Origin of the sequence: Niameybacter massiliensis, assembly GCF_001282685.1 — a bacterium.
Lineage (GTDB): Bacteria > Bacillota > Clostridia > Lachnospirales > Cellulosilyticaceae > Holtiella > Holtiella tumoricola.
Genome location: NZ_LN875034.1, coordinates 3,033 through 50,532 on the forward strand (window position 1 = coordinate 3,033; position 47,500 = coordinate 50,532).

General features: G+C 30.7%; 43 protein-coding genes and 1 other annotated feature (2 of these 44 only partly in view). Of the genes, 30 read left to right on the forward strand and 13 right to left on the reverse strand.

Features of this window, described 5'->3' with window-relative positions; genetic code table 11:
* The 6 genes from gyrA to dnaA all read right to left on the reverse strand — a co-directional run.
* Positions 1-1,988, reverse strand: the 5' portion of a protein-coding gene (gene gyrA, locus BN2390_RS02635) for a DNA gyrase subunit A (protein ID WP_053982796.1). The gene continues 508 nt to the left of window position 1, outside the view; only the first 1,988 of its 2,496 coding nucleotides appear in the window; the start codon lies at positions 1,986-1,988; its stop codon lies off the left edge, out of view.
* An 18-nt stretch (positions 1,989-2,006) separates the two neighbouring features.
* Complete coding sequence (gene gyrB / locus BN2390_RS02640; RefSeq protein WP_053982797.1) at positions 2,007-3,908, reverse strand: DNA topoisomerase (ATP-hydrolyzing) subunit B; 1,902 nt, start codon at positions 3,906-3,908, stop codon at positions 2,007-2,009.
* Positions 3,909-3,995: 87 nt separating this feature from the next.
* Entirely contained in the window at positions 3,996-5,066 is a 1,071-nt protein-coding gene (gene recF / locus BN2390_RS02645; protein WP_053982798.1) for a DNA replication/repair protein RecF, read from the reverse strand.
* Positions 5,067-5,094: 28 nt separating this feature from the next.
* A complete protein-coding gene (gene yaaA, locus BN2390_RS02650) occupies positions 5,095-5,301 on the reverse strand; it encodes a S4 domain-containing protein YaaA (RefSeq protein WP_053982799.1) in 207 nt (68 codons plus the stop codon).
* A gap of 101 nt (positions 5,302-5,402) precedes the next feature.
* Positions 5,403-6,509: a DNA polymerase III subunit beta gene (gene dnaN, locus BN2390_RS02655; protein ID WP_053982800.1), complete on the reverse strand. Its 1,107-nt coding sequence runs from the start codon at positions 6,507-6,509 to the stop codon at positions 5,403-5,405.
* Positions 6,510-6,755: 246 nt separating this feature from the next.
* Positions 6,756-8,102 (reverse strand): chromosomal replication initiator protein DnaA, encoded by a 1,347-nt coding sequence (gene dnaA / locus BN2390_RS02660; RefSeq protein WP_053982801.1) that lies wholly within the window; start codon positions 8,100-8,102, stop codon positions 6,756-6,758.
* A 602-nt stretch (positions 8,103-8,704) separates the two neighbouring features.
* On the opposite strand from dnaA, the gene rpmH reads away from it, so the two are divergent.
* The 9 genes from rpmH to noc all read left to right on the forward strand — a co-directional run bounded on the left by rpmH (position 8,705) and on the right by noc (position 17,035).
* Entirely contained in the window at positions 8,705-8,839 is a 135-nt protein-coding gene (rpmH, locus tag BN2390_RS02665; protein ID WP_053982802.1) for a 50S ribosomal protein L34, read from the forward strand.
* Positions 8,840-8,901: 62 nt separating this feature from the next.
* The gene (rnpA, locus tag BN2390_RS02670; protein ID WP_053982803.1) at positions 8,902-9,249 is read left to right on the forward strand and encodes a ribonuclease P protein component; all 348 of its coding nucleotides are present in this window, start codon (positions 8,902-8,904) and stop codon (positions 9,247-9,249) included.
* A 186-nt stretch (positions 9,250-9,435) separates the two neighbouring features.
* Positions 9,436-9,678, forward strand: coding sequence for a membrane protein insertion efficiency factor YidD (gene yidD, locus BN2390_RS02675; protein ID WP_053982804.1), 243 nt, complete (start codon positions 9,436-9,438; stop codon positions 9,676-9,678).
* 27 nt (positions 9,679-9,705) lie between these two features.
* Entirely contained in the window at positions 9,706-10,911 is a 1,206-nt protein-coding gene (locus BN2390_RS02680) for a YidC/Oxa1 family membrane protein insertase (protein ID WP_053982805.1), read from the forward strand.
* Between the two features lie 21 nt (positions 10,912-10,932).
* Positions 10,933-11,700: an RNA-binding cell elongation regulator Jag/EloR gene (gene jag, locus BN2390_RS02685; protein ID WP_053982806.1), complete on the forward strand. Its 768-nt coding sequence runs from the start codon at positions 10,933-10,935 to the stop codon at positions 11,698-11,700.
* Positions 11,701-11,807: 107 nt separating this feature from the next.
* Positions 11,808-13,190 carry a tRNA uridine-5-carboxymethylaminomethyl(34) synthesis GTPase MnmE gene (gene mnmE / locus BN2390_RS02690; RefSeq protein WP_053982807.1) on the forward strand — a complete coding sequence of 461 codons (1,383 nt, stop codon included), beginning with the start codon at positions 11,808-11,810 and terminating at the stop codon, positions 13,188-13,190.
* Between the two features lie 140 nt (positions 13,191-13,330).
* On the forward strand, positions 13,331-15,214 hold the full coding sequence (mnmG, locus tag BN2390_RS02695) for a tRNA uridine-5-carboxymethylaminomethyl(34) synthesis enzyme MnmG (RefSeq protein WP_053982808.1): 1,884 nt from the start codon (positions 13,331-13,333) through the stop codon (positions 15,212-15,214).
* Positions 15,215-15,231: 17 nt separating this feature from the next.
* Positions 15,232-15,960, forward strand: a complete 729-nt coding sequence (gene rsmG / locus BN2390_RS02700; RefSeq protein WP_053982809.1) for a 16S rRNA (guanine(527)-N(7))-methyltransferase RsmG — start codon at positions 15,232-15,234, stop codon at positions 15,958-15,960.
* Positions 15,961-16,234: 274 nt separating this feature from the next.
* Positions 16,235-17,035: a nucleoid occlusion protein gene (gene noc / locus BN2390_RS02705; protein WP_053982810.1), complete on the forward strand. Its 801-nt coding sequence runs from the start codon at positions 16,235-16,237 to the stop codon at positions 17,033-17,035.
* Positions 17,036-17,098: 63 nt separating this feature from the next.
* On the opposite strand, the gene BN2390_RS02710 is transcribed toward noc, so the two are convergent.
* Positions 17,099-17,314: a hypothetical protein gene (locus BN2390_RS02710; RefSeq protein ID WP_053982811.1), complete on the reverse strand. Its 216-nt coding sequence runs from the start codon at positions 17,312-17,314 to the stop codon at positions 17,099-17,101.
* 189 nt (positions 17,315-17,503) lie between these two features.
* On the opposite strand from BN2390_RS02710, the gene argS reads away from it, so the two are divergent.
* Together argS and BN2390_RS02720 are read left to right on the forward strand one after the other, a co-directional pair.
* Positions 17,504-19,213 carry an arginine--tRNA ligase gene (gene argS, locus BN2390_RS02715; RefSeq protein ID WP_053982812.1) on the forward strand — a complete coding sequence of 570 codons (1,710 nt, stop codon included), beginning with the start codon at positions 17,504-17,506 and terminating at the stop codon, positions 19,211-19,213.
* A gap of 382 nt (positions 19,214-19,595) precedes the next feature.
* Positions 19,596-20,492 (forward strand): diacylglycerol/lipid kinase family protein, encoded by an 897-nt coding sequence (locus BN2390_RS02720; RefSeq protein WP_053982813.1) that lies wholly within the window; start codon positions 19,596-19,598, stop codon positions 20,490-20,492.
* Positions 20,493-20,555: 63 nt separating this feature from the next.
* Here the strand turns inward: BN2390_RS02720 and BN2390_RS02725 are convergent, their stop codons facing one another.
* Positions 20,556-22,160 (reverse strand): hypothetical protein, encoded by a 1,605-nt coding sequence (locus BN2390_RS02725; protein WP_053982814.1) that lies wholly within the window; start codon positions 22,158-22,160, stop codon positions 20,556-20,558.
* Between the two features lie 9 nt (positions 22,161-22,169).
* Complete coding sequence (locus BN2390_RS02730; protein WP_053982815.1) at positions 22,170-22,670, reverse strand: hypothetical protein; 501 nt, start codon at positions 22,668-22,670, stop codon at positions 22,170-22,172.
* A 184-nt stretch (positions 22,671-22,854) separates the two neighbouring features.
* Here BN2390_RS02730 and BN2390_RS02735 point away from each other — a divergent pair, with 184 nt between their 5' ends.
* The 4 genes from BN2390_RS02735 (at position 22,855) to BN2390_RS02750 (ending at position 25,612) form a co-directional block, all read left to right on the forward strand.
* Complete coding sequence (locus tag BN2390_RS02735) at positions 22,855-23,625, forward strand: ParA family protein (protein ID WP_053982816.1); 771 nt, start codon at positions 22,855-22,857, stop codon at positions 23,623-23,625.
* On the forward strand, positions 23,622-24,500 hold the full coding sequence (locus tag BN2390_RS02740) for a ParB/RepB/Spo0J family partition protein (RefSeq protein WP_053982817.1): 879 nt from the start codon (positions 23,622-23,624) through the stop codon (positions 24,498-24,500). Before BN2390_RS02735 ends, BN2390_RS02740 begins: the two co-directional genes overlap by 4 nt.
* A gap of 26 nt (positions 24,501-24,526) precedes the next feature.
* The gene (locus BN2390_RS02745; protein WP_053982818.1) at positions 24,527-25,036 is read left to right on the forward strand and encodes a DUF4446 family protein; all 510 of its coding nucleotides are present in this window, start codon (positions 24,527-24,529) and stop codon (positions 25,034-25,036) included.
* A 288-nt stretch (positions 25,037-25,324) separates the two neighbouring features.
* Entirely contained in the window at positions 25,325-25,612 is a 288-nt protein-coding gene (locus tag BN2390_RS02750; protein WP_053982819.1) for a YkuS family protein, read from the forward strand.
* A 17-nt stretch (positions 25,613-25,629) separates the two neighbouring features.
* Here BN2390_RS02750 and thiT read toward each other — a convergent pair whose 3' ends face one another.
* Positions 25,630-26,316 carry an energy-coupled thiamine transporter ThiT gene (gene thiT / locus BN2390_RS02755; protein ID WP_053982820.1) on the reverse strand — a complete coding sequence of 229 codons (687 nt, stop codon included), beginning with the start codon at positions 26,314-26,316 and terminating at the stop codon, positions 25,630-25,632.
* Positions 26,317-26,710: 394 nt separating this feature from the next.
* Here thiT and BN2390_RS02760 point away from each other — a divergent pair, with 394 nt between their 5' ends.
* The 8 genes from BN2390_RS02760 to BN2390_RS02795 all read left to right on the forward strand — a co-directional run bounded on the left by BN2390_RS02760 (position 26,711) and on the right by BN2390_RS02795 (position 37,555).
* On the forward strand, positions 26,711-28,510 hold the full coding sequence (locus tag BN2390_RS02760) for a polysaccharide deacetylase family protein (protein WP_053982821.1): 1,800 nt from the start codon (positions 26,711-26,713) through the stop codon (positions 28,508-28,510).
* 338 nt (positions 28,511-28,848) lie between these two features.
* Entirely contained in the window at positions 28,849-30,561 is a 1,713-nt protein-coding gene (locus BN2390_RS02765; RefSeq protein WP_053982822.1) for a proline--tRNA ligase, read from the forward strand.
* A gap of 157 nt (positions 30,562-30,718) precedes the next feature.
* Complete coding sequence (gene cls / locus BN2390_RS02770; protein ID WP_053982823.1) at positions 30,719-32,254, forward strand: cardiolipin synthase; 1,536 nt, start codon at positions 30,719-30,721, stop codon at positions 32,252-32,254.
* Positions 32,255-32,492: 238 nt separating this feature from the next.
* The gene (locus BN2390_RS02775; protein ID WP_053982824.1) at positions 32,493-33,212 is read left to right on the forward strand and encodes a M15 family metallopeptidase; all 720 of its coding nucleotides are present in this window, start codon (positions 32,493-32,495) and stop codon (positions 33,210-33,212) included.
* Positions 33,213-33,334: 122 nt separating this feature from the next.
* Positions 33,335-34,141 (forward strand): sugar-phosphatase, encoded by an 807-nt coding sequence (yidA, locus tag BN2390_RS02780; protein WP_053982825.1) that lies wholly within the window; start codon positions 33,335-33,337, stop codon positions 34,139-34,141.
* Positions 34,142-34,222: 81 nt separating this feature from the next.
* On the forward strand, positions 34,223-34,849 hold the full coding sequence (locus tag BN2390_RS02785) for a hypothetical protein (RefSeq protein ID WP_053982826.1): 627 nt from the start codon (positions 34,223-34,225) through the stop codon (positions 34,847-34,849).
* 353 nt (positions 34,850-35,202) lie between these two features.
* A complete protein-coding gene (locus tag BN2390_RS02790) occupies positions 35,203-36,543 on the forward strand; it encodes an ABC transporter substrate-binding protein (protein ID WP_053982827.1) in 1,341 nt (446 codons plus the stop codon).
* A 202-nt stretch (positions 36,544-36,745) separates the two neighbouring features.
* A complete protein-coding gene (locus tag BN2390_RS02795; RefSeq protein WP_053982828.1) occupies positions 36,746-37,555 on the forward strand; it encodes an exodeoxyribonuclease X C-terminal domain-containing protein in 810 nt (269 codons plus the stop codon).
* Positions 37,556-37,570: 15 nt separating this feature from the next.
* On the opposite strand, the gene BN2390_RS02800 is transcribed toward BN2390_RS02795, so the two are convergent.
* Positions 37,571-38,593, reverse strand: coding sequence for an acyltransferase family protein (locus tag BN2390_RS02800; RefSeq protein ID WP_053982829.1), 1,023 nt, complete (start codon positions 38,591-38,593; stop codon positions 37,571-37,573).
* Positions 38,594-39,226: an SGNH/GDSL hydrolase family protein gene (locus tag BN2390_RS02805; RefSeq protein ID WP_053982830.1), complete on the reverse strand. Its 633-nt coding sequence runs from the start codon at positions 39,224-39,226 to the stop codon at positions 38,594-38,596.
* A 126-nt stretch (positions 39,227-39,352) separates the two neighbouring features.
* Positions 39,353-39,578, forward strand: a binding site (T-box leader).
* 89 nt (positions 39,579-39,667) lie between these two features.
* Between BN2390_RS02805 and gltX the strand changes: the two genes are divergently transcribed.
* The gene (gltX, locus tag BN2390_RS02810; protein ID WP_053982831.1) at positions 39,668-41,329 is read left to right on the forward strand and encodes a glutamate--tRNA ligase; all 1,662 of its coding nucleotides are present in this window, start codon (positions 39,668-39,670) and stop codon (positions 41,327-41,329) included.
* A gap of 81 nt (positions 41,330-41,410) precedes the next feature.
* On the opposite strand, the gene BN2390_RS02815 is transcribed toward gltX, so the two are convergent.
* A complete protein-coding gene (locus tag BN2390_RS02815; protein WP_053982832.1) occupies positions 41,411-42,457 on the reverse strand; it encodes a phosphotransferase in 1,047 nt (348 codons plus the stop codon).
* Between the two features lie 157 nt (positions 42,458-42,614).
* Between BN2390_RS02815 and BN2390_RS02820 the strand changes: the two genes are divergently transcribed.
* The 6 genes from BN2390_RS02820 to BN2390_RS02845 all read left to right on the forward strand — a co-directional run.
* Positions 42,615-43,049 carry a 2-thiouracil desulfurase family protein gene (locus BN2390_RS02820; RefSeq protein WP_053982833.1) on the forward strand — a complete coding sequence of 145 codons (435 nt, stop codon included), beginning with the start codon at positions 42,615-42,617 and terminating at the stop codon, positions 43,047-43,049.
* A gap of 102 nt (positions 43,050-43,151) precedes the next feature.
* Positions 43,152-44,699: a catalase gene (locus BN2390_RS02825; protein WP_053982834.1), complete on the forward strand. Its 1,548-nt coding sequence runs from the start codon at positions 43,152-43,154 to the stop codon at positions 44,697-44,699.
* Between the two features lie 121 nt (positions 44,700-44,820).
* Positions 44,821-45,309, forward strand: coding sequence for a Cys-tRNA(Pro) deacylase (ybaK, locus tag BN2390_RS02830; RefSeq protein ID WP_330373670.1), 489 nt, complete (start codon positions 44,821-44,823; stop codon positions 45,307-45,309).
* 410 nt (positions 45,310-45,719) lie between these two features.
* Positions 45,720-46,097, forward strand: coding sequence for a GntR family transcriptional regulator (locus BN2390_RS02835; RefSeq protein WP_053982836.1), 378 nt, complete (start codon positions 45,720-45,722; stop codon positions 46,095-46,097).
* Positions 46,097-46,957 carry an ABC transporter ATP-binding protein gene (locus BN2390_RS02840; protein WP_053982837.1) on the forward strand — a complete coding sequence of 287 codons (861 nt, stop codon included), beginning with the start codon at positions 46,097-46,099 and terminating at the stop codon, positions 46,955-46,957. Before BN2390_RS02835 ends, BN2390_RS02840 begins: the two co-directional genes overlap by 1 nt.
* A protein-coding gene (locus BN2390_RS02845) for an ABC-2 transporter permease (protein WP_053982838.1) crosses the window boundary here: on the forward strand, positions 46,954-47,500 show its 5' portion. The gene runs 134 nt beyond the window's last position; the window shows 547 of its 681 coding nt (coding positions 1-547); the start codon lies at positions 46,954-46,956; its stop codon lies beyond the right edge, outside the window. The genes BN2390_RS02840 and BN2390_RS02845 overlap by 4 nt, the downstream gene beginning before the upstream one ends.

Here is a 47,500-nt window from a genome sequence, read left to right on the forward strand (position 1 = left end):
ACACCCATTAGTTCATCATCTTCAGCTAATGTAAGTGCAATGATTCCACCTTTTCTAATATTTTTAAATGCATCAAGATCTGTCTTTTTAATTTGTCCTTTTTTAGTAATCATTGTTAAAAATACATTATCTTGTTTTTTCTGAACTGGGAATACCGCACTTATTTTTTCATCTTTATCGAGTTGCAAAAGATTAATAATAGCCATGCCTCGTGCTGTTCTTCCTGCTTCAGGAATTCTATAAGCTTTAATCTTATAAGCTTTTCCTTTATTTGTGAAGAACATAATTTCATCTAAGTTGCTTGTTACAAATAACTGTTCAATGAAATCATTTTCAATAGTATTAACACCTATAATACCTTTGCCACCACGATTCTGTTGCTTATACGTATCTAATGGAATACGTTTGATATAACCTAAATGAGTCATTGTTACAATTACTTGCTCTTCATCTATTAAGTCTTCAATATCAAAATCATCGTCAGATGCAGTGATATCAGTTCTTCTTGCATCTGCATATTTATTACGTATTTCTTCAATTTCTTCTTTGATAACTTCATATAATCTATATTCATTACCTAAGATTTCTTTGTAGTAAGCAATTTTCCCAAGTAAATCTTCATATTCTTGCTCTAACTTTTCTCTCTCTAATCCAGTTAAGGCTCTAAGACGCATATCTACAATAGCTTGTGCTTGTATTTCTGTAAGCACAATTTCTTCCATAATACGTTCTTTTGCTTCTTGAACTGTTTTAGAAGAACGAATCAATTGAGTAATTAGATCAATCTTATCTAACGCTTTTCTTAAGCCTTCTACAATGTGTGCTCTATCTTCTGCCTTTTTAAGGTCATATTGAGTTCTTCTTGTTACAACATCTTTTTGATGTTTTAAATACTCTTCTAACATTTGCTTTAGATTAAGTACTTTTGGTTTATCATTTACAAGAGCTAACATATTGATACTAAAAGTATCTTGTAACTGAGTGTATTTATATAATTGATTCAGAATAACACTTGGATTTACATCTCTTCTAAGTTCAATTACGATAGTCATACCATTTCTATCAGATTCATCACGAAGATCTGTAATACCATCTATTTTTTTGATTTTTACAAGCTCTGCAATTTTCTCAATAAGCTTAGCCTTATTAACCATATAAGGTATTTCTGTTATAAGAATACGTGATTTACCACCATGCATCTCTTCAATTTCTGCAGTAGCCTTAACTTTAACTTTACCTTTACCTGTACGATAAGCTTGGTCAATCCCATATCTTCCTTGAATTGTAGCCCCTGTTGGGAAGTCTGGTCCTTTAATGATTTCCATGAGTTCTTCAACTTCTGTCTCACGTACTTCATTTTCTTCATTAAGTCCCATATAGTTATTAATCATTTTCACAACACCATCTACAACTTCACTTAAGTTATGTGGTGGAATATTAGTAGCCATCCCTACAGCAATACCTGATGATCCATTAACTAATAAGTTTGGAAATCTTGCTGGTAATACTACTGGTTCTTTTAAAGATTCATCAAAGTTTGGTCTGTAATCAACTGTTTCTTTCTCTATATCAGCAAGCATAGACATTGTAATTTTACTCATTCTTGCTTCTGTATAACGCATGGCAGCTGCACTATCTCCATCGATATTACCAAAGTTACCATGTCCATCGACAAGTGGATAACGTATAGAGAAATCCTGTGCCATTCTAACCATAGCATCGTAAATGGAGGAGTCACCATGAGGGTGATATTTACCCATGGTATCCCCAACAATACGTGCTGATTTTCTGTATTGCTTATCTGGCCCTAAGTTTAACTCATCCATTGCATATAAGATTCTTCTATGAACTGGTTTTAAACCATCTCTAACATCTGGGAGTGCACGAGATACAATAACACTCATAGCATAATCTATATAGGATTTTTTCATTTCTTGCTCAATATCTACTGATATAATTTTATCATAACTTTCATTGAATTCGTCCATTTTATTCCTCCTCTCCTACTATATATCTAAGTTCGTTACTTTCGGTGCATATTCATGAATGAATTCACGTCTAGGTTCAACTTTATCACCCATAAGTGCTGTAAATATTTCATCAGCTGCTGCTGCATCTTCAATATCGACTCTTACAAGTGTTCTTGTTTCTGGATCCATTGTTGTTTCCCATAGCTGATCTGGATTCATTTCTCCAAGACCTTTGTAACGTTGCATTCTTGAAATACCTGTTCTACCGATTTCTTCAAGGATTTTTTCTAATTCTCTATCATCATAAGCATAATGCTTTTTCTTATTTTTCTCTACTAAATAAAGAGGTGGTTGTGCAATATATATAAACCCATGATCAATAAGTGGTTTATAGTATCTATAGAAGAATGTTAAAAGAAGTGTACGAATATGAGCACCATCAACATCGGCATCAGTCATAATAATAATTTTGTGATAACGTAATCTATTTACATCAAAATCTTCACTAATTCCTGCACCAAATGCAGTAATCATATTACGAATTTCTTCACTTTCTAGCATTCTATCAATTCTAGCCTTCTCTACATTTAAGATCTTACCTCTAAGTGGTAAGATAGCCTGTGTTTGACGAGATCTTGCACTTTTAGCTGAGCCACCCGCAGAATCCCCTTCGACTAAATAAATTTCACATTTACTTGCATCTTTCTCAGAGCAATCTGCTAATTTTCCTGGTAATGCTGTACTTTCAAGTACACTTTTACGACGAGTAAGTTCTCTTGCTTTCCTTGCTGCATCACGTGCACGTGCTGCCATTGTTGCTTTTTGGATAATCATTTTAGCAACATTTGGATTTTGTTCTAAGAAATAAGTAAGTTGTTCAGTAAATACACTCTCTACTGCTCCACGTGCTTCACTATTTCCTAATTTGGTTTTGGTTTGTCCTTCAAATTGAGGTTCACCTATCTTAACACTAATAATAGCTGTTAAGCCTTCTCTAATATCTTCACCACTTAAGTTAGTATCTGCTTGCTTTAAAAGATTCATTTTTCTTCCATAATCATTTAAAGTTTTTGTAATTGCTGACCTAAAACCAGATAAGTGTGTTCCACCTTCTGATGTATTGATATTATTTACAAAGCTATAAACATTTTCAACATAACTATCATTATGTTGGAAAGCTACCTCAACATTGATACCATCTTTTTCACCTTCACCGTAAAAAATTTCTTCATAGATAGGTGTTTTGTGTTTATTTAGATGGCTAACAAATTCTTTAATTCCACCTTCATAGTGGAATACTTTATGTTTATGCTCTTCTCTTAGATCTACTAATTCAATTCTTAATCCTTTTGTTAAAAAGGCTGTTTCTTGCAAACGTTGTTTAAGTACATTGAAATCATATATTGTATCTTCAAAGATTTCATAATCAGGTTTAAAGTGTACAAATGTACCTGTTTTATCTGTATCATCTACTACTGTAAGAGGACTTACTACATGCCCACGTTCAAATTTTTCTTCGTGAACTTTTCCTCCAGTGTATACTTTTACCACAAGCCATTCAGATAACGCATTAACAACTGAAGCACCTACACCATGTAGACCTCCGGAAACTTTATAGCCTCCTCCACCAAACTTGCCTCCTGCATGAAGTATAGTAAATACAACCTCAACCGCTGGAATTCCCTTTTGTGCGTGAATACCAACTGGAATCCCACGTCCATTATCTAAAACAGAAATTGAGTTATCTGGATGGATAGAAACAACAATAGTATCACACTCTCCAGCTAATGCTTCGTCAACGGCATTATCTACTATTTCATAAACTAGGTGGTGAAGACCTTTTGAAGAAGTACTACCAATATACATACCTGGTCTTTTTCGTACCGCTTGCAGCCCCTCTAATATTTGTATTTGATTTTCATTATACGTTGCTGCCATAATAAGATCTCACTCCTTTAAATTTTCGAATATGCATAATATACCAAACTTCATTATACCTCAAAACTCTTTCAAAGGCAAACTTTGTCAATATATGGTGCCTTTTCTGACATTATATAGTTTACCAATTTTTTGGCTATTCCATACACTTTGTTCTACACCTGTGCATGTAATTAGTGTTTGGATATTTTCTGTGTATGAAAATAAATATTTTTGCCTATTATCATCCAATTCTGATAATACGTCATCTAATAAGAGTATAGGCGACTCTCCTAGATGCTCTTTCATCAAGTAAAGTTCTGCTAACTTCATAGATAAAACTACTGTACGCTGTTGCCCTTGAGATCCATATACCTTTACATCCATACCATTAATCAAAAACCTTAAATCATCTCTATGAGGACCTACCGAGCTACTTTGAGTCATAATGTCCTTTTGTCTATATTTACTTATTTTAGTTTCTATATGTTCACTTAAGACGTTAGGTTCATAAACCACTTCAAGTTCTTCTTTTCCACCAGATATATCTGCATGTATTCTTTTTGCAACGTTATTAATTTCTTGTATAAACTCTTGTCTACGATTAATGACTTCCTTTGCGTACTCTACGTATTGCATATCCCATATATCTAGCATCTCATTATTAGGATTCTGATGAAATTGCTTAAGAGCATTATTCCTTTGTTTAAGCACCTTATAATATTGCTTAAGAGCATAGTAATATAGTTTATTAAATTGGCATAACTCAATATCTATAAAACGTCGCCTCTCCTTAGGACTTTTTTTAATCAATTGAAGATCCTCTGGTGAAAACATTACAACTGTTAATGTTCCGAATAGTTCACCTAATTTTGCTACAGGCATTTTATTAATAGCAACAGCTTTTCCTTTTTGGGTAAGATGAAAATCTATTTTATCCTCAAATGTTTTCTTTTGTACATCTAAAGTAATATGTGCAGCCTGTTCATTCCACATAATGACTTCTTTTTCTTGAGATGTTCTATGCGACCTAGCTGTAGCACATAAGTAAATAGCCTCTAATATATTTGTTTTACCTTGTGCATTGTCTCCCTTAAAAATATTGATACCATTATCAAGTTTTAACTGCACTTCTTTATAATTCCTAAAATTACTTAAAGTGATTTCTTGAATATACATGAGGCCTCCTCTATATAACTTCTACTGCTTATATAATTTCGTAGTCATTTCCATCAAATTCAACCTTATCACCAACTCTAATCTTTTTACCTCTTTGAGTACAAATTTCTCCATTAACTAATACAAGACCTTGTGCAATTAACATCTTTGCTTCTCCACCACTTTGCACCATTTCAGCATATTTCATAAGCTGGTCTAATTTGATAAATTCTGTTGTAATTTTAACTTGTTTCATAATATTAATTTCTCCTTTAATTTAAACTATTTTTCATATAGGCAATAATCGCTCTATGTTTCTAGATAAAGAAACAAAGAGCGATTATTGTTATGTCTTATCTACGCATTGAGACGAATTGGTAAAATAAGATATTTATAATGATCACCCTCTATTGGATGAATGATACAAGGGGTTAGTGATGAAATAAAAGTAATACTTACTTCATCATCATCAATAGATTTTAATGCATCAATAAGGTATTTAGGGTTAAATGCAATACTTAAGTTATTACCTTCAAGTTCGATAGCTACTTCTTCAAGTGCAGTACCTAATTCTGCTCTTGATGTAATAATCATATTATCGCCATCTATTTCAATTTTTATTGGATTCTTCTTACCTTCTCTTGAAATAAGTGCAGCACGTTCAATACTCATTAAAAATTCTTTACGATCAACTTTTACCTTTGTTTCATAATCAGAAGAAAATACTTGTTCATATTTTAAAAATTCACCTTCTAATAAGTTCGAAACAACTTTACTTTCACCTAAATCAAATAAAACATGTTTATCTTCAAAATAAATATCCATTTCATCATGTTCATCACTTGAAAGAATCTTACTAATCTCATTAAGTGTGCGTCCAGGAACGACAACTTCACATTCCTGATTCTCAGTTGAGATAGGTATGTTCCTGTATGAAATACGATATCCATCTACAGTAACCATACGAAAACTATTATCTTTAAGTTGAATCATCTCACCAGTAAGGATTGGTCTTGATTCTTCTTGGGCAACAGAAAAAATAGTTTGTCTAATCATATCTTTAAACACTACTTGTGAAATTGTATATTTATTCATTTGCTCTACCTTAGGTAAATCAGGGAACTCATCTCCTAATTGTCCTGCTATTGAGAACTTTGATTTTTCACAAATAATATTAGTCATATGATTTGAGCTAGTTGAAATATCTACCGTTTGGTTCGGCATTTTTCTGATAATTTCAGAGAAGATTTTTGATTCAAGAGCAATAGAACCTTCTTCTAAAACTTCAGCTTCAATAGTACTTTCAATACCAAGTTCTAAGTTATACCCAACTAATGTAACTTGATTGTTATGAGCTTTGAGTAATATACATTCTAAAATAGGCATTGTTGTTTTTGTTGAACAAGCTTTAAGTACAGTATTGATACTATTGAGTAGTAGATCTTGTTTACAACGAATATGCATGTGGATAATCTCCCTTCGAAAATCTTTTATAATAATTAAAGTAATTTAGCAATGATAGTAATAGGGGCTGTTGATAATGTGTATAACCATTAAAAACCTATATTTTGTGGATAAAAGTCCATGTATATAGGCCTGTGGATTATGGGTGTGTATTAAAGTGAGTTATCAACAGTATTAACAAATAAAAAAAATTAAAATAAATATCCACACCTCATCAAGATAGAATTCACATGAGGGTGTGAATAATTATTTTCCTGTTATTTTATTCTCTAATTCAGTAACAATTTGAGATAGCTCAATATCTTTAGTTAAATCTTTAGAGATCTTTTCAAAACCATGAATAATCGTTGTATGGTCACGACCACCGAATTTCTCACCGATTTTTGGGAGTGAAAGATCTGTAAGTTTTCGACATAGATACATTGCAATTTGGCGTGGATAGGCAATATTTCTAGTACGTTTAGCTGATTTAAGCTCATCTACTTTAAGATGGAAGTAGTCAGCAACAATTTCTTGAATATAATCAGCTGTAATGATCTTAGGTTTGTCCTTAGAAATAAGATCTTTAAGTGCTTCATTAGCTAATTCTACAGTAATAGGCCTATTGGCTAGAGAAGAAAAAGCAAGAATGCGATTAAGTGCGCCTTCAAGTTCACGAATATTAGAGATAACGGTTTTAGCAATAAAAAGTAAAACATCTTCAGGAACAGAAAGACTTTCAAGTTCAGCTTTTTTTCTAAGGATAGCAATACGTGTTTCTAGATCAGGGCTTTGAATATCTGCAATAAGCCCCCATTCAAAACGAGAACGTAAACGATCTTCTAAGGTTTCAATTTCCTTAGGGGGACGGTCACTCGAGATAATAATTTGCTTATTAGCTTCATGTAGCGTATTAAATGTATGGAAGAACTCTTCTTGAGTACGTTCTTTACCTGCAATGAATTGAATATCATCAATTAATAAAACATCGATATTTCTATATTTATTACGAAAAGCTTCATTTTTGTCATCTCGGATAGAGTTAATAAGCTCATTAGTAAACTTCTCTGAGGAAGCATATAATACCTTTGCACTAGGGTTTTGATCTAAGATATAGTGTGCAATAGAATGCATAAGGTGAGTTTTACCTAGGCCAACACCTCCATATAGGAAGAGGGGGTTATACGCACGAGCAGGTGCTTCAGCAACAGCAAGAGCAGCAGCATGTGCCATGCGGTTACTATTACCTACAACAAAGGAATTAAATACGTATCTTGGATTTAGGTTACTTCTTATATTTAAAGGGTCTTCAATAATGGCTTCTTTCTTTGGAGAAGGTTTTTTAGATACATATTGGCCATCTTCAGACACAACAACAAAGTCAAAGTTATATTCTTTACTGAGAACCTGAAGCACACTATTCTTAATAAGCTCGAGATAACGAGTACTTAGAATTTCTTTATTAAAGTCATTTTTTACGCTGATTACCATAGTATTATCAAAAATATCTATAAGCTTTGTTTCTTTGAACCAAGTGTTAAAGCTAACAGATGAGGTTTCGGGCTCAATAATACTGAGGATAGCGTTCCATTGGTCATCATAATGGTGCATCATACAAAACTCCTCCTACAAATACACAATTTATTCACAAGTTATTTTAGTATTGTCAACATGTGATTAATTTAATCAATTCTTATAAACAATATGGGACTAATTTAAGTAAGTAATCAAAAAAAATATGAAAGTCTCGTTAAAGGATAAAGTTATCCACTTAAAAATAAGTATAAATTTGTTAAAAAATAAGGAAAAAACGAATAAAATATATGTTATACACAAGTTTATCAACAGAATGTGAATAACTTTAATATTTCAACAACTTATACACAACTAAAATAATAATATCAAAATAGCTGTTGAAAAGCAACAGATTTAGAAAAATATCCACAGGTTGGTGTATAAAAGTTTCGTGGATATTTTGATGAAAGAGTGACAAAAAAGTACAAAACATGACGAAAAGTAATAAATCAAATCATAAAAATTCCCAGAAATAGATGCTTGACGAGTTTTTAGAAATCTTCTATACTATGAATAGTGCTTATTTGTTCAATAACTCTATATAGAGTTGTGTGTGCGAATTTTTATTTTATATTATTTAGTGTTTAGTTATGTGCATATTATGTGGCGACTTTATTATTAATATAAGGAGGTGCTTCATAATGAAAATGACATACCAACCAAAAAAACGTCAAAGATCTAAAGAACATGGTTTCCGTAAAAGAATGAGAACTAAAAACGGTAGAGCGGTAATTGCTAGAAGAAGAGCAAAAGGTAGAAAAAAATTAACAGCATAAGAATTAAGGCCGCCAATGGTGGCCTTCTTTTGCATATCTAAGGAAATTTAGGAGTATAAATAATGAAATATACAGTATCTCTTAAGAAAACACCTGAGTTTAGAAATGTCTATAGAAGAGGAAAATCTGTAGCAAATAGATTTCTTGTTCTATATAAGTATAAGAATGGAAAAGAGATTAATAGGTTAGGCATATCCGTAAGTAAAAAAGTAGGTAATAGTGTTGTAAGAAGTAGAGTAACAAGATTAATACGAGAAAGTTACAGACTATCAGAAGAAACTATTACGCAACCTGGATGGGATTTTGTTATTGTAGCGCGTACAGCAGCAAAAGAAGCTAGTTATCAAGAAATTGCGGATGCATTAAATCAATTAGTAAAACAACAAAAAGTTTTTAAGGAAAATTCATAACAGTCTTACAAAAATATGGTAATATAATATAGAGTTATATGACATATAGAGTGAGTGTAAGGTTTGATATTTCAGTTCCTATTAATTCTACCATTTTAATATACATTTCTAAGATTAGGTGTATATTTTTATTTTGTGTGTAATAATTAGAAAAGGTAGTTTTTGGAGAGATTAAGAGGTATAATAATGAAGAATATATTGCAAAGAATGGCTTTGAGGGCTATTCGAGGTTATCAAAAGTATATTTCACCCCTCTTTGGTGCAAAATGTAGGTTTATACCAACCTGTTCAGCTTATACGTATGAAGCGATTTCGGTGCATGGTGTTTTTAAAGGAAGCTATCTTGGGCTTAAAAGAATATTAAAATGTAATCCACTTCATAAACCTATGTATGATCCAGTACCACCTAAAGAGAAAAAATGTCAGTAAGTCAATAAAATACCTAGGAGGAACCCAATGGGAATTATAAACAACTTTTTTGGCATGATCCTCAATCTTATATTTGAGGGTGTAGCAATGATTACACCGGTGTGTACATTAGGTATTACCATTATTGTATTCACTATTGTAACAAGACTTTTACTTACACCGCTACAAGTTAAACAAATGCGCACAACACGTGCCATGTCTAAAATTCAACCAGAATTACAAAAAATCCAAAAGAAATATGAAAATAAGAAAGACCAGCAATCTCAGATGGCATATAGTCAGGAAATGCAAGGACTTTATAAAAAGTATAAAATCAGTCCATTTGCAGGGTGTTTACCAATGCTTATTCAATTCCCACTGATTATTGCTCTTTATAATGTACTGAGACAGCCAAGCACATACATTACAAAACTTGGTGAGTTATATACTCAAATTGCAGATGTACTAGCTAATAATGTGACAAATGTAAGTGATGTAATCAATAAGATATTAGAGCAAATTCCACTTAGCCAAAATGCTATGATAGAAATTCAAAGATTAGGTGAGAATGTAACACTTGCGGATACATTGAGTCATTTTACTACAGATCAATGGGCATTATTACATCAAAATGTATCACCTCAGGTTTTTGCATTATTAGAAAAATTATTAGAAGCTAAACATGGATTTGAGTATTTCTTAGTAAACTTAGTAGATTCACCAGCTCAGCTTGTAGCAAACGGTCAATACTTGGCATTTTTAATTCCAATTGCAGCAGGTGCATCAACATTTATCTTTAGTAAAATTACAATGGCAGCGAGCCAACCAACACAAGGGACAGATAATAATCCAGCAAACTCTATGATTAAGACAATGAATATCATTATGCCAATTATGATGGGGGTATTCTCATATCAAGTAGCAAATGGTTTAGCATTATACTGGATTGCAAGTAACATTATCATGATGGTTCAACAAATGTGGGTTAATAAATATGTTGATAAGCAACAGGCTATTTTAGAAGAGCAACTCAGAAAAGATAGAGAAGCTGAAATGGCTAAAGCAGGAGTTAAAAAGAAAAAGAAGAAAAAACCAAAACCACCAACTGAGGGTGGACAACCTGTTGAAGCAAAAGAAGGAACACAAGAAGAGAGTGCTAAGAAAGTAAAGCCAGCTACTGAAGATGGACAACCGGTGAAGAAAAAGAAAAAAGTAGTTAAAGATCAGACATCAGAAAATACAAAACAGGATTAATAAATCTGGGGGTAGATAATAATGATGAGTGTAGAAAAAACTGGCAAAACAATAGATGATGCTATAACCGAAGCTTTAATAGAACTCGGTGCAACAACAGAAGAAGTTGATGTTGAGATTTTAGAGAGAGGCTCAAAAGGATTTTTGGGGCTTGGTGCTAAATACGCTAGAGTAAGAGTAACACTTAAAGAAATATCCAGTACCCAAGATAAGCTACAATCTGCCATTAAAGAAGATGTCTTAGTTGAAATAAAAGAAACAATTAAAGAGGATTTAAAAGAAGAAGTTAAGGTAGAACATAAGAAAACTGATCTTAATGTAGATGATGCCATTAAATCAGCAACAGAGTTTTTAAGTTCTGTGCTTAAAGAAATGGGAATCCAAGCAGAATTTGAATCTAAAGTTGAAAATGAAAGAGTCTATATCAATATTTCAGGTAATAAAATGGGAATGGTTATTGGTAAAAGAGGTGATACACTAGATGCTTTACAATATCTAACAAATATTGTAGTTAATAAAGGCCATAATGATTACGTTAAGATTATGTTAGATACAGAAGATTATCGTAGTAGAAGAGAAGAGACCTTACGCAAAGTAGCCTATAAGTTTGCTAAAAAAGCTACTCAAACAAAGCGTCCAGTTATTTTAGAGCCAATGAATCCATATGACAGAAGAATTATTCATTCTGCCTTACAAGATAGCAAGCATGTAAAAACACATAGTGAAGGTAAAGAACCTTTTAGAAGAGTTGTAATTACACCACTACATGTTAATAAATCCTATAAATAGTTTTAATAAAGCAGCAGGGCATTCTTTAGAGAAGGCTCTGCTGCTTGTCTATGTATAGAATATAGAGTATAGTAATCTTTAGAGTTAAGCTGAAAGGAGCTTGTTTTATGATTTATAATGATACAATAGCGGCTATTTCCACTGCTCCAGGAGTAGGTGGAATTGGTATTATTAGAGTAAGTGGCATGGATGCTATCCAAATTGTAGATGAAGTTTTTAAAGGTGCAAGTAAGAAAACACTTCAAGAGTCACCTAGTCATACTATTCACTATGGCCATATTGTGAATAAAGAAGGTAAAGTAATAGATGAAGTACTTGTAATGTTAATGAAAGCTCCAAAAACATTTACACGTGAGGATGTAGTAGAAATAAATTGCCATGGTGGTCCTGTACCATTAGAAGCTGTTTTAATGGAAGTTATTAGAAAAGGGGCAAGACTAGCAGATTCAGGTGAATTTACTAAGAGAGCCTTTTTAAATGGACGAATTGATTTAGCTCAAGTTGAAGCTATTATGGATATAATTGAAGCAAAAACAGAGGTATCATTATCTCAAGCAGTGAATCAATTAGAAGGTAAACTTTCTAAACAAATTAAAGAGTATCAAGATACTTTAATTCAGATTATAGCGCGTATTGAAGTATCCATTGATTATCCGGAATATGATGAAGATGAACCGCTTGCAAATGACTTTGTGGATGAAATTAAAGCATTAAATGACCAACTTAAGAAGTTACTTGCAACTGCTGATACAGGAAAAATGATCCGTGAGGGAATTAAAACTGCTATAGTAGGTCAGCCTAATGTAGGTAAATCTTCACTCTTAAATGCTTTATTAGAAGAGAATAAAGCCATTGTAACAGATATACCAGGTACAACTCGTGATGTTGTAGAAGCATATCTAAATATTGATGGTATGCCATTTGTATTATTAGATACAGCAGGCATTCGTGAAACTGAAGATATAGTAGAAAAAATAGGTGTAGAACGTTCTAAGGAGTCTATTGAAAAGGCAGACCTTGTATTGATGCTTATAGATAGTTCTAGGGCGTTAGATGAAGAAGAATTGAATATTATTAATGAACTTACTAATAAAACTGTTATTTTTGTTCTTAATAAAATAGACTTACATTCAGTCATTACCCAGGAAATTTTAGAACAATATACAAAAGGTCAACCTATTATTCAAATCTCAGCAATGAAACAAAATGGATTAGATACATTACGACAAGCGATGAAACAATTTATTGTTAAACAAGGTATAAGTATTGGACAAGAGGCAACAATTTCTAATCAGAGACAAAAACAAAGTTTAGTTAAGGCTATAGAAAGTTTAGATAAAGTTGAGGATACGATAGATATAGGTATGCCTGAAGACTGCATAGCAATTGATTTACATGATGCATACGGTCATCTTGGAAATATTGTAGGAGAAGCGCTTAAAGATGAAATTATAGGTGAGCTATTCTCAAGATTTTGTTTAGGAAAATAATAAAATAGCCAATTTAGGAAAGATGTGTTATAACACTTCTTGATTAAAAAGGTGTATAATAGAAAATATTTTTGATAAAGAACAATTAATATAGTTTATAATTATAGAAAAATAAATATTGAACAATCAAGGAGGTTCACATGACATATATTGCAGATACAATTGATATTGCGGTAATTGGCGGTGGACATGCTGGATGTGAAGCTGCACTTGCAGCAGCACGCATGGGTAAAAAAACGATTATGTTTACCATGAGTTTAGATAGTGTAGCGATGATGCCTTGTAACCCAAATGTTGGGGGAACATCTAAAGGACATCTTGTAAGAGAGATTGATGCACTTGGTGGAGAAATGGGAAAAAACATTGATAAAACCTATATTCAATCTCGTATGCTTAATACTGCCAAAGGTCCAGCTGTACACTCACTTCGTGCGCAAGCAGATAAGAAAAAGTATACAGAAGAAATGAAAAAAGTATTAGAGAATACACAAAATCTAGCCATTAAGCAACAAGAAATAGTGGAAGTATTAGTAGAAGATAATAAAGTAATAGGTGTTGTAACAAATAGAGGTGCTATTTATAATTGTAAGGCAGTTGTTCTTGCAAGTGGAACCTACCTAAAATCACGTTGCTTAACAGGCGAAAATATTGAATATACAGGCCCTAATGGACTTAAAACTTCTACAGTACTTAGTGAGCAACTTAAGGAGCTAGGAATTGAAATTAGACGTTTTAAAACGGGAACGCCAGCACGTGTAGATGCCCGTACAATAGATTTTAGTAAGATGGAACCACAACATGGTGATGAAAATATCGTACCATTTTCTTTTGAAAATACAGAGGAAAAGATTAAACGTGATCAACATCCTTGTTATTTAACATATACAAATGAACGAACACATCAAATAATTAGAGATAATCTTCATCGTTCACCGCTCTATTCAGGTGTAATTGAAGGAACAGGCCCACGTTACTGCCCTTCTATAGAAGATAAAGTAGTACGTTTTGCTGATAAAGACCGTCATCAGGTATTCTTAGAGCCAGAAGGTGAAGACACTACAGAGATGTACGTACAAGGAATGAGCTCATCTCTTCCAGAAGAAGTGCAACTTGAAATGTTACGTAGTTTACCAGGTATGGAGAAGGTAGAAGTAATGCGTACAGGATATGCAATTGAATATGACTGTGTTAACCCACTTCAACTAAAACATTCATTAGAATTTAAACATATTGATGGCTTCTTTAGTGGTGGTCAAATGAATGGTAGTTCGGGATATGAAGAGGCTGCTTGCCAAGGACTTATTGCAGGTATTAATGCAGCACTTAAAGTTGAAGGAAGAGAGCCACTTATTATTGACCGTTCCGAAGGCTATATTGGAGTTCTAATTGATGACCTTGTAACAAAAGGTACGAAAGAACCATATCGTATGATGACTTCAAGAGCAGAATATCGATTATTATTAAGACAAGATAATGCAGATCTTAGATTAACTGAAAAAGGATATAAAGCTGGATTGGTACCAGAAGAACGTTACAATATATTTGTTGCGAAGAGACAAGCAATTGATGAAGAACTAGAAAGACTTAAAAATACTTATGTAGGAACAAGCGAGAAAGTACAGGCTATTATTGCCGCTAAAGAAAGTACACCACTTCGTTCAGGTATTGCATTAAGTGAACTCCTTAAACGCCCAGAATTAAGCTATAATGACTTTAAAGAAGTAGATGAGACAAGACCAGAACTTCCAGCAGAAGTCATAGAACAGGCTATGATAGAACTCAAATATGAAGGGTATATTTCTAGACAGCTTAAACAAGTAGAACAGTTTAAAAAGTTAGAAAAGAGACTTCTTCCAGAAGATATTAACTATGATGAGGTATATAGTTTAAGGCTTGAAGCAGTACAGAAATTAAAAGAAGTACGTCCAGTATCTATAGGACAAGCATCTCGTATTTCAGGGGTATCTCCAGCAGATATTTCAGTACTTCTAGTCTATTTAGAACAACAAAAAAATAGAAACTAGTTTAATGAGGATAATCTATGGATATTAAAGAACAACTTATAGAAGGTGCAAGAAATTTAAATGTTCAATTAACAGATCAACAAGTAGAACAACTTATACAATACAAGGAAATTCTTGTTGAATGGAACGAAAAAATGAACTTAACAGCTATAACAGAGGATTTTGAAGTTATTACAAAGCATTTTCTAGATTGCTTAACGGTACAAAGTAGTATAGACCTAACAAAAGTAGAGACACTTGTAGATGTTGGAACAGGAGCAGGGTTTCCAGGTCTTGTACTTAAGATAGCTTTTCCTAATGTAAAAATTACGCTTATTGATTCACTGAATAAACGACTTAAATTCTTACAACACGTTATAGATACATTAGGATTGCAAAATATTGAATGTGTTCATGGAAGAGCAGAAGATTTAGGAAAAAATAAACTATACCGTGAAAAATTTGAAGTATGTGCTTCAAGAGCCGTTGCTAATTTAGCAGTATTAAGTGAGTACACATTACCTTTTGTAAAAAAAGGTGGCTATTTAATTGCTTTAAAGGGACAAAAATTAGATGAAGAGTTAGTAGAAGGTGAAAAAGCAATTAAAATTTTAGGTGGAGAAATCGATCAAATTTTTGATGTAGTAGTTCCTTATACAGATCTTAATCATCGTATTGCAAAAATAAAAAAAGTTAAAGAAACGCCTAGAAAGTTTCCAAGGAAAGCCGGTGAACCAACTAAAGCGCCTCTTGGACAAATACAATAGTTTATTAATTTAATAATTATAGAAACAGCTAATTTTATCTTATCAATCTATTTAGAGAGAAAAGATAGAGTTAGCTTTTTTAATGTAAAAAAAGAGATAAGTGTTCAAATAGGCACAGGTTAGATATATAATGATATTATTAGACAATATAATAATAAATGTCATTGTATAAAAACAAAAATTACTCTACTTATTGTAGTTTTTGGTAATATAATATGATATACTAATATTTACGATTGTACAATGAATAGTTCAAGAGGGGAGTATTACCAAGATGCAAAAAGAATTAACGATACAATATATAGCCGTGGATCGTGTAAGACCTAATCCATATCAACCTAGAAAAGTCTTTTCACAGTCTGCTTTAGAAGAACTTGCACATTCAATTGCAGAACACGGTTTAATGCAGCCTATTACAGTTCGTATAATAGGTAACTCCTATGAGCTTATAGCAGGGGAAAGAAGATTAAAAGCATCTAAGTTAGCTGGGCTCACTGAAATACCAGCGGTAATTGTAGAAGTAACAAATAAAAATAGTGCTGTCCTAGCACTTATTGAAAATCTTCAAAGAGAGAACCTTAACTTTTTAGAAGAGAGTGAAGCATTTTTAACAATTATGCAAGACTATGGATATACACAACAAGAACTTGCAAAAACACTTGGGAAAAATCAATCTACAGTAGCAAATAAGCTTAGAATTTTAAAACTTTCATCAGCTGTAAAGAAGAAACTTATTGAATACAACTTAACAGAGCGACATGCAAGGGCACTCCTTAAACTACCAACAGAAGAACTTCAATTAGATGTTGTTGAAAAGGTAGGAAAACAAGAATTAAATGTTAAAAAGACAGAACAAATGATTGAACAAATTCTTGTACAGCTAACTCAAGAACAGGCAGAACAAAAGAAAAACAATCAAAAATTCAGAGCCTTTGTAAGAGATATAAGATTATTTACAAATACAATTACGCAGGCAGTTGATATGATTCAACAATCTGGCATTGATGCTAAATATACAATGAAACAAGAAGAAGACGGATATGAAATTCGTATTAAAATACCAATGAATAAATAAGACAGCTTTGGAATTGCAAAAAAGTAGTATCATAAATATGATACTACTTTTTTGATGTTAGAATCAGAAGTCATCAACATCTACTTCTTCACCATAGCGAACGGTGTTAATAGATGCAAAACCATCATTAAAATCGGTACTTGTGATAAAGATACCATCATTACGAATAGGAGAAGGCCCATTAGGCTCTGTATTACAGTCTTTTAAGATTGGAACATGAGTAATAGGTTCACTAGTTGTAGTTTTAGATATAATAGATTTAGATTTTTTCTTAGACATAAGAGGCTCCTATTTATAGAAAAATTTATTATGATACTAGTTAAATTAGTATATGCAATTAAAATGTTTAAATACGCTAAAACTAGACAATGCTTAGAATAGTACCTTGCTATCTAATGTATAATTATGTACAATAGAAATTATGTATAAAGGCCTATTCAAAAAAAGTCTAGTAAAAGGAGATCGGACATGAGTGATTTTAAATTAGAAATAGCTAAGTTATTAAGTTCACATATTGCTTGTTTAACACAAGACGAAATATACAATATGATAGAAGTACCTACAAATACTGATATGGGAGATTATGCATTTCCTTGTTTTAAACTTGCAAAAGAGTTAAGAAAAGCACCACCAATGATTGCACAAGATATTGTAGGACAAATTGGTGAAGTAAGTTACTTATCAAGAGTAGAAAATGTAAATGCTTATATTAACTTCTTTTTAAATAAAGAAGACTTAGTAAAAAGTGTACTTGAACGTGTTTTAGCAGAAAAAAATCAATATGGATTAGAAACAGTTAAGGATAAAGGAAATGTAGTAATTGATTATTCTTCACCTAATATTGCAAAACCATTCCACGTAGGACACCTTCGTTCAACCGTTATTGGACATAGCTTATATCGTATTTATGAAGCCTTAGGATACAATTGTATAGGTGTAAATCATTTAGGAGACTGGGGAACTCAATTTGGTAAGCTTATCGTAGCTTATAAAAATTACTCTAGTAAAGAAGCTGTTGAAGAAAAAGGTATTGCTGAACTTCTTAGAATTTATGTATTATTCCATGAAGAAGCAGAAAAAAATCCAGAGCTTGAACAAGAAGCACGTGATTACTTTACAAAAATGGAACAAGGTGATGAAGAATCTTTAGCGCTGTGGAGCTGGTTTAAAGAAATTAGCTTAAAAGAATTTGAGCGTGTTTATAAAATGCTTGGAGTAACATTTGATAGTTACAATGGTGAAGCATTTTACAATGATAAAATGGCTGCTGTTATTGAAGAATTAGAGAAAAAAGGCCTTATTGAAGTAAGTGAAGGTGCTAAAATTGTACGTTTAGATGATGAAAATATGGCACCATGTCTTATTACTAAAAAAGATGGTAGTTCACTCTATGCAACACGTGACATTACAGCGGCAGAGTACCGTAAAGCCACTTATGATTTCAAAAAATGTATTTATGTAACTGCACTTCAGCAAAATCTTCACTTTGCTCAGTGGTTTAAAGTAATTGATAAAATGGAGTATGATTGGGCTAAAGATCTTGTACATGTGCCATTTGGTATGGTAAGTATGGAATCAGGATCATTATCTACACGTAAAGGTAATGTTCTTTTGTTAGAAGATATCCTTAAAGAAGCTGTAGATAAAACAAGAAAAGTCATAGAAGAAAAGAATCCAGAGCTTCCAAATAAAGAGGAAATAGCGATGCAAGTAGGTATTGGAGCTGTTATCTTTGATGATATGTATAATAACATTATCAAGGATATTCAATTCTCTTGGGAGCGTGTATTAAACTTTGATGGAGAAACTGGTCCTTATGTACAATATACTCATGCAAGAGCATGTAGCGTACTTAGAAAAGCAGGTATTGAAAAAGGGCATGATTTTGGTTCTATAGATTACAGTATTTTAACTGATGAAGCAACAGTTAATGTAATTAAAGAGTTGGCTGATTTTAAAACAACAATAGAAGAGGCAGCAAATAAATATGAACCATCATATATGGCAAGATATGCTGTAGATGTAGCACAAGCATTCAATAAATTCTACCATGACAATGCTATTTTGGTTGAGGATGAAAAAGTAAAAGAAGCAAGACTAGCAATTGTTATGAGTATTAAATATGTACTTGAAAATGCACTTTATTTACTAGGTATTAAAGCGCCAGAACAGATGTAAAATATAAAAACAGGATTAATTATAGTAATTAATCCTGTTTTTATATTGTGGAAAACTTTATAAAAAATAAAATAAAAAATATTGTGGATAAATATTAGGAGTTTATAATAAATAAATATTATTAATTTAAAATAGAATTATCCACATGAAAAAATAAATTATAAAAAAAACAACTTATCAACAACCCTGTGAATAAGTATAAAATTCTATAAGTATTGTAAATAATGAATTAGATTAATTAAAATATTAAATTATCCACAAGTATTAAGATAAAAATTAGATTACAAATAACATAAAATGAAATAAAAGAACAAGCCTAATAATATAAATAAATAAGCTTGATAATTATAAGATGAATAGAAGTAAAGTGAGGATTTTAGAGATGAAAAAAGCTATTTTAATGTATAATCCTAAAGCAGGAAATCGACAAATTATAAATTTAGTAGATCATATTGCAGAAAGGTTACAAGAGCTAGGATATGAATTAAGATTGTATAGAAGTCAAAGTAAAGGAAGTATTAGAAAATATATTGTGGATCATTTAGAAGAGAAAGAATTAGATTTAATAATTGTTTCAGGTGGGGATGGAACTATCAATGAAGTAGTAAATGGTATGATGCAAAAAGAAATAGATATTCCTATACTAGTATTACCATTAGGAACAGCAAATGATTTTGCATATAGTGCTCATATTCCAAATGATATAGAGGAGGCTTTAAATTTAATTGAATGTGGAGAAATTAAATATGTAGATATAGGTAAAGTGAATAATCAATACTTTATTAATGTATGTAATATGGGGTTGTTTAGTGGTATATCACATATTGTGGATTTAGAGTTAAAAAAGAAATTTGGAAAACTCGCATATTATGTAAAGGGATTTGAAGAACTTCAAAACTATCAAGCGATGGATTTAGAAATTGAATTACCAGATATAAAGATTAGAGGAGATTATATACTTATTCTAGTATTCAATGGAAAAGCAGCAGGAGGATTTACTAGATTGGCTAAAAATGCAAGTATTGAGGATGGAGAGTTTGATATTATAGGAATAAAAAAAGTAGAAATTCATGATATTCCTATGTTATTTTTAAAGGTATTACAAGGAGAGCATTTAACAGATCCCAATATAGATTATTGGGTAACTAATAGAGTAAATATAAGATGTTATAATGAGGAGAAAAATTTTGTTACTGATGTAGATGGGGAGGAAGGACCAAAGTTCCCACTAAGCATAGAAGCAAAACAAAATTTATTAAGATTTTATTTGAAAAAATAAATATATAATAGAAATAGCCTATTACAGATTAGATAAGTATATCTAATCTGTAATAGGCTATTTCTAATCAATTTTATAGATCTTTAGGAATGTATCAATATAAAAAATACCTTCATAAAGATTATTATTATTTTTTTGTTGTACACAAAAATAAACTTTATTATCAGCTGCTTTAATGAGAGTAATATCTCCAGGAATAGGTGTATACTTAATGAATTGATTATGCTCAATACTATATACGCATAATAGATTTAAATCATCCATTTTTTGTGTAAAAACAATATAATCATCTGAGAGAAACAATGAGTCAATAATACCACCAGTTGCAATAACTTTAGGTGAATGATAATAATCAGTAACCAAAAAGAGTGAAGAGTTTTGTCCATGTTCTGCAATATATGCAAAGTTAGTATTCTGGGGACAGATTGAAAGTGATTTGGGTAGGATTGTTTCATTTTTTGAGATATATCGATGTTTATCAGGTACATTTTGATTAATAAGCATCAAATAATATTCAGACTTATTATTATGGTCTAATATTAATATATAAGGATATTTGAGTATAAAAAACTTAGTAAAAGCAGAGTTAACTGTATGTAGAAAAACTTTTTCATCTTTTTTGTAATTATAATGATAGAGTCCATAATATTGATCATTAGGATCTCTTTCTATAGTAAAGTTTGTATTAGTAGAATTATAATTAGAAGTATGTGCACTATCAAATGTTTGGAATTCGGTTACTAAATCTAATTCTGATAAAATAAGTTGTTCGCTTAACATATGTTGAAGGAAAGGGTCTATAGCAATAATATCACCATTTACAAGTTGGGCATAATTAAAATCTGATGAAAAATTTAAATTACAACCTAGATAGTTTTCAAAGAAAAGATAAGCAGGAATACTAAAACTTTCTTCAGGTCGATTAATTTCATCAATAGGTTTATTCCAAATAATACATCTCCATAAATTTGAAAGTAAAGATGAATTTGTAATATTAATAGAGACATTTTGAGTTGTATTTAATGTAAGGATAGTTGGATTTCTAGAATATAATTGATCCACATATGAAAGAATATCTAAATTATTATAGGCTAAATTATACTTACCTATATAGATATTAGAATCATCAGTAGGATATAAACTAATATAAACATCATTAATACCTTGAGAAGAATAAAGTTTTAATAAGTATCCCATATCATCATTTAAAGTCTTATGATACCAATTTGCATAAGGTTCACTATCTTGAATACTCTGTGTTAACTTATTGATTTGATCTTCATTAGATATTGAAAATAAGTATTTAGAATGATCATTGGATTTACTATAAACTTCTATTTTAGATACATTATATGTACAAGTAGTTAAATAGGCTTTTTGTAGTGGTGCAGTAATGCTACTAAAGTTAAATACAGATAGTAAAAATATAAATAGGCCTAGTAGTATAAGTTTAATTTTAAAAATATGATTTTTAGGATCAAAAAGAGAGAAAAAATACATAATGCATGCCCCTATTGGTGCAGGTATACCTAATATAATAGAATGTATACTACTACAAAATAGATAAATAACACATTTTACAAAGAAAAATGATTCCTTTTCATTTTGTTTTTTTGAAGCTTCAAGTGCTAAAGAAATAATTAATAAAATTACAAGTATTGTTTTCATAAAGGCCTCCTAAATACTAAAATTAATAAAAAAGACTTGATGCTTAGCATAGTAGAATTTAGGAAAGGGATATATGCGATAAGGTACAATTAAATAAGCATGAAAAGTATGATTTTGATCTGTCAAGTGATTAATAGGATATTTAGATTTCATTGTAAAAGTATATGTATCTTTATTAGGAGAGCCTTCAACAAAAACATATTTACTAGTATGTTGAGGTAAAATTTCATCAAGTATATGTTGAGCTTCCTTATTATAGGTATTGGAAATAAAATATAACCAATTATCTTGTAAACCATCTTCATATAATAAAATATAATAATGTTTTAAATCTTTAGTTGGACTAATAGTAAGTTGTACAGTTTCTACATTATCTGTATCAGCACCTATTATTATATCAAGACTTCCTATATCAGGTGTATAAAAGTGATAATTAATAAAAATAGTAATATATATAATGGTAATTAAAAATACAAATTTTGATAGTAAACTGAATTTATTTTTTTTCATTTTTCTACTCCAAAAGACAAATGTTTCACGTGAAACATTAAAATTTATTAACTGCTTATGCTATTATATTATTCATATAAGATATTTTATGATAAAAAGATATTAATAATGTAATAACTAAATATTTTATGATATACTGATTATAAAATATGCGTTATAAATTAAGAAATCGAGGTACACCTACATGAGTAAAATCATTTCAGTAGTTAATCAAAAAGGGGGCGTAGGTAAAACTACGACAGTAATTAATTTGGCAGCAGCCTTAGTAGAAAAAAAGAAAAAGGTTTTAGTAGTAGACATTGATCCACAAGGTAATACGACAAGTGGATGCGGGCTTGTTAAGAATCGTATGCCATATACAATTTATAATGTATTTACAGAAGATAAGGATATAGAAGAGGTTATTTATGATTCGCCTAATGAGAAAATTAAAGTAATCCCTTCTAATATGAATTTAGCAGGTACAGAGATAGAAATAGTTGATAAAGCTGAACGAGAGTTTATATTAAAGAAAGCACTTGAAAAAGTTACAGATAAATTTGATTTTATTTTTATTGACTGTCCACCAGCGGTAAATATTTTAACAATTAATGCATTAACAGCAGCAGATACTGTTCTGATTCCAATGCAATGTGAGTATTATGCATTAGAGGGACTATCACAATTAATGCAAACAATTAAGTTAGTAAAAGAATCAACGAATAAGGGACTTGCCTTAGAGGGAATTGTATTTACTATGTTTGATACAAGAACTAATCTTTCAACATTAGTTGTTAATGAAGTAAATAATCATTTTGCTAAATTTGTTTATGAAACTAAAATTAATAGAAGTGTACGTTTAAGTGAAGCACCAAGTTATGGAATGTCATGTATAAGTTATGACTCGAGATGCAAAGGATCAGAACAATATCGTGCACTTGCAAAAGAATTTTTAGGAAGGAATAAGAAAAAATGAGACCAAAAGGCTTAGGTAAAGGCTTAAATGCTTTATTATCAGAAGAAGTAGCACTAAATCATCAAAATGAAGGCATTAAAATGGTAGATATTAATGAGGTAGAGCCTAATTACGACCAGCCTAGAAAAAACTTTGATCAAGAAGAATTAACTGAATTAATGGCTTCTATTCAAGAACATGGTATTTTACAACCATTAATTGTAAGAACTAAAGGTGATAAATATGAAATAGTAGCAGGCGAAAGACGCTATAGAGCAGCACGTCTTGCTAAGGTAAGAGAAATTCCTATTTTGATCAAAGATTTTGATGATAAACAAGTATTAGAAGTTGCACTTATAGAGAATATCCAAAGATCTGATTTAAATAGTATGGAATTAGCTTGTGCATATAGTCTATTAATGGAACGATTTGATTATACTCAAGAAGAAGTTTCTAAAAGAGTGGGGAAAAGTAGATCAGAAATTGCAAATATATTAAGACTATTAAAATTACCTACAGATATTCAACAAAAAGTTAGGGATAGTATATTAAGTTATGGACAAGCAAGAGCTATATTAACTTTAAAAGATGCTAGCCAACAAAAAGAAGCAGTAAATTATATTATTGAGAATGATTTAACTGTAAGAGATACTGAAAAATATATTCAACAATTAATAAATCAAGAAGAAATTAGTAAACGAAAAGAACTTAAAAAGAAAGAAGAAGTACTTGAAAGACAGCAAGGTAATTATGTATTTATTAATGAGGTAAAAGAAAATCTTCAAAAATCTTTAGGAACAAAAGTCAATATTACTCAAGGAAAACGTAAGGGGAAAATAGAAATTGAGTTTTATAATCATGAAGAACTAGAAAGAATTCTTAGTAAGATACAGTAGTCATAAGTTAAGGGAGTATAGATTGTATGGAAAATGTTATAGCTTTAATTGAACCATATATGTTATACATAGTTATGGTATTAGTAGTATTTTGTTTTATTCTATTTATTATGTTTATCATAAGTTTTATAAAAATGAAAAAGATACAACGTAAGTATGAAAGATTTATGATAAAAGATGATGTAGATTTGGAAAATTTACTGATTCATTATGCAAAAAAAGTTAATCAAGTAAAAGATAATGAAGAAAAGATATTAGATAAAATTGATAAATTAAGTAATGAAATTAAGTATTGTACACAGAAAGTAGGCGTTGTAAGATATAATGCTATAGAAAAAGTGGGAGCAGATTTATCTTTTGCAATTGCAATGATGGATGCAGAAGATAATGGGCTTGTATTAAATGGTATTTATAGTAGAGATGGTTCATATATTTATTCAAAACCTATCAAATCAGGTACATCAACTTATCAATTGTCAGATGAAGAAAAGGAAGCTATTAGATTAGCTATAGAAAATAATAAAGCAGTTAAATAATAAGAAAGATGGCTAGTATGATTATATCATATTAGCCATCTTTTTTGAATTAGATATTATATAGTGCAGAAATTATAAAAATCTTAGATTCTAACAGAATAGAAATGAGATATTAAATACATTCATATTAAATAATAGCGTTATAGTTTGGAAATTAGCCATATTTAAATCAGATTATAGCTAATAGATTATTAATATTACAAGTATCTGAGATGTTTTTTGATAGATAAAGTATGAATCTTTATAAGTTGGCTAAAATAAGTTAAAAAGAGAAAGAGAGTGAAAAATATGGTTGTAACAGTAGATAATAGCCTTTATTATATTAAGCAGTACTTAGAAAATACAGGGAAATATGAAGTATATAATTCTGACCAATATATAGGGCCAGTACATGCTTGTATCTATGAACAGAATAATGAAGAAGAGTTTGTAGAAATGCAAAATAACTTAATAAACTTAGCACAAAATGAACATGTAGATATAAGGCATGGTGTATTAATGATAAATGCAAAAAATAAAACACCCAAAGAGATTGAAAAAATTCTCTCTGAGCGTTTATATAAGAATATTTTTTAATGTTTCACGTGAAACATTTATAAAGTACTAGTAGTTGAAGGCATAAAAGAAACTTTTAAATATTTATAAATAGGTGTTGTTAAAATAATAATACCTATAATTAATGTAGTAATAAATTCAACAGATAAATAACCAGCATTATATACACTTGAATAAATCCATGGATTCATACCTTCAGGAGCATATTCTCCAAAGAAGATTGCACCTGATAGTAAATGCATACAGAATCGACCTATTATTGCAATAAAAGCACCAATGCCAAATCTAATCTGGAGAGACTTGATTGTTTTAGGAATAATACCTACAAGGCCTAGCCATGCAAAAGCAAGAGGGTAATCTAGTAAAATAGAAACCCAGTGTGCAGCATAAGCACCTTGGAAAAATTGTAAGAAACCATATGCTAAACCAGCAATAATACCAGCTGTAGGTCCACATACAAATGCAAAAAGCATAACAGGTAGCATACTTACTAAAGTTACAGAACCACCTTGAGGCATTTCAAACAATTTTATATAAGAAAGAATAAATGAAAGAGCTACGCACATTCCGCCAAAGGCTAAAGTTTTAGTAGTTAGTTTAGGCCCTACGGATTGTTTATTTGTAGTTTTAATAATAATACTTAGTACTAACACAATTAAAAAAATACTTAAGCATACCCAAATCATAGATGGGGTTTCTTGAAGACCTGATAAAAAATCTGACATTAAAAATCCTCCCTTTTTAATAAATATGTTAAGGGAGGATTTAATATAAAATAAAGATAATAAAGAACACACTTATTGTGCTATATTTACTATCTAATGTTTTACACACTTCCCTGCTGCAGCATTATCTGTGTACAGGTCCTGAGGGTCTGCTAAAATGCACTCTCAGCCCTTTTGGGCTCCCCTAGCATATTTATAAATATTAATTTAGTTTATAATAATTATTTATTATCTATCCTTATATTAATTCATTTTTATATACAAGTCAATGAAAAAAACTTATAACATTCATATTACTAATAATACAGTCTCTTTAAAGTAGAGAGAGCATGATTTTTAAAAGTGTATTAGGTATGATAGAATATATTTAAAGAGATTATAAAAGGAGAAGGGAATGGAAAAATTTAAATATATTAAGTATTTAGCCGGAGTAATAGGAATAGTAATGACAATATGGGGAACAGTTACTATAATTCAACATAATTTAAATAGTGAAGATCAATTAAAAATCTATTCTAGCCATCAAGTTCAAGAATTGCCAATAGAATTTGGAGTAAATGAAGTTTATTCTAGCAAAAATAAAAGGATTAAATGGACAAGTATTAACTATGAAAATCTAAGTAGTAATCATGATTATACATATATCCAAATATTGGAGACTCCTACTGATAACATTAAAAATAAATTAGAAATAATAGGGGAAAAGTATAAAGAATGTAAAACAATACTAGTGAGTTTGAAACTAGATAAAGATATAAATAAAAAAGAATTAAAAGAAATATATAAACAAGTAGAATTAATACAAGGAAAGTATACAAATATAGAAGTACTTATACCATTAGATAAAGCCGTACAAGTCTATAAGGATATACCAATTAAATATGCTTATATAGATATAAAGCAAAAAGAAGATATGGATTTATTAGAAGAACTATCTATACATTTTAAGCAAGAAGTTGAAATAATCGTTAATGACTATATATTAGAAGAACAAGAAGAACTTAGTGAACAGCTAGATTTAATGAGCCAACTATATTATTCTACCATTATGAAACTACCTAATATAACAGTAGTATTTCAACAGGGGAATGTTAATACGGCACATTATCGAATCATAGAATTCTATAATGAGATTCTTTCAAATAAAGAGTATAGACATGAACCATTAGAGAATAAAGATAACATAAGTATTGTTATATCAGATGAAGCAAATAAAGTAAGTTTTATGCCAGAGTATGATGAAAATATTGAACAAATTGATTATAAATTAAATGAAGAAACTATTTTAAAGACGTATCGTTATCCTTTTAAGTTAATGGCTGATGAGTATGAATTAGTAGATGGCGTAAATAGGTTAAAAATAATTATTAAATATAGAGATAAAGAAGACGTCATAGTACAAACATATTATTTAAAGAATAAAAGAAATAAAAGTATAGGTGAAAGACAAAGGCGTGTATCTAAGAACTATAAAGTAGAAGAAAAAAGTAGTTATGATAATCTATATATACCTGTTTTAATGTATCATGAATTTAAAGATGAAGTTGGTGAATCAGATAGTGAGCAGAGTATATCAGTAGGTACGCAGTTGTTTAAAGAGCAGCTCATTGCTTTAAAGAACGCAGGATATACTACTATAAACTTTAAAGATCTAAAAGATTATTTAGAAGGAGTAGGGGGACTGCCGCAGAAACCCATTATCCTTACTACAGATGATGGTTATTTAAGTAATTATACGATTGCTTACCCTATATTAAAAGAATTAGATATGCAAGCAACATACTTTATAACACCTAAGTATGTTGGGATAGATACGATGATGCCTCATTTTACTTGGGATCAGGCTAAAGAAATGGAAGCAAGTGGATTAATTGATATACAAAGTCATACTTACTCTCATAATTTATTAGATCAATTACCATATGGTGAAGTAATCTATGAAGCCAGTTTATCATTTGAAAAAATAGAAGAGAATCTAGGGAAAAGAGATGTAAAAGTACTTGCTTATCCACAATTCCAGCATAATTATAAGACCAAAAGATGGATTGAAAGTATAGGAGTAAACTTACAAGTAACCAATTTAGTAAAATATAAAGGTAGTACAGAAATCCAAGATATTAAACGTATACATGTAGCAAATACTACTACTCCTGAAGAGTTGCTTAAGGAAATAGAAAATTTAACAATGAAATAAAAAAGAATCCTTGATTTTTTTAAGAATACTTATTACAATATATGATTATAATACACTAACGCTATGAAGAGAAATCAATAAGTTTAATACTTTAACAGAAAAGGAGTTCACCGGCTGAGAGACTCTTAAAGAAAAGACTTATTGTCCTAGCTCGGAGCATTACGTGATTAAGCGTAACGGTTTACTGCCGATATAGAGTAAAGAGTGATGATAACTTTAGAATTTATCATAATCAGGGTGGTACCACCGAATGTCGATTTGGTCCCTATGCAGCAATGCATAGGGATTTTTTTATTGTCTATAATTTTAAAAATGATGAAATTAAGGGAGAGAAGATCATGTTACTTAGCAAATTATTAGGTGAACGTATTAAGGAAAAACCAGGTGATGCAACAAGTATTAGTCATATTTATTTATTAAGAGGCGGATATATCAGACAAGTATCGAATGGTATTTACTCACTTTTAATGCCAGCAAAGCGTATTGCAACTAAAATTGAAGATATTATTCGTGAAGAAATGGATGCTATTGATGGGCAAGAAGTTATGTTCCCAGTAGTACTTCCAGCAGATTTATGGCAAGAATCAGGTAGATTTGAAGGTGTAGGTAATGAGCTTGTAAGATTCAAAGATCGTTCAGGAAAAGATATGGTTCTTGGTATGACACATGAAGAGGCAGCAGTACATTTAGCACGTACAGAAGCGCGTTCATATGCTCAATATCCATTTATGATTTATCAAATTCAAACTAAATTTAGAGATGAACCAAGAGCGCGTGGGGGACTTATCCGTGTAAGAGAATTTACAATGAAAGATGCTTACTCATTCCATACTTCTCAAGAAGATTTAGAACAATACTATGAACAATGTTTACAAGCATACCATAATGTATTTAGAAAAGCTGGTGTGCCAGAAGTAGTATGTGTTCAATCAGACACAGGTATGATGGGTGGTAAAGTAGCACATGAATTTATGTTACTTACTGATATTGGAGAGGATACAATCATTATCTGTGATTCTTGTGATTACCAATCAAATATGGAAGTAGCTATTTCTAAACTTGATAAATATGAGATTGCAGAAGAAGAAATAAAAGAAAATCATACACCAGGCATTAAAGATATTGAATCTTTAGCAAATTTCTTTGGCGTAGAAACACATAGACTTTTAAAAGCTGCAGTATTCGAGGTTGAAGGTAGAAAAGAACCTCTTATTGTATTTGTTAGAGGAGATTTACAAGTAAATGAATCTAAACTTAGTAAAGTTGTTCAAGCAAATGTTACACCGCTTACAAACTACGAAAATGTTGATTTAAACTTTGGTTTTATTGGGCCTGTAGGATTAAATGCAGGAAATGCACAAATTATATTTGATAGTTCATTAGAAGGTGAAACAAATTTAATTTGTGGGGCTAATAAAGATGATTATCATTTATCAGGCGTAAGTATAGTAAGAGATATAAATGTAGAAAGCTTCCATGATGTGGCTCAAGTAAATGAAGGTCATACATGCCCTCATTGTAATGGAAAGCTTCAATTCAAACGTGGGGTTGAAGTGGGTAATATATTCCAGTTAGGCACAAAATATACAGAAAGTATGCATATGACATATACCGATAAAGATGGAAAAGCAAAAACACCTATCATGGGTTGTTATGGCATAGGAGTAGGACGTTTACTTGCTTGTATCATTGAATCTCATCATGATGAATATGGTCCAATTTGGCCAATTTCAGTTGCACCATGGCAAGTACACATTTGTGTATTAGGTAGCAAAAAAATAGATATGAATGAAGTTGGAACAGATATTTATAACCGTCTAAATAATAAATGGGAAGTTATCATGGATGATCGTAATATGGGACCAGGTGCGAAATTTGCAGATGCAGACCTTTTAGGTATTCCAGTACGTATTGTAGTAGGTGAAAGAAATCTTGAAAATGGACAAGTTGAATTAATGACAAGAGATAAATCAGTTAAAAAATTGATTAATATTTCAGATCTTGAGCAAGAGGTAGAAACTCTTATCACAGAACTTAAAAATCAATTATAGGATTGATAAATAAAGCCATTTTTTTAATAATAAATAAGTAAAATTAATATAGGACAAAATAAGTACTCGAGGAAACATAGAGTACTTATTTTTATTTTACAGAAAATTGCATATAATATTAGAGCTATGTTATTATCGTCAGTATAAGGGGGAAATTATGAAACAAATCTTAAAAGTACTATTTAGTCGTCTATTTATTGTCGGTCTACTTATACTTATACAAGCGATTATTTTAGGAATTGGAATTTGGAAATTAACTAATTACTTCGTATATATGTATATTCTATTTACTATAATTAGTATAGCAGTAGTAATTTATATATTGAATAAGAAGGATAATCCTTCTTATAAATTAGCATGGACGATACCAATATTATTATTTCCAATATTTGGTGGTCTTTTTTATTTAGTATTTGGAGGAGATAAAACAAGTAAAGCTTTTAAAAAATCTGTAAAAAGAACTTATGAAGATACAAAAGGTTTCTTGATTCAGAATGAAGAATTAATAAAACAATTGCAAGAAAACGATAAAAATATTGCAAAACAAGTTAAATATATTTATAACTATTCTAGTTTCCCTGTGTATAAAAATACAAAAGCTCAATATTTGTCTCCCGGTGAAAATTTCTTTAATGTCTTAAAAGACGAATTAAAAAAAGCTAAGTACTTTATCTTTATGGAGTACTTTATTATTGAAGAAGGAGTTATGTGGGATAGCATACTTGATATCTTAGTTGAGAAAGTAAATGAAGGGGTAGAGGTACGGGTTCTTTATGATGATGCAGGATGTATTCAAACATTACCTTATAAATATCATGAAAAATTACAAAGTTTAGGAATACAGGTGATTGTATTTAATGAGATACAGCCTAAATTATCTTTAAAGATGAATAATAGAGATCATAAGAAGATAACAGTAATCGATGGAGTAGTTGGTTTTACAGGAGGGGCAAATCTAGCAGATGAATATATTAATGCTGTTGTTAAACATGGTCAATGGAAAGATGCCAGTATATTACTAAAAGGAGATGCAGTAACAAGTTTAACATTAATGTTTTTACAAAGTTGGAATTTTGATAGGTCAGAAAAAAATAGAGAGGATTATAAACGATATTTAGTTAGAATACCAGATAAGTTCAATAATGAAGGCTATGTTCAACCTTATGCAGATAGTCCTCTTGATGAAGAGACTGTTGGAGAAAATGTTTATATCAATATGATTAATCAAGCGAAGGAATATGTATATATAAATACACCATACTTGATTATAGATAATGAGCTTATGACAGCATTAACATTAGCAGCTAAAAGTGGTATAGATATTAGAATAGTAACACCACATATTGCAGATAAATGGTACGTTCATCTTTTAACAAGGGCATATTATCAACAGCTTATAGAAGCCGGAGTTAAAATCTATGAATATACACCAGGCTTTATACATTCAAAAACTTTTGTAGTAGATGATGAAATAGGAGTTGTGGGAACAATTAATTTAGATTTTAGAAGCTTATATTTGCACTTTGAATGTGGAGTATTTATGTATAAGACATTAGCGATAGAAGAGATTAAGCAAGATTTTTTAGAAACATTAGAAGTTTGTTTGCCTATTACATTAGAAGAATGTCACAATGTAAAATGGTATACGAGATTAATGCGATCAGTTATTAGATGTTTTGCACCCCTTATGTAGTAAAGCCATAATTATTTAGACTTTTATATAGGGATTATGTAGACATCATGGATAAATATGGTATAATATAGGCGTATGTAATGCTATTCAACCCGTAAAATTTCATAATACCAACCTAAAAGAGGCACTTCCTAAATGGAGGTGCCTCTTTATTATTAAATTCGTATGAACTTAGAGATAGGAGCTTGAATATAATTAAGTATAAGTTTAGGTATATTATATGATATGGGGTGACTAAATGATAGAAATGTGCAGAGATATTAATGAATTACATCCTAAGGTTAAAGAATTAGCAGAAGCACTATTAGAATTATGTAAAAGAGAAGGATTAAATATAAAAATAGGAGAAACCTATCGAACAGTTGAAAGGCAAGATTATCTTTATGAACAAGGTAGAACAAGACCAGGCAATATTGTAACAAATGCTAGAGGAAGTAGTATGTCATCTTATCATCAATGGAGATTAGCTTTTGATATTTATCAAAATATAAAAGGAGCTGAATATGATAGTAATATTTTGAAAAGAGTAGGAAAGTTAGGTCAAAGTATAGGATTAGAATGGGGAGGAAGTTGGTCTAGTTTTTCTGATACACCTCATTTTCAATATACTTTTGGATTATCAATAAAAGATCTAAATTTAGGGAAAAAGCCACCAGAATATATTTCAACAGTTGAAAAAATAGATCAAGAATACGAAAAAGCAGTAAATACTTTGATAGAAAAACAAATTATCAATATAAAAAATGCATGGTATCCACAGCCTACTGTAAGATATACCGCCCAACTAGTTGAAAAAATAAGCTTAGAACTAATTAAATTAGATTATGACTTACAAATTAAAATATTGAATAATAAAGGCATCGTAATAGAAGTTGAAAAATGGAAGAAGCAAGAATATAAAGAAGAAGATATAAAAGCACTAATAAAAAAAGTAGCTGTATATTTAACAAAACAGTAGAGGGGATTCAATAAGAATCTCCTTTTTACATGTAAAAAAGTATGAGAACATTGTAATTACTGATATAATAAATAGGTAGTTTAAAATATATAAAATAGTTTAGAACAAATAGGAGAACTAAAATGTATAAATTAATTGCACTTGATATGGATGGTACTCTTTTAAGAGAAGATAAAACAATATCACAAAATACAAAGGAAGCAATAAAAAAGGCAAAAGAAAAAGGTGTTAAAATTGTCTTAGCATCGGGGCGCCCAATCGAAGGAATTGAGCGTTACTTAGAAGAACTTGAATTATTAGATCAAGATGATTATGTAGTAAGCTTTAATGGGGCTATTGTACAAAATACAAATACGAAAGAGGTAGTTAGTCGTATTACCTTAACAGGACAAGATCTCGAATATTTATATCAACTTTCACAAGAATTAGGAGTAAATATTCATGCCTTTTCAAAAGATGGATGTATTACACCAAGAATGTCAGCTTATACAATCTTAGAAGGTGAAATCAATGGTATTGCGGTACACGAAGTAGATTTTAATGAAGTTCCTAAAAATGAAGAACTTATTAAAATCATGATGATAGATGAACCAGAAATCTTACAAAAAGCTATTGAGAAATTACCTAAAGAAGTTTATGACAAATATACAGTCGTAAGAAGTGCACCATTTTTCTTAGAGTTTTTAGATAAACGTGTAAATAAAGGTGCAGGAGTAGAAGCTTTAGCGAAATGTTTAAATATTAAGCAAGAAGAAGTTATTTGTATGGGTGATGCTGGAAATGATGAACATATGATTCGTTATGCAGGTCTTGGTGTGGCTATGGAGAATGCTTTTGAAGAGGTAAAAGCAATTGCTGACTTTGTTACTAAATCAAATGATGAAGATGGTGTAGCATACGTTATTGAAAAATTTATATTAGAAGTGTAATAAACATGTTGAGTATTTTTAATTAGATTGTAATATAAATATGATAATCTAAAGATAAGCAAACAAAGGGAGGACTTTAGCATGAAGAAAAAAATAGCAGTCATCTTATTAGCCTTAAGTGCAATAGGCCTATCTGGATGTACACAACAATTAGATCAAGTGAATCCTTTAGAAGAACAAGTTACTACGTTACAAAAAGAGAATGAAAATTTAGCAAAACAAGTTGAAAGCTTAACAAAGCAAATTGATGAATTAATGGAGCAAAATACAAAATTACAAGAGGAGATACAAGTTTTAGATGAAGAGCAGTATACTCTTTATACTAGAGATGTAGATTCTTGGGAGATTGTAGAGTTAGAAACAATAAGTTTATCAAAAGATGAAACTATAAAAGAGAAACTTCAGCAGATAGCGAATGAAATTTCAAAGACATGTTTCGAAAATCTTGAAATAAAGGTAGAAGAAATTAAGACAATTGGAAATAAAGAAATTGCAACAATAAATCTTAAAGATAATGAAGAAGAATTAAATTGGATGAGTAATTATTTTCAAGGATCAACAGGAGCTGGAGTAACGTTAACAATTTTAGAAGAAAGTCTGCTCCAAAGAAAATCTAACTATACATGGATAGATGGGATTGAGTTAGTTTATAATGGAGAAACATTAAGTAGTTCTCATATTGAGCTTGGTAATATCTTATATCGTTAGTGATAAGTCTCTTTATTTAATAAAGAGACTTATTTTATTATATTAGCTGTAAAAAAGTAAAATAGAGTGCATAAAAATTAAGATAATGTCATAATGAAAGATCAATAAAATTAATGATTGATATATAAAAAATATCTAGATAATCAAAAATGAAGTGATAAATTATAGAGATATTAAACAAATATACCAAAAAAATAATACAAAAGACAAAATTATCTTATTACCAAATTTGTATAAAATGTTATAATCAATTTATAGCATAAATATATGAGAAGTGATCGATGAATAGGGCATAATTTAACTTACATAAAATCATCTATAAAAATTAAGTAAGTAAAAGGAGATGGATTTCAATGAAGAAATTTCAAAAAGTATTAGCATTAGGACTAGCAGCAACAATGCTTGGGGGAGTATTTGTAGGCTGTAATTCACAACCAGCGACTGAAAAACCAGCAGAAGAAAAGCCAGCAACTGAAAAACCAGCAGAAGAAAAACCAGCAGAGGAACCAGCTGCTCCTGCTTCAATTAGAGTTGTATCAATGTTTGGTGGTACAGATCCAAATGCAGTAACATTTGATAATTTAGTAGCAAAATATCAAGATGCTAATCCAAATGTTACAGTAGAAGTTGAATCAGCTACAGCTGATGAAACATGGAAATCAAATGTACTTACAGATTTTGCAGCAGGTAATGAACCAGATGTACTTCATTTCTTTACAGATGTTACATCAAAAACAATTGTAGAACAAGGTAAAGTTGTTCCAATTTCAGAAATTCAATCAGTATACCCAGATTATGCTTCAAACATTAACCCAGCTGCTTTAAAATCAGCTACATGTCCAGATGGTGTTCAATATGCTATCCCAACACATGGTTACTATGAAGGTATTTTTGTTAATACAGATTTATTTGAAGCTAACGGAGTAGATCTTCCAACAGATTGGGCTAAATTAGAAAATGCTATTACAGCATTTGCTAAAACAGATATCACACCTATTGCAGTAGCGTTAGGACATATTCCTCACTATTGGATTGAACATCTTATCTTAGCTGAAGGTGGTGTTCAAGACCATAGCAATAAAGATATCACAGCAGTTAAAGAATCATGGGTAAATGGTTTATCATACTTTAAAAAATTCAATGACATGGGTGCATTCCCTGTTGATACAGCAACAACACAAAATGATCTTGTAGAAGCTCAATTCATTAATAAACAAGCTGCTATGTTCTTAGATGGTAGCTGGGCTGTAGGTAAATTTGGTGATACAGAAACAGTTGCCCTTCTTCCAATTCCAGGTACAGGAAATGGGAAATGTGATGGTAAACAACTTATTTCTGGATTCTCAAGTGGCTTCTATATTACAAAGAAAGCTTGGGATGATCCAGCAAAACGTGAGGCAGCAGTTAAATTTGTTCAATCTATGACAACAACAGAAGCTATTGGTGAAATGGTAACTGTAGCTGGTGGTGGTGCTCCAGCAGCTAATGTAGGTGATCTTAAAGGTTTATCACCACTTGGAGCTAAAGGTGCTGCTATGGCAGGTGAAGCAACAGCTGTAGATGGAGCTATTGATGGATGGCTTGCTAAACCAGCTTGGGAATACTTATTAAGTAAAGTTGCAGGTATTGCAGCAGGTACAGAAGACCCATCAGCAGTTGTTGATCAAATCATTACACTTAATAATGCGCAATAAACCATTTAACAATAAAAAGACATATGCTTAAAATAGCATATGTCTTTTTTTATATATAAGAAATATAAATGTTATATAATGGGGAAATAAGAAAAATTACATAAAGTGAATAAAAATGCTTAAACTAATAACGTCACTATATTTACCTTTTAATATTCATTAACTAAAATAAAACTTAGTTTTTATGCTAGGGGGAATGAAGATGGCAACACATATTATAGCCAATTCAACAAAAGATATAAGTTTAATAGATGAAATGGATGTTAGTTTGATTAAGCAAACTATGGATAAGATAGCAGCTTTTCAAGCTGTTGTGCAGCAGACCTTAAGAAGAGAACATGACTATGGTGTCATACCTGGAACTTTAAAACCAACATTGCTCAAACCCGGAGGAGAGAAGATTTGTATGATGTTAGGTGTAAACCCAGAATATGAGATGATGGATCATGTTCAAGATTATGAAAGAGGTTTTTTTGCGTATATTATTAGATGTACATTAAAAAAAGGTACAAAAAATGTAGCACAAGGATTAGGAAATTGTAATTCTTATGAAAAAAAATATAGGTGGATAAATAGTGACTACATTCCTGCAGGAATAGAATCGGAGAAAGTAAGACAATTTATAGACAAATATGGACGGCTCAAATACAAAATTCCTAACCCTGACCCTTGGGATCTTTCGAATACTATCTTAAAAATTGCCAAAAAAAGAGCTTTTATTGATGCTGTATTACAAGTAGCTTCATTGAGTGAAATATTTACACAAGACCTTGAAGAAATGCAAGATTTCATTAAACAAGAAGAATTGATAAGCGCGGAGCTGATGCCTCCAAAAGAAGCAGCAGCAATTAAGATTAACTTCGGGAAATATAAAAATAGGACGTTAAAAGAAATTTATAAAGAAGATCCTAAGTATTTTGAGTGGATAGCTCTTAATAGTAAAGATGAAATGATTAAAAAGGCTTGTGAAGTAATGAAGGAAGCAGCACAAATAAAAGAAGTGCAAGAATAAATCCTTGCACTTCTTTTATTTTGCACCGGGTGTAGAAGAACTCTCTGAATGGAGTACCAAGTTAATAATAGAATTAAGATATTTTTTAAAGTAAAGATCAGTTTTATCACGAGAAAGTAAATAAGTAATAGTAATAGAAGATAATAATGAAATAGCTAATTTAATCCATAAATAAGGCATAAAATGATTGATTGCAATAGGAATACATAATAGATAAGTATGAAGTATATAAATCGGCAATGTATTACTTCCAATTTTGCTAAAGAAGGTTGGCTTTGATGGCATTGTATTTGCAAGTACAAATACAAAAGAAAAACCAATAATATAAAGTAATAGGCGACTAATAACTCCTAACCATAGAGGTACGGTATAAGATTCAAATGCATCACTGCCATATAGAAATTCTATAGGAAATACTTTTGAATAACATATAAAAATTGCAAAAGATAAAGCAAGCAAAGTTATTGCAAAAGAGAAGAAGCGTGAAGGTCTCTTAAGTCTAAATAGCTTATCTTCTGTTGTTTTATAACCCACAAAGAAAAATGGGAAAAATACAAGTGTGCGGGATAAAGATAAAATACCATTAAACTCACTAAATAGGCCAGCACCTAAACCAACAATAAAGCTAATTGGTAAAATATATTTAATTTTAACTAGATCTTTTAAAAAAAGTCTCCAGAAGAACATACTCATTAAATACCAGAGTGCCCAACCAGGAGTTATAAATGAAAATTGGTTGATATCCCAAGTTGCAAGTGCTGCGATTAAATTCCAAATAATATTAAATAAAATAAATGGCATTAAGAAACTTTTAAAGGCTGTAGAACGTGCTTTATCTAGATTTTTTGAGAAATAGCCAGAAACAAATACAAAAGCGGGCATATGAAAGAGATAGATAAATGCATATAAAACTTGAGTAATGAAGTACTCATCTTTAAAGAGTTCTAATGAATGTCCAAATACTACTAAAAATATAAGAAGTCCTTTTAAATTATCTAAGAGATAAACTCTCTCTGGATTAATAGATGTATTTTTCATTTAGCCTAAACTCCTTTTAAGCCATTCTTTAGCAATAAGCATATGACCTTCAGGTGTAGGGTGTACACCATCTACTGTAAAGTAATAGGCATCATGCTCAGGTGTAAGAGATGAAGTAAAAATTTCTTGTAGAGGAAGATAAAGTGTATTGTATTCTTTAGCTAACTTTTCTACTATTTGAATCTTAGGATTTAAATCTTCAAACCAAGTAAGTTGTGATTCAGTATGGGGGAGTAGAAAAGGCGAAAGTAGAATAATACGTAAATCAGGATTTTTATCTAGACTTGTATCTAATAGATAACGGTAATGTTCTTCAAATTTTTCAGGAGAGGTAGTAAGGTTAAAATCATAACGTCTCCAGGTATCATTAATTCCTGCAAGCAGTGAAAGAATATTTTTTTCAATACGTAAAGTATCTAGGCGCCATCTAAGTTTAAGGTCTATTGTACGATTCCCATAAATGCCTTTATTAATACAAGTAATATGTAAATCTTGATGGTGAGTTTGTAAATAATGATAAATTAAATTTACATAACCTTGACCTAAATCTGAACGTTTTAGTTTGTTACGGCTACAATCGGTAATACTATCACCTTGAAATAAAATAATATCGTTTTCCTGTATGAATGCCATAGTTAATCTCCCTAGTCAGTATCTATTTAATTTTATTATAGGAAATAATTTAGTAATTGAATAGTCTTAAAATAATGAGCCTTTACAACAAAACCAATGATAGTTATAATGAACATATATTATATAGATAAGGCAAATAAAGAGAAAAGTATAAATAAGGAAGTATCAGAGACTTAGGGAGGGTGTGAACCTAGGATGGAATTATTTAGAAAGAAGCTCTTTAGCTATAAGCTGAAAATCTCAGACTTGAGGAGTAAGCTTATGGGGTAATTCCCTTAAAGATTAAGAGGTGGGTTAACCAAGGTGTTAACCAACTTAGGTGGTAACGCGGAAGGTGTCTTTCGTCCTAAGAAGATTAGGATGGAGGGCTTTTTTTATGCCTAAATACAGGATGAATCAATTTATAAATAACAAACATTAAAAAATGAAAGGAAGAAAAAAATGAGCTTAAATCAATTAGCAGATCTAATTTTCCCTGATATTCAAAAAACACCAGAAGACTACATTAATGCTTATCCAAAAAGAAATTTACCAGAAGGTGCACGTGTAACAAGATATGCACCAAGCCCAACAGGTTTCCAACACATTGGGGGTGTATTTGCTGCACTAGTTGCTGAAAGAACAGCTGTTCAAAGCGGTGGAGTATTTTATCTTCGTATTGAAGATACAGACCAAAAAAGAGAAGTAGAGGGTGCTATTTCTGATACTATCCGTACAATGAATAAATATGGTATGAACTTTACAGAAGGTATGACAGGTGATGATACATCAATTGGTGAATATGGCCCATACAAACAAAGTGAAAGAGCTGAAATTTATAAAACTTTTGCAAAAGATCTTATTAAAAAAGGATTAGCATACCCATGTTTTGCAACACCTGAAGAACTAGAAGCACTTCGTGAAAAACAAACAGCTGAAAAAGTAACTCCAGGTTATTATGGTGATTACGCAACATATAGAAATTTATCTCCAGAAGAAGCAATAGAAAAAATCAAAGCGGGTGAACAATATATTATTCGTCTTAAATCACCAGGGAACCCAGAAAAAAGAGTTGAATTCCATGATTTAATTAAGGGAGATACATCATTCCCAGAAAACAATCAAGATATTGTTATTATTAAAGGGGATGGACTTCCAACATATCATTTTGCTCATGCTATTGATGATGCTTTAATGCATACAACACATGTTACACGTGGAGAAGAATGGTTATCATCACTTCCAATTCACGTACAACTTTTTGAAGTACTTGGTTTTGAGAGACCAGAATATGGTCATATTCCAACAATCATGAAAATGGATGGAGACTCAAGACGTAAACTTTCTAAAAGAAAAGATGCAGAAAGTGCTGTAAGTTATTATGATGAAGAAGGTTATCCAACAGTATGTGTTATTGAATACCTTCTTAATATTATCAACTCAACATATGAAGAGTGGAGAGCAGAAAATCCAACTTTAGATTACCATGAGTTCCAAGTTTCATTAGATAAGATGAGTAAGAGTGGTGCATTATTTGATATAGTTAAATTAAATGATGTAAGTAAAGATGTTATTGCAAGAATGCCAGGAGAAAAAGTATATGAACTTTATACTGGATGGGCAAAAGAACATGATCAAGAAATGTATGAGCTTGTGACATCAAATGAAGCTATGTCAAAAGCTATCTTTAGTATTGATAAAGATGGACCAAAACCAAGAAAAGATTTTGCGAAGTGGATGGATGTTAAAGAAAAAATCACATACTTCTTTGATAACTACTTCTATGCTGAAACAGCAGAACAAGTAGAACTTCCAAAAGGTATGACGATTGATACTGCTAAAGAAATCATTGCAGCTTATAAAGATGCTTATAAACACAATGAAGAAAGTCAAGAATCATGGTTTGAAACACTTAAAAACTTTGCACTTGAATTAGGATACTGTGCAAATCGTAAAGAATATAAAGCTAATCCAGAGTCATATAAAGGTATGATATCTGATGTAGCAGGTGCAGTAAGAGCTGCTGTTACACACAGAAGCAATACACCAGACCTTTACACAATTATGCAAATTTTAGGTGAAGAAAAAGTTCAAGAGAGATTTGAAAAATTTCTTTCTCTTTAATAAAAATTAAGATACAAAAAAAGGTAGAACTAAGTAAAGTTTAGTTCTACCTTTTTTATATAATGTAATAAAGAGTAATAGTTAATTAGAAAGTAAAGAGGGTATTTCTAATAATGAAAAATGATTGGCCAAAGCTTCAGAAACACATGCAACATTTTCTTCTAGCCATTTTAAAGTTAGGGTTGACCAGTTAATATAATACTTTAAGTCTTTTTGAACGATGCTATCAGATATATAATAAGTTGCAAAACAGTCATTAAGAGCTAGATAATACAAAAATAGATAAGGCATCATTTGAATGTCGTAAATATTTAAAGAACTAAATTGAAGGTAATCCTCTATATAATCAATGAGGTTAGAGATATCTATACATCCAGATTGACACTGAGGATCAGCATAGACATAGGAACGAATTAATTCCCAACAAACAGGGTGTGTGCAACAAGATGTAAAATCTATCACAGCATTAATCTGAGATTCACCACATAGGATTTGTCTAATAGAATAGTCGCCATGAGTATTTTTATAAGTAAAAGAAGTAAAAGAAAGATCAAGTGTTTGTAACTTAGATAATAAATTTATACGATATTCAATTTCTTTGACATAAGTGTAATCTTGAGCATATTGAGCCAGTCTTATAGAATTTTGATATGAGGCAATAGAGCTGGGGATAGTATGAATTTCAAAGTAGTGAGGACCTATGCCACTAGGAAGTATGGAAATAGATTCAAGCGCTTTATGAATTTTAGCAAGTAAAGAAGCACTACTATGCAAAAACCAAGTAGGTGCAGTATGGAGAAGGAGAACTTTTCCCTTAATAAAAGTTTGTAAATGAAAAACATGACCTAAAAAATGTATAATATATTCATTAGTCATAGTTTTTATAAATGTAGAAACAGGAATATCAGCTTCTAATAAACAGTTATTAATAATAGGTTCTAAATAAGGATGATATATGAAGTCTAAATTAACATCTTTCAAAAGATATTCACCAGTAGAAGTAACAATATGAAAGCACTCACAAGATGTTCTATCAAGAATGGGAATAATAGATTGAACAGTACCAATGTTATAGTGCTCTTCAATAAGGTTAACTAAATCTTGAGATGTAAGAGAATTTTGATCCATAATAAGAACCCCTTTTTAATAATTAATTTAAATATTACTATTCTATACTCTAGAATAAATTATATCACTAAAAATTTGAAATAGAATGTAAAAATCAAATACAATAATAGAAAGATTTATAAATTATTAATTTCCAGGGAAATACAGGAGGGATTCAATGTATATTGTGAGTGCGTGTTTAGCAGGTATTAAATGTAGATATGATGGTAAAGAGAATACTAGTGAAAAGATATTAAAGTTAGTTGAACAAGGTAAAGCCATGGTGGTATGCCCAGAAGTATTAGGAGGATTAGATATTCCAAGAAAACCTTGTGAGATTAGAAGAGACGAAAATGGATTAGAGTATGTAATTAATATAGAAGAGAAAGATTGTACAAAAGCATTTAGATTAGGGGCACAAAAGACCTTAGAAATTGCAAAAATAGTAGGGGCAGAGGTTGCTATATTAAAAGCAAAAAGTCCGTCATGTGGATGTGGAAAAATATATGATGGTAATTTTAATGGTGTTCTTATTCAGGGAGATGGTTTAACTGCAAAGCTATTAAAAGAAAATAATATTACGGTATATACAGAGGAAGATATAGATATATAAGAAGATATAAAGATACAGGTATAAAGATACAGGTATAAAGACATAGTGTACGGGCTGCTTTTCATACTATTTAAGGTGATAGTATAACAAGGAGGAAGTAAGGTGGAAAACGAAAAAAATAGAGTTAATCAACTTACTACAGAAGTAGCTACTCCGGTCAGTAATGATCAAGCATCACTTACAACAGGCAAAAAGGTAGGTTATACTCTTTTTGCAGATTCCTATTTGAATGAAAAGTTAGCACATTTTAACAGAGAACGTATACCAGAGAGAGTTGTACATGCCAAGGGAATGGGTGCACATGGATATTTTGAAGTCACAAACGACTTATCAAGGTATACAATGGCAAAGTTTTTAAATAAAGTAGGGAAACGTACACCTATGTTTGCAAGGTTTTCTACCGTTGGAGGAGAAAAGGGTTCAGCAGATACAGCTAGGGATCCTAGAGGATTTGCGTTGAAGTTTTATACAGAGGATGGAAACTATGATTTAGTAGGAAATAATACACCAGTATTCTTTGTAAGAGACGCAATTAAGTTTCCTGATTTTATTCATACTCAAAAGAGAAATCCTCAGACAAATTTAAAAGATGCAAATATGTTTTGGGATTTTCTTTCTTTAACGCCTGAATCCTTACATCAGGTGATGAGATTATTTTCTAATTTAGGAACACCAAAAAGTCCAAGATTTATGGATGGATTCGGAAGTCATACATTTATGTGGTATAACGAAGATAAAGAATATGTATGGGTAAAATATCACTTTAAGACAGATCAAGGAATACAAAATTTTACAGGGGCAGAAGCAGAACAGATGGCAGGTTTAGATCCTGATTATTCAACTAAGGATTTATTTAATGCAATAGAAAGAGGCGAATATCCTTCTTGGAGTGTCTATGTACAAATTATGACACCAGAAGAAGCTGCTAACTATCCAGTTAATCCATTTGATGTAACGAGAACTTGGTATGAGAAGGATCATCCACTCATTCCTTTAGGTAAAATGGTACTTAATCGCAATCCTATTAACTTTTTTGAAGAAGTAGAGGAAGCAGCATTTTGTCCTCAAGCTTTTGTGCCAGGTATATGGGCTTCACCGGATAAACTTCTTCAAGGCAGGTTATTAGCTTATCAAGACGCGCAAAGATATAGATTAGGCGTTAATAATAGGCAAATTCCAGTTAATCAGCCAAAGTATTCTACAATCTATACAACTCAAAGAGATGGATTTATGCAGGTAAATGGAAATATGGGTAATGCGCCTAATTATTATCCAACTACATTTGCAAATGTAAAGGTAGCTCCCGAAGATGCACAACCACCTATTCCAGTTAATGGTGTTATTGAAAGACATACAATAGAAACAGATGAAGGTGATTTTATACAACCAGGAGAGTTCTATAGAGATTATCTAGATGAAGATGGCAAGAGTCATTTAATTTATAATGTGTTTAATAGTCTTAAAAATGCAGATCAAAGCATTCAATATAGGCAGACAGCATTATTTTATAAATGTGATAAGGTGTTAGGTGAGTTAATTGGACAGTTTTTAGGACTAGATGAAGATAAGGTTATTCAATTAGCGAATATGTCACAAGAAGAGCGTGTTAAGAAAACAATGCCACAACCAATACCATATACAACTAAATAAAAACTATAATAGAGGAATCTGTCTTAACACAAATTCCTCTATTATATGTTGAATACCTTTAAAATAAAATTTAAAAAGATATGATATAATTATAAATAATAAATACCATTAGATGAGAGGGATGGAGCAAATGGCATCAGCTATCAAGACAAATGTAATTAGAATATTAGATAAAGAGAAGATTCCTTATACTTGTAGTACTTATGAAGTAAAAGATGGGAAAATCGATGGTGTAGCTGTAGCACATAAGATTGGTATAGATGAAGAGACTGTTTTTAAAACACTTTTAGTACAAGGTAAATCTAAAACATGTTATGTATGTGTAATTCCTGTTGCTAAAGAATTAGATTTTAAAAAGATTAGTACCTTAACAGGAGAAAAAAATATAGATATGTTACCAGTTAATGAGCTTCAAAAGACTACAGGATATATAAGAGGAGGATGTTCTCCTATTGGAATGAAAAAAGCACTTAAAACATATATAGATAAAACAGCAATGAATCTAGAGGAAATAACATTTAGTGCAGGTAAAATTGGGGTTCAAGTAACACTTAAGCCAGAGCATCTAAAAACATTAATACAAGTAGAATTTGAAGCATTAACAAATTAAAAAAAATTTAATAAGCTATGCATAAAAAAATAAAGCTAGGACAAACTACTATTGTAAAACCAATCATGAATGTAGGAGGAAAGTACAATGAAAAGTTCTACTAACCAAAGCATTCACAATTCTGAGGCTTTAGCAGATAATTCTGCAGGAGATGAGCCACCAGAGAGATAACCCTTCTATTTAAATTACCTAAAGTAAATTTAGGTAGAAGGCAGGTTTTATAACCCAAAAGAAGCTTACTTAACCATTACTTAGGTATGGATTTAGGTAAGCTTTTTTTTATGTCTAAAATATTTAGAAGAGAATTGACTTTAATAGCACATAAGTGTATTATGTGTATATATTATATATATACAGTTATAAACAGTTTGGCTTGATAAGAAGATTAAAAATTAGGAAGAGGATATTAGATGGATATTATTATTAGCAATCAGAGCATTGTACCACTCTACTCGCAAATTATGGAACAGATAAAACAACTTATTATTACTGGTGTGTTGAATCAAGGGGAGATGATACCATCTATAAGAGGTCTAGCAAAAGAATTAAAGGTAAGTATTATTACAGTTAAGCGTGCATATGAAGAGTTAGAAGCAGATGGATTTATAGAAACATTGCCGGGAAAAGGGACTTTTGTTGCAATAGTCAACTTGGAAATATTAAGAGAAGCAAAAATAAGTGAAATAGAAGAAAAACTTAGTGAGGTTATTGAAAGTGCAAAAAATATAGGACTCTCAAAGAAAGAATTAAAAGAGCGTATTGATTTGATGTATGAGGAGGAAATGTAATGAATGTAATAGAAATAGAAGGTCTAAAAAAACAACTTGGTAACTTTACTTTAGATATTCCTAACCTAGTTATAAAAGAAGGATATATTACAGGATTTATTGGTCAAAATGGGGCAGGTAAGACTACTACATTAAGGCTGATTATGGGACTTTTGACACCAGATAAAGGAGAAATTAAAGTATTTGGCCAATCTAGTAGTCAAGAAGGAGAGGCTATACGTAATCAAATAGGATATGTAGGTGAACCTACTGGATATTTTAGTGAAGCGACTGTAGAACAAACTAGAAAAATGATTGCACCTTTTTATACATCTTGGGACAATGATTTATTTAATAAATATATAAATTTATTTGCTCTAGATAGGAGTAAGAAGATTAAAGAGTTATCACAAGGACAAGGTAAGCAGTTTGCATTAATTATGGCATTAGCCCATAGACCAAAACTTATTCTTTTAGATGAGCCTACAGCGAATCTTGATCCTGTTGTAAGACATCAAATTTTAGATCTATTAATGGAGCATATGCAACATGAAGAAGTATCAACATTCTATTCAACTCATATTACAAGTGATTTAGATAAGGCAAGTGATTACATTATTATGTTACAAAAGGGTAAAGTGGTTATGTATGAAGATAAAGAACAGATAGATGATAAATACTATATTGTAAAAGGATCAAAAGGCCTTTTAGAAAAAGGAATACAAAATGAATTAATAGGTATAGATCAAAATAAATTTGGCTTTCAGGCTTTAACAACAAAAAAACAAATGTTAGAAAATAAATTTGGTAAAGACCTTATATTTGAAAAGGCAACATTAGAAGATATGATGGTTTATATAGAAAGAGGGAATAGATCATGAACCATGTAATTTTATTAATGAAGAAAGAATGGATGTATCTATTTAAATGCTTAAAGTCTACATGGATTATTAGTTTATTATTTATGACAATATTTTGTGTGCTTTCACCACAAATGTATTTAATTGCTTCTATTATAGTTCCTTATTTCTTAATATATGGAGTTATGGCACATGAAGAAAATAGTCATAGCAATGCTTTAAACTATACACTTCCCGTATCTAGAAAAGAAGTAGTACTAAGTAAATACTTATTAGGCCTCATTTACTCATTAGTAGTAGGTGTAGTTGTAACAATAGTAGTTAATCTAGGGATAAATATGCAAAAAAGTTATATAGAAGTATTTCAAACAATAGGAAAAATGAATGTATTTATAACCTTAGTTGGATCTTCACTTCTTTATATAGCTTTAATTATTCCTATCATCTTAAAGTTTGGATGTATCAAGATGCGTATGGTAATGCTACTTATTTATGCTTTATTGTTTGGAGTTAGTTCAGTAGCAATGAATATAATTAAAGAGGCAATGAATATTCCTATAGAAA

Excerpts from the sequence above, each read along its gene's own strand:
- gyrB (WP_053982797.1), bottom strand. The coding sequence starts at position 3,908 with ATGGCAGCAACGTATAATGAAAATCAAATACAAATATTAGAGGGGCTG.
- recF (WP_053982798.1), bottom strand. The coding sequence starts at position 5,066 with ATGTATATTCAAGAAATCACTTTAAGTAATTTTAGGAATTATAAAGAA.
- yaaA (WP_053982799.1), bottom strand. The coding sequence starts at position 5,301 with ATGAAACAAGTTAAAATTACAACAGAATTTATCAAATTAGACCAGCTT.
- dnaN (WP_053982800.1), bottom strand. The coding sequence starts at position 6,509 with ATGCATATTCGTTGTAAACAAGATCTACTACTCAATAGTATCAATACT.
- dnaA (WP_053982801.1), bottom strand. The coding sequence starts at position 8,102 with ATGATGCACCATTATGATGACCAATGGAACGCTATCCTCAGTATTATT.
- rpmH (WP_053982802.1), top strand. The coding sequence starts at position 8,705 with ATGAAAATGACATACCAACCAAAAAAACGTCAAAGATCTAAAGAACAT.
- rnpA (WP_053982803.1), top strand. The coding sequence starts at position 8,902 with ATGAAATATACAGTATCTCTTAAGAAAACACCTGAGTTTAGAAATGTC.
- yidD (WP_053982804.1), top strand. The coding sequence starts at position 9,436 with ATGAAGAATATATTGCAAAGAATGGCTTTGAGGGCTATTCGAGGTTAT.
- BN2390_RS02680 (WP_053982805.1), top strand. The coding sequence starts at position 9,706 with ATGGGAATTATAAACAACTTTTTTGGCATGATCCTCAATCTTATATTT.
- jag (WP_053982806.1), top strand. The coding sequence starts at position 10,933 with ATGATGAGTGTAGAAAAAACTGGCAAAACAATAGATGATGCTATAACC.
- mnmE (WP_053982807.1), top strand. The coding sequence starts at position 11,808 with ATGATTTATAATGATACAATAGCGGCTATTTCCACTGCTCCAGGAGTA.
- mnmG (WP_053982808.1), top strand. The coding sequence starts at position 13,331 with ATGACATATATTGCAGATACAATTGATATTGCGGTAATTGGCGGTGGA.
- rsmG (WP_053982809.1), top strand. The coding sequence starts at position 15,232 with ATGGATATTAAAGAACAACTTATAGAAGGTGCAAGAAATTTAAATGTT.
- noc (WP_053982810.1), top strand. The coding sequence starts at position 16,235 with ATGCAAAAAGAATTAACGATACAATATATAGCCGTGGATCGTGTAAGA.
- BN2390_RS02710 (WP_053982811.1), bottom strand. The coding sequence starts at position 17,314 with ATGTCTAAGAAAAAATCTAAATCTATTATATCTAAAACTACAACTAGT.
- argS (WP_053982812.1), top strand. The coding sequence starts at position 17,504 with ATGAGTGATTTTAAATTAGAAATAGCTAAGTTATTAAGTTCACATATT.
- BN2390_RS02720 (WP_053982813.1), top strand. The coding sequence starts at position 19,596 with ATGAAAAAAGCTATTTTAATGTATAATCCTAAAGCAGGAAATCGACAA.
- BN2390_RS02725 (WP_053982814.1), bottom strand. The coding sequence starts at position 22,160 with ATGAAAACAATACTTGTAATTTTATTAATTATTTCTTTAGCACTTGAA.
- BN2390_RS02730 (WP_053982815.1), bottom strand. The coding sequence starts at position 22,670 with ATGAAAAAAAATAAATTCAGTTTACTATCAAAATTTGTATTTTTAATT.
- BN2390_RS02735 (WP_053982816.1), top strand. The coding sequence starts at position 22,855 with ATGAGTAAAATCATTTCAGTAGTTAATCAAAAAGGGGGCGTAGGTAAA.
- BN2390_RS02740 (WP_053982817.1), top strand. The coding sequence starts at position 23,622 with ATGAGACCAAAAGGCTTAGGTAAAGGCTTAAATGCTTTATTATCAGAA.
- BN2390_RS02745 (WP_053982818.1), top strand. The coding sequence starts at position 24,527 with ATGGAAAATGTTATAGCTTTAATTGAACCATATATGTTATACATAGTT.
- BN2390_RS02750 (WP_053982819.1), top strand. The coding sequence starts at position 25,325 with ATGGTTGTAACAGTAGATAATAGCCTTTATTATATTAAGCAGTACTTA.
- thiT (WP_053982820.1), bottom strand. The coding sequence starts at position 26,316 with ATGTCAGATTTTTTATCAGGTCTTCAAGAAACCCCATCTATGATTTGG.
- BN2390_RS02760 (WP_053982821.1), top strand. The coding sequence starts at position 26,711 with ATGGAAAAATTTAAATATATTAAGTATTTAGCCGGAGTAATAGGAATA.
- BN2390_RS02765 (WP_053982822.1), top strand. The coding sequence starts at position 28,849 with ATGTTACTTAGCAAATTATTAGGTGAACGTATTAAGGAAAAACCAGGT.
- cls (WP_053982823.1), top strand. The coding sequence starts at position 30,719 with ATGAAACAAATCTTAAAAGTACTATTTAGTCGTCTATTTATTGTCGGT.
- BN2390_RS02775 (WP_053982824.1), top strand. The coding sequence starts at position 32,493 with ATGATAGAAATGTGCAGAGATATTAATGAATTACATCCTAAGGTTAAA.
- yidA (WP_053982825.1), top strand. The coding sequence starts at position 33,335 with ATGTATAAATTAATTGCACTTGATATGGATGGTACTCTTTTAAGAGAA.
- BN2390_RS02785 (WP_053982826.1), top strand. The coding sequence starts at position 34,223 with ATGAAGAAAAAAATAGCAGTCATCTTATTAGCCTTAAGTGCAATAGGC.
- BN2390_RS02790 (WP_053982827.1), top strand. The coding sequence starts at position 35,203 with ATGAAGAAATTTCAAAAAGTATTAGCATTAGGACTAGCAGCAACAATG.
- BN2390_RS02795 (WP_053982828.1), top strand. The coding sequence starts at position 36,746 with ATGGCAACACATATTATAGCCAATTCAACAAAAGATATAAGTTTAATA.
- BN2390_RS02800 (WP_053982829.1), bottom strand. The coding sequence starts at position 38,593 with ATGAAAAATACATCTATTAATCCAGAGAGAGTTTATCTCTTAGATAAT.
- BN2390_RS02805 (WP_053982830.1), bottom strand. The coding sequence starts at position 39,226 with ATGGCATTCATACAGGAAAACGATATTATTTTATTTCAAGGTGATAGT.
- gltX (WP_053982831.1), top strand. The coding sequence starts at position 39,668 with ATGAGCTTAAATCAATTAGCAGATCTAATTTTCCCTGATATTCAAAAA.
- BN2390_RS02815 (WP_053982832.1), bottom strand. The coding sequence starts at position 42,457 with ATGGATCAAAATTCTCTTACATCTCAAGATTTAGTTAACCTTATTGAA.
- BN2390_RS02820 (WP_053982833.1), top strand. The coding sequence starts at position 42,615 with ATGTATATTGTGAGTGCGTGTTTAGCAGGTATTAAATGTAGATATGAT.
- ybaK (WP_330373670.1), top strand. The coding sequence starts at position 44,821 with ATGGAGCAAATGGCATCAGCTATCAAGACAAATGTAATTAGAATATTA.
- BN2390_RS02835 (WP_053982836.1), top strand. The coding sequence starts at position 45,720 with ATGGATATTATTATTAGCAATCAGAGCATTGTACCACTCTACTCGCAA.
- BN2390_RS02840 (WP_053982837.1), top strand. The coding sequence starts at position 46,097 with ATGAATGTAATAGAAATAGAAGGTCTAAAAAAACAACTTGGTAACTTT.